We start from the raw sequence: 57671 nt of genomic DNA on the forward strand, positions 1-57671 counted from the left end.
ACTGGAGCAACCGGTGCACAGGGACCAACTGGTGCTACTGGAGCACAAGGACCAACAGGAAATACAGGTGCACAAGGACCAACAGGTGCCACTGGAGCAACCGGAGCACAAGGACCAACAGGTAATACAGGTGCGCAAGGACCGACAGGTGCTACTGGAGCAACCGGAGCACAAGGGCCAACTGGAGCAACCGGAGCACAAGGGCCAACTGGAGCAACCGGAGCGCAAGGACCAACTGGTGCTACTGGAGCAACCGGTGCACAAGGGCCAACTGGAGCAACAGGAGCGCAAGGACCAACAGGTGCGACTGGAGCAACCGGAGCACAAGGACCAACAGGTAATACAGGTGCGCAAGGACCGACAGGGAATACAGGTGCTACTGGAGCAACCGGTGCACAAGGACCAACTGGTGCTACTGGAGCAACCGGAGCGCAAGGACCAACAGGTGCTACTGGAGCAACCGGTGCACAAGGACCAACTGGTGCTACTGGAGCAACCGGAGCGCAAGGACCAACAGGTGCCACTGGAGCAACTGGAGCGCAAGGACCAACAGGAAATACAGGTGCGCAAGGACCAACAGGTGCCACTGGAGCAACTGGTGCACAAGGACCGACAGGTAATACAGGTGCTACTGGAGCAACCGGAGCACAAGGACCTACAGGTGCCACTGGAGCAACCGGTGCACAGGGACCAACTGGTGCTACTGGAGCACAAGGACCAACAGGTGCGACTGGAGCAACCGGTGCACAGGGACCAACTGGTGCTACTGGAGCAACTGGTGCACAAGGGCCAACTGGTGCCACTGGAGCAACTGGTGCACAAGGACCGACAGGTGCTACTGGAGCAACCGGTGCACAAGGACCAACAGGTGCCACTGGAGCAACAGGAGCGCAAGGACCAACAGGAAATACAGGTGCTACTGGAGCACAAGGACCGACAGGTGCCACTGGAGCAACTGGTGCACAAGGACCGACAGGTGCTACTGGAGCAACCGGAGCACAAGGACCAACTGGTAATACAGGTGCTACTGGAGCAACTGGAGCGCAAGGACCAACAGGTGCCACTGGAGCAACCGGTGCGCAAGGACCAACAGGAAATACAGGTGCTACTGGAGCAACTGGTGCACAAGGACCAACAGGTGCTACTGGAGCAACTGGTGCGCAAGGACCAACAGGAAATACAGGTGCTACTGGAGCACAAGGACCAACTGGTGCTACTGGAGCAACTGGTGCGCAAGGACCAACAGGTGCCACTGGAGCAACCGGTGCGCAAGGACCAACAGGAAATACAGGTGCGCAAGGACCGACAGGTGCTACTGGAGCAACCGGTGCACAAGGACCTACAGGTGCTACTGGGGCAACCGGAGCGCAAGGACCGACTGGTAATACAGGACCAACTGGACTAACTGGAGCGCAAGGACCAACGGGTGCTACAGGTCCAATCGGACTAACTGGACCACAAGGACCAACTGGCTCCACTGGAGCAACAGGAGCGCAAGGGCCAACGGGTGCTACTGGACCTCAAGGTGATCCTTCAACCGATGATCAAACAGCCTCTGAAGTAGACTCTGACAACCCTGTAGATGTTGATGGTGATGGAGATGTTGAAACTACCGTAGAGGATGTAATACAAGATATTGCTCCTATAGTTTCTAAAGCAGCAAGAATCTTTTATCCTCCATCAATCGCTGTAGATGCTTCTTCTACTGGTGTAAAAACACCTATTGATTTATACCAACAATACTTAGATCAATTTGGTTCTCCAGTAGCTGCTAGTGATCCAACTGCGCCAACCATACCAACGTATGACAGAGATGAATTATATTATTATGTAACATTTGCCGATAGTTTTGTTTTTGGAAGTCCAACAACAATTTCTATCAGTGCTACTGGAATGATGAGTTATGAAATTGTCAATACCCCTGCAGATTTTAATGCATTAATTAATGTAGTATTCGTTGTTAAAACACCAAGACCGTAATCTGCTGATAATATAATATGAAGTTTATATTTAATAAATCATATCTGATTAAACTGGTTCTATTAGTTATTTTACCAATTAGCGCTTCTTTTGGTCAGGATACATATGTAGATAATTTTGGAACAGTTTCTTATGCCAATAATAATGGAACTCAAAATTGGGCTACAAATTGGGTTGAAACAGATAACGGTAGCGTTAATTCCGGACGAATTCGTATAACTGGAGGCAGGCTTCGGTTTGAAGATATAACTAGAAACTCTCAGCAAATTATTCGAAGTGCAGATCTATCTAGTGCTTCAAGTGCTATTTTATCTTTTGATTGGCAAACGGTTGGTCTGGATGGATCAGGAGGATCAACATCTAGTGAACTACTAACTGTTCAAATATCTTCTGATGGAGTAAATTTTACCACCATTGGAAATTTAGCTGGAAATCAAACCAATAGCTTCAGTGCAGATATTTCTGCGTTTTTATCTGCAACTACCACAATCAGGTTTATAAACTTAAGCACTTGGAATTTTGGAGATTGGGAAGCAGGAGAGTTTGTTTTTATAGATAATTTATCTATAGAAACTAATCTTTTTATGATTTCTAACGGAACTACTGTAAATACTTGTAGTGGTACTTTTGTTGATTCTGGAGGAACAAATGGGAATTACAGTAATTTTGAAGATATTACATATACTATTTGTCCAGATGTGGTTGGAGCAAATGTTAGTATTACATTTACTCAATTTAACGTAGAGGATAATTTTGATTTTCTTAGAATCTTTGATGGAGCTTCAACAGCGAGTCCGCTCATCGGAATTTTTGACAATGGAAATTCTCCCAATGGAACTACAATATCTTCTACTACTGGATGCCTAACGTTTAGATTTACTTCGGATTTTATATTCAACTTCTCTGGATGGGAAGCTACAATTTCATGTAGTGCCACTACTCCACAATTAGCTATATCAGATATCACTGTAAACGAAAATGCAGGTACCGCTGATCTCACCGTTAGTCACTCTGGTGGAAATGCTGCTGGAGCTTTTACGGTAGCATATTCAACGGCCAATAATTCAGCCAATACACCTGCTGATTATACAGCTACAAGTTCAACTATAGCCTTTTCTGGTACCAGTGCTGAAAATCAAACTTTAACGGTTCCTATCCCTATTGTCGATGATAATTTTGCAGAAGCCACTGAAAGTTTTTTTGTAAACCTTGGTGCTATTATGGGCGATCCTTCTATAACTATATCTGATGGACAAGGAGAAATTACAATTAATGATGATGACAATGCCTCTATAGCAATAAATGATGTTACTGTTAATGAAGGAGATGGAACAGCAACTTTTACCATTACGTTATCAGGAGCAAATCTAGCAGGAGGATTTTCTGTGCCCTATACGCTTGTTAATGGTTCTGCAACTAACCCAGCCGATTACACTACTGTTGGAGCCACCCCTTCTCCTATTAATTTTGCCGGTAATATTAATGAAACACAACAAATAACAATACCAATAGTAGACGATACTGATATCGAAGGAAATCACAACTTCTTTGTTAATTTAGGTACAGTAAGCAATCCACTAGTAACAACAAGCGATAATCAAGGAGAAGGTACAATTGAAGATAACGATGCAGCAATTAGCATTGACAACATCTCTGTTAATGAAAATGCTGGTACTGCAACATTTACAGTTACTCATGTTGGCCCCGATACAACAGGGCCTTTTGCTGTAAGTTTTACAACAGCCAATAATACCGCTACAGCGGGAAGTGATTATACAACAAATACCGGAACATTGAATTTTTCTGGAACTAGTGGAGATACAGAATCCATTACAGTTACTATTTTGGATGATATCAGTGTAGAAGGAAATGAAACCTATTTCATTAATTTTACTAGCGTAAGTAATCCTTTAGTTGATATTACAGATCAGGGAATAGGTACTATTGTTGATGTTGAAATAGAAAACCCGAGACCTTATGAAGAACGAATTACAATCAATGTAAGAGGTAATTTTGATATGATCGGAAATACAAATCTTATTTGTACAGCCAACTGTCCTGGAACCCCTACATCTAACAACCCTTCTGTAGTTATGGGGTATGCCAGTATAGACGGAACAACTATAAACTCAAGTAGCGCAAATCTTACATTACCCCCAGGAGCAACTGTAGCCTGGGCAGGATTGTATTGGGGTGGTTCATATAATTCTACTTTTGGTGGAATAACAAACCCAGATCCTTCTTTAAGTTTACAACAAGTACAATTTAGAGAACCAGGTGCAGGAACTTACACTGCGGTTAATGCCAATCTAACAAATATAGAAACCGGCTCATTCGCAGGCTGGAATACATTTATGTCATTTGCAGATGTGACTTCCATAGTACAGGCATCAGGATCAGGATCTTATACAGTTGCAGATATCCCATTAATAACCGGTAGTGCCTTCACAGGACCTTTTGGAGGATGGACAATGGTAATTATATACGAAGACCCTTCAGACATCACACGAAGTGTAAGCATATGGGATGGTTTTGACTTTTTTGGATTTGGAGCCAATGATTCCTTTACTGTTACTGGCTTATTAACACCTTCTACCGGTGCTTTCGATACGGATGCAGGTTATTTTGGGATGGACGGAGATTCTGGAGGATTTACTGGAGATTTTGTTGCCATCAACGGAAATACTCTTTCTAATGCTTTAAACCCTGCAAACAATACCCTAAATAGTACTATATCCAAATTTGGTGTTGATGTTGGTGGTAGAAATCCTAACCAAAGTTTTAACTGGGGAATAGATGCAGATATTTTTGACGCTACTGGTTTTGTTCCTAACAATGCAACAACTTTAAATGTAGACTTGGGTAGTGCTAGTGAAGGTATATGGGGTGGGGTTTTTGCCGTATCTACAGAAGTAGCTTTCCCGGCGGTTGCCAGTAAAAACTTTTCTCCTGCTACAATTGGTTATGGTGAGGAGTCAACAGTTACTATAACATTAGAAAACCCTGCTACAGGAGTAGATCTTACAAATTTATCACTTACAGATAATTTACCTTCGGGAATGACAATATCTACTTCTCCAGACGGAACCTCATCCTGTGGTGGAACTATAACCGCTGTTTCAGGTTCTGACAACTTTTCTATTTCTGGTGTTAATCTACCTGCAGGAAACACCTGTACTTTTACATTTGATGTAATTGGTACCCTGGCTGGTAGTCTTAGCAATACTGTATCATCTGGAGATATTACAAATGATCAAAACATTCCTTTAGCTGGAACAACTACAGGAATACTAAATGTAGTTATTAGAAGTGTTATTACCAATAGAAGAATAACATATAGAGTAAATAGAGGCTCAACAACGACAAGCTCTGTACCAACAGGAACGCTTACAACTGACCTATCCATCAACAATTTTGATGATGGACAAAATAGCGCGTTTAGCCCATATCAATTACAGGTCCAAAATACAACAGCTACACCATTTAACTATGAAATATATATACAAAATGTTCCTTATGCTAGTATTCCAGGATTAAACCTTGGTAACCATACTTTAATTACAACAGATAATGGAGACGGAACATTTAACTATCTATTTACAAGTACAATGGCTTTGGGTGCATTTCAAAACACCATAATATCCGGCTCTGGAGCTGCACCTTCACCCCAAGGTACGGGTCCAGCATGTGGATGTGTAAGTTTTTATAAACTATGAGACCAATAAAATCACATTAATATCGTTAAATAATTATACCCCATAAAAATAACACATATGTCAAAAACAACTCCTAATTACCCAAGCACACCTGCACTTAATCGAACTAAAAACGCATTTTATCGATAGATAATTGATTTTTATCGAAAAAAACCATTGTCAAATGTAAGTATTTGAGTATATTTACCACCTATTAATTACTGTTTAACCGTAATTATCGTAATACCCCTATATACTTTGAAAAAAATAATCTACATAATAGCATTCTTCCTGACCTACACAACAATAGGACAACAGGCATTTCACAACTATGGAAATCTACAAACACATACTGATGCAGAAGTTGGTTTTCATACTGATCTAATAAATGATGGTACTTTTGATGAAAACGATGGTGGCATGGTTGGTTTTTACAATACATCTGGCGACTTAACTGTTTCTGGAAATAACAGGCCTACTTTTTACGATATGGAAGTTGACGTAAGAAATGACCTACAACTTGAAGTTGCTGTAGCAGTAACTAATTTTCAAGAGTTTACTGCAGGGAGAGTTCAAACACCAAGAGATAGGCGTAATGTTTCTTTAGATTACATTAATGACGCACCGTATTTAGGTGAAAATGATGATCGTTATGTAGATGGATATGCTTCTATTACTGGAGTATTAGATTTTACATTTCCTATTGGAGATGATTTCAGACTACGACCTATGCGTATAGAAAGTCAAGCAGCTACAAATACAGCAAGAGGAGCATATTATTTTGAAGATCCAAATTCCCCTAATTTCTTCCCAACAAGCTTCAACACCAATAGTTTTGATAACTTATTATTTGGAGTAAGTAGTTTTGAGTTTTGGGATCTTGATGGAGATATAGAAACACGAGTTACACTAACCTGGGACGACAATAGTAACATTCCAACACTTGTAGATGATATCAATAATTTAAGAGTAGTTGGATGGGACTCAAATTTAAGACAGTGGGTAAATCTTGGAAATTCTACAGTATCTGGAGATCTAAACACAGGTGAAATTACTTCTGAACTTATGATTCCTGACAATTATACTGTTCTTACTTTTGGGACATCTGATATGCTGTTGGACGGAGACTTAGAGATATACACTGCAGTTTCCCCAAATGGTGATGGAGACAACGATTTCTTTAGAATTGATGGTCTTGGAGAAACTAATAATGAACTATTCGTATATAATCGATGGGGAGTTTTAGTATACCAAAGAGAACAATATCATGAAGCACAAACCAATTCAGATGGTTTTGCCGGTATTTCTGAAGGAAGAGCGACTATTGCCAAAGGAGAAAAACTTCCGGTAGGTACATATTATTATGTCCTTAAAATTGATGGAGAAAAAGATCGTGCTGGTTATTTATATATTAATGAATAAATCTTTGACTTAAAAATCAAGATTAAATACCTATTACTTTACATTAACCTCAATATTCTTCATCAAATAAAAACTACAATTTTTTCACAAAGTGATGCGCCCAAATCTCATAACCTTCATTCAGATAAAATTTATGAGAAGGATAATTTGCAACATAGCTATTTAATTCTGAGGTTTCGCAACCTTTATTTTTCGCATAAGCATAAATCCAATCAAACACCTTCTTCCCTATTCCTTGATTTCTATAGTGATCATCTATATACACATGATCTGGTTCACAAGAACGACCTGCATAGTGTCTTGTCATAAACCACAATCCAAAAACTCCTATTAACTTTTCATCAGAGTATACACCAAAACATTCATAATTCTGATCAAACATTTCATTAAATCTTCCTAATAACACTTCATCTGTGAATTGATTATTCATTAGTTTTTGAATAAGAGGAAGAGCTTGACTAAAGTCCTCTTTTAAAATTTTGTGAAATGCTAAATTCATATGATGCTTTTCTGCAAAAATAATTATACATTTATCTCGAAGATGTAAAGAATTCTTAAAAAATATAGAATACGGTAATTTTATTAATACCATCAAATTATTTTATTTTTTTGTCTTTCTTTAAAAATTAAAACCATAAAAATGAAAGAAAAATCAGGAAAAACTCAAGATCTTATTGATAAAAAACTCTTAGAAGAACGTAGTGTTTTTCTTTGGGGTCAAGTGGATGATAAATCTGCAAAGCATGTTATCGATAGATTGATGTATCTGGATATGATCAGTGATAAAGAAATTAAACTTTATATTAATAGTCCAGGAGGATATGTTACTTCAGGATTTGCCATGTATGACACTATAAAAAGTCTTAAAAGCCCTGTGTCAACTATTTGCACAGGCCTAGCAGCATCTATGGGCTCTATTCTATTAAGTGTAGGAGCAAAAGGAAGAAGATTTATACAACCTCATGCAAAAGTAATGATTCATCAACCTAGTGGTGGCGCAAGAGGTCAAGCTTCTAACATAGAAATACAAGCTGCAGAAATTCTTAAAACAAAAGAATTAAGCGCACAGATTCTAGCAGACAATTGTGACCAGGACATAGAAAAAGTATTAAAAGATTTTAATCGAGATTACTGGATGGATGCTCAAGAATCCTTAGAGTATGGAATTGTAGATGGAATTCTTGAATAAATTATAATTAAAGAGAATACCATTATAAATTATAATGTCAATGGAAAGACGAGATTTTGTTAGTCTAAGCACTTTAGGAATGATAGGGTTTTCATTGTCATCATTTTCTATGCTTCAGTCAGAGTTTTCTAAAGATGATTTAATGGGTAAAAGTGATCCTTCTCTATACGGAGATGGATATAAACTGCAAAAGAAAGCCTATGATGCATTTTTAAAAATGAAAGCTGAAGCATTGAAAAGTGGATTTAAAATTAAAGTCGTTTCCAGTTATAGAAATTATGCTCATCAAAATCGCATATGGGAACGCAAATATAAAAAGTTTACACAAGAGGGATTATCTCCTATTAACGCTATCAAAAAAATTGTGGAGTACTCCACAATACCAGGAACATCAAGACACCATTGGGGTACTGATTTAGATATCGTAGATGGTAACCCACCTCAACCCAAAGGCTTGCTTTTAGCAAAGAATTTTGATAGTGAAGGTCCTTTTTGTAAATTTAAAGAATGGATGGATACACATGCTAATTCTTTTGGTTTTTATCTGGTATATACTGATAAAGAAGACAGAAAAGGATTTAAATATGAACCATGGCATTATTCTTATGCTCCAATATCCATTCCTATGCTAAAAGCATATCAAAAAGTAGATATCGCATCAGAGTTAAAAAAAGTAAAGTTATTAGGAAGTGATTTTTTTACAGAAAACTTTATTAATCAGTACATTAAAGAAAACATACTGGATATAAATCCAGAATTATTATAAGGGGTTATATACTAAATTTATACTATTTTAGTTATTCTAAATAAAAAAGCCCCACTTATGAAAATTTCTTCAATTAAATATTTATTTGTATTTATTATTTTATCTATAGCCATTTCCTGTTCTGATGATGATGGCACTCCTCCTGATGAAAATACGGGAGTTGAAAACCCTACAGGAGTGGATGGAACTCCAAGTAACACTTCAATTACCGAGGAAATATTAAGATTAGTTAATGAATATCGTGCAACAAAAGGCTTATCGGCATTGACCTCAAATCAAACTGCCGATGAATTAGCAGCTGATCACACTAGATATATGATTTCTCAGGGTCAAATTAATCATGATAATTTTGATGCAAGAGGAGATGTGTTAAATGAAAAAGAGAATGCAAGAGGAATGGCAGAAAATGTTGCTAATTTTTATCCAGATGCAAAAAGTGTAGTTGATGCCTGGATAAGTAGTGACGGACACCGAAAAAACATAGAAGGAAATTATACTCACACAGGTATTGCCGCTATTAAAGATGAAAGCGGAAAATATTATTATACTCAGTTATTTTATCGCTAAACTATGCTAACTCAACTATGCTAGGATAGCACTAATTTCGTTTATATTGGTTGTAAATGATATCTAACCTCTAGTAGTTGCTTACTAAAAAGTGTTTTTTACATTTTATTTAGTAAGCAACTTTTATATTTATTAACTTTAAGCTTGACATTTTAAAAAAATTAATTTCTAATGAGACGTGGTGGCTTAAAACTTAGAATATTAATAGGTTTAGCAATTGTTGCTTTTGCATTTTTTAAAAAATGTAATAATAAAACGCTAAATCCTTATACTGATAGAGTACAAAATATAAATATGACCAGTGATCAAGAAATTTCTATAGGATTACAAAGTGCTCCACAAATGACTCAGCAACATGGTGGACTATACCCAGATCAAAAATTACAAAGTTATATCGATATGATCGGGAACAAATTAGTGAATTCGAGTATGGCTAAGCAAACCCCTTACCAATATGAATTTCACTTACTGGCCGACCCCAATACTATTAATGCATTTGCTCTACCAGGAGGTCAGATATTTATTACCTATGCCCTATTATCCAAATTAGAGAATGAAGATCAGGTTGCTGGCGTACTTGGTCATGAGATTGGTCATGTCTTGGGAAGGCACTCAGCAGAAAGAATAGCAGAGCACGAATTTTGGAAAACAATTTCGACAGGAGCTTCTGTAGGTGCAGATGCGGGAGGAATTGTAAATAGTATAGGACAAAATGTATTGCTAGGTAATGGACGTGATGATGAACTAGAAAGTGATAAACTGGGAGTATTATTTATGATTAATTCGGGGTATAATCCAGAAGAAATGATTGGGGTTATGAAAATTCTAAAAGCAGCTGCCGGACCTAATCGCACACCAGAATTTCAAAGCACACATCCCGATCCAGATAATCGTGTAGAAAAAATCAGAGAAGCTATATTAGAATATAGCAGGTAATAAAAAACTCTGTCTAAATATCCATTAGACAGAGTGTTTACGTAAAGTATAGATACTCTATGTACCTATTTTAATGTTTCTAATAATGCTATCGCTTCTTTTGCGTTAGATAATTTTGCAAATTTCATTGCCGTATAACCTTTGGGGTCTTTGGTTTTGACATTTGCACCTTTTTTCACTAAGATTTTAATAATCTCTACGCGATTATAGCGAGCAGCATACATAAGTGGTGTCATACCATCCCACTTTTCATTAACATCGCTCCCAAGTTCTATCATTTTTTTTACAACTTCTACATCTCCTTTTACTATAGCCATACAAAATGGATTTGATTTATAGTTGTTTAGTTCATAATCGTGACTAACTGAAGTCTCGATTGATTCTGTTGCAAAACCAACAAAAGTAATACTCATAACCAATACGGTTACAAAAACTGTTTTTTTCATAATGAATTCGATTTAATGATTGACTTATACATGTATGACCTTATTTACTATACCTTGTTACACCCTTTTGTACTAAATAACATAATTTTAACCTTCATCTAACAAAAAATTATGCTGTTACATTTCATATTATTTACTTTTTAATAAATAAAAAACTCTGCTTGTTGATGTTAACAAGCAGAGTTTCTGGGAGATTATCAAATCAAACAAATCACTCCTAATTTATATTGAAAATGAGCTACTATTTTTATTAAATAGATATTGCAAATTTCAAGAATTAAAAGTATTACTATCACATTATAAAAGTAATACAAACAAAAATAACACTATTATATTTAACATTGGGATATAAATTATTAAATAACAAAACATTATGATAGTGGTAGTAATTCTATTAAAAACAAAATCTGTTTACCTAAGCATATACAAATACCAGGTAAACAGATTAAGTACTACTATATAGATAACTCTATAAAAGCTACTTCTTTTTGAGTTCTAACAAAAGTTTTTTAGCATCAACTGCTCCAGATAGTTCAGCATATTTAAGTGCATTAAATCCTTTATCATTTTTTGTATTAATTTTTGCTCCATTGGACACCAAAAGTTTAATAATTTCAAGTCTGTTATAACGAGCTGCATACATAAGAGGCGTCATTCCCTCAGAATATTTATTAACTTCTGTGCCTAATTCAATCATTTTTTTTACCATTTCATAATCACCCTTGGCTATTGAAATACAAAACGGAGAAACACTAATAATTTCAGTTTTTTTAACCTTATATCCATTATCATTTTTCACAGGATCGGTTGCAAATGCAAAACTAACTACCATACATAACATTAAAACAATTAACTTTTTCATTTTTTTACTTTTTTAGGTTCATTATTGATTTGTGATATGTCAAATTTTGACACTGCAAATAAATTATATTATTCCTAAAAAAAAGGCTCTAATTTTAAGAATAACTCACTTTTAACCTTGCCTACACAAATCCGTTAATAGTTTCACAAAAACTCCTCTATAGTTAATCTTAAATACAGGTTTAAATCACTCAGGAATAACATATGCATTTTGCATGCTTATCAACGAAGTTGTAAATTTGTCTCTTTGCTTTATTTTTGGGCTTTTTTTAGCTCAATCATCATTACCCAACCAAAACTTTAATTAAGAGTATAAATACCATGAACAAAAAAGTAATCCTGATGATATTGGATGGATGGGGAACTTCTCCTGACCCAAAAGTATCGGCAATAGATCATGCCAACACACCATATATTGATAGTTTATATACAACATACCCTAACGCATCTTTGCGTACTGACGGTCTTCACGTTGGGCTACCTGATGGACAAATGGGTAATAGCGAAGTTGGACATATGAACCTTGGGGCTGGTAGAATTGTATATCAGGATTTGGCCAAAATTAATATGGCTGTCGAAAATAATAAACTTAAAGATGAATCAGTTTTAGCTGATGCTTTTCAATATGCAAAAGAAAATGATAAAAATATTCATTTACTTGGTTTAGTAAGCGATGGTGGAGTTCACTCTCACATCAATCATATCAAAGGTTTACTTGACGCTGCAGATTCGCATGAACTAAAAAATGTTTTCCTCCATGCATTTACAGACGGTAGAGATGTTGATCCAAAATCAGGAATAAACCATATACAGGATATCCAGGATCACATGTCTAAAACAACAGGTGAATTAGCATCTATTATAGGAAGATACTATGCTATGGATAGAGACAAAAGATGGGAACGTGTTAAACTAGCCTATGACCTTGTCGTTAATGGGGTTGGAGAATCAAGTACAAATGCAATAGAAAGTATTCAGACAAGCTATGATAATGATGTTACTGATGAGTTTATAAAGCCTATTAGCATGTATAAAAATGGCAATCCAGTAACCACTATAAAAGAGGATGATGTTGTGATTTTCTTTAATTTTAGAACAGATCGTGGTCGTGAATTAACAGAAATGCTTTCTCAAAAAGACATGCATGAATTTAATACTCATAAGCTTTCATTATACTATGTTACTATGACGAACTATGATGAAAATTTTGAAGGTATCAAGGTTATTTACAATAAAGATAATATTACAGAAACTCTGGGAGAAATTGTTTCTAAGGCAGGTAAATCTCAAATACGAATTGCTGAGACCGAAAAATATCCACACGTTACTTTTTTCTTTTCTGGTGGACAAGAAGAACCTTTTGAAGGAGAATCCAGGATATTAAGAAACTCTCCAAAGGTAGCCACATACGACCTTAAACCAGAAATGAGCGCATATGAACTTAGAGATGCTCTTGTTCCCGAATTGCAAAAAGGAGATGTGGATTTTGTATGTCTTAACTTCGCTAATGGTGATATGGTAGGACATACAGGAGTAATGGAAGCCGCTATTAAAGCTTGTGAAGTTGTAGATGAATGTGCAAAAGATGTAATCACCGCAGGTTTAGAAAATGGATATTCTACCATTCTGATTGCTGATCATGGTAATTGTGAAACGATGATTAATCCTGATGGAACACCTCATACCGCTCACACTACAAATCCGGTTCCTTTTATTCTGATTGATCACAATCAAATCGATGTAAAAGATGGAGTTTTGGGAGATATTGCTCCAACCATTTTACATCTCATGGGAGTTGACAAACCAGATGCTATGACACAAAACACTCTCATAAAATAAGGAGAGTTCACATTTTTGAAGTCAACTTTGTTAAACTACCTATAAAATAGTGTAGTAGGTTTTCTAGTGGTGGTATATTCGTGCTTCTAAAGATAAAACCTCTTAGTAATATGAATCCTAAAGCAAAGCTAAAAGAAATGGGGCTTGTACTTCCAGAAGTTTCTATTCCTGGCGGGTCATACGTCTCTGTCAACAGAAGAGGAAATATCGCCTACGTTGCTATTCAGTTTCCTATACTAAATCAAGAATATCTATATCAAGGAAGATTAGGAGATACTATATCTACGCAACAAGGATATGAAGCTATGAAATTATGCGCTCTAAATGTTTTAGCACAAATAAATCATAAAATCGGTTTTGAAGCAATCGAAGGACTTAATCATATAGACGCTTATTTTCAATCCGGGACAGATTGGGATAAATCTCCTGCTGTAGTTGATGGTGCTTCTGATTTATTCGTCAAAATATTAGAAGAAAAAGGTACACATTCTAGAGCCATTTTTGGAGTAGAAAAACTTCCCTTGAATTTTTGCGTGGGATTAACTACATCTTTTACTCTAAAAACAGTATAAAGTCCCCCCTCTCATCTTATTGAATTACTCAAATCTTAAAATAGAGGTTATGGTTATCCCTAACAACCAATATTCTTTGTAAATTTGCCTTCCTTATAATGTGAATTTTTTACAAGCTTATATGATTATTACGAAAACACGTGAAGAGATAGAATTAATGAGAGAGAGTGCATTGGTTGTTTCTAAAACCTTAGGAATGTTAGCGACAGAGCTAAAACCAGGAGTTACTACTGCACAATTGGATAAAATTGCAGAAGAGTTTATCAGAGATCAGGGAGCAACTCCAGGGTTTTTAGGTTTATATGGCTGTCCTTCTACTCTTCTTACCAGTGTGAATGAAGCTGTTGTACATGGATTACCAACTGACAAACCTCTTGAAAATGGTGACATCGTAGCAATCGATTGTGGAGCTATAAAAAATGATTTTTATGGAGATCATGCATACACTTTTACTATAGGTGAAGTTCCACCAGAAGTAGAACAACTATTAAAAGTTACCAAAGAGTCTTTATATAAAGGAATTGCAGAATTTAAATTCGGAAATCGTGTTGGAGATGTAGGATATGCTATTCAAAAATATACTGAAGACTTTGGCTATGGAGTTGTTAGAGAACTTGTTGGTCATGGACTAGGGAAGAAATTACATGAAGATCCTGAGATGCCAAATTATGGTCGTCGTGGCAAGGGTAAAAAGTTTATTGAAGGTATGGTTGTCGCCATAGAACCGATGATCAATATGGGAACACATAGAATAAAACAGCTAGAAGATGGATGGACGATTGTAACTGCAGATGGCAAACCAAGTGCTCATTTTGAACATGACGTTGCTCTTATTGATGGTAAACCCGAAATTCTTTCTACATTTAAATATATATATCAAGCTCTTGGTATTGAATCTGATGAGGAAGATGCTTTTAGACAAGAGGTATTAACCGTGTAATACACTTTTTTCTTTATAAAATTACACAGAGTTTCTTATAGGGTTTTGTGCGATCAATTATGAAAAAGCTATTTAAATTTATACTCAACACCATCCCCAGACCACTTTTAATTCGGTTGAGTTATATTGCCAGGCCTATTATTGCTATATTTTTAAGAGGAAAAACATATACCGATCCAATAGATGGAAAGAGTTTTTCTAAATTTTTACCCTATGGATATGGTAAACAACGAGAAAATGTCCTTTCTCCTTCAACACTATCCTTAGAACGTCATCGGTTATTATGGTTATACCTTAAAAACGAGACTGATTTTTTTACTACTACATCAAGAGTATTGCACTTTGCTCCAGAGCAAGCATTTTATAAAAGGTTCAGGAAATTACAACATCTTGAGTATACCACTACTGATCTTAATTCTCCATTAGCCGATGTAAAAGCTGATATTTGCAACCTTCCTTTTAAAGATAACGAATATGATATTATCTTTTGTAATCATGTGTTAGAACATATTCCAGATGACACCAAGGCCATGAAAGAGTTATTTAGAGTTTTAAAACCAGGCGGAATGGCTATTTTACAGATACCGCAAGATCTGAATAGAGCCACTACTTTTGAAGACGATAGTATCACAGACCCACAAGAACGTGCTAAAATATTTGGCCAATATGACCATGTGAGAGTTTATGGCAGGGATTATTTTGAAAAACTAAGAGCTATCGGTTTTAAAGTAGATGAAGTAGATTATACCCAAAAATTATCCAAGGACGACGTTACTCAATTCTGTCTCGCTCCAGGAGAAATTCTTCCGGTTTGTTATAAACCATAATTCTTTTTTATTTTTTTCGACGGAAAAGATAAGGTATCAAATACTTTAAAAGATTCCTCTTCTTCTTTACTGACAGCACATTCTTCTCAGACACAAGTTATAAAAGTCAAAACAAGTCTTATTGAATAAAAAGAGGTTCCAACTTATAATCTGATCCATCTTTTCTGACTTTATGATATACTTTTGAAAAGTCAATCTACACTAAATACACATAAGTGTTCCCCCAAGGTTTTCATTATTTAATCTCCAAAATTTATTAGTAAAGAATTCATAAAAATCAATATAAACTAATTAAAACCTAAACAATGAAAAAATCAATTTATTTACCATTACTATTTTTAACATTGACAATACTAATTGGATGTAATACTGATGACAATACTTTAACCGAACCTGACACTACTAATATTGAACCTGAAACTGATGATGAAGACGAGTTTAAAAATGATGTGTTTGTAAATGGTATTAATCAAACCTATTTACAAGAAACCGGCATGACAGAGGAAGAACTTTTAACATCTATTGAAGAAGATGACATGAAAAATGCTGTCGAATTTGAAAAGCAGTTAAATGATCAGTTTCAGAACATGACAGCTATTGATCCTAATAATAAAGCTACACAATATAACCAAAGAGAACTTGCTGGTGCCATAGCAAATATGTTAAATGACATTAAACAAGAACCCGGAAAATATTTTCAAGCAAAAATAGGAGTCAATTCGGAACGTAGTCCTTTTTTCGACCTTGGATTAAGTGATAAATTGATTCGTCAGACTATTGCTTCATTTCCTGAGTTTAAAATTTATAGTAAAAGACAAAAAATTAATCTTTATAGATTTTCGCTGAGAAGAATTAAAGTCTCTGGTTCTTCAAGAATTAAAATAGAAATTAGATGTAAAATAAGATATAGAAGGTATGTAAAGTTTTTTGGGAAAAGACGTAGAATAATTAACAAAAGACTTTCTGCCGATCTACATATACCGCTTAATTTTGATGCTAAAACTAATACATTAAAAGTAAATACTCTAAAAGTGGATCGCATTCATATTACTAGCTTTATTTTCAATCCTATCATTGCTGTTCTAAACCAGATTGTCAAAAGGTTTGTTATTATCCGAGAAGATGTAAACCTTAATATTTCTTATGATTTTATCTCCAAGGCCTATGTAGACTACAAAGGGCTTTATAAAGAACGTTTAAATGGTCAAAACTTTATATTCTTTAAGTTTGATGTTAAAACGGATGATTTGATTGACACCATAAAAGGCAAATTAAAAACACGCGATATTAAATTTTAAAATATTTACTAACTAATCATCAAAGCCTTGCCAACTAAGCAAGGCTTTTTTTACACAGCATAATACTGTTATAAAATAGTCACAAAGTCTAATCAAAAAGCTTACTCTTCTGGAAAACCGTTTAGAGAAAGCGTTTGCAGTTCCTTGTTATCATCTTCATAAATAAAATATGTTTTAAGTTCTGGATGATTTTTCAAAAATTGTTTTGAACGTTCTAGTCCCATCGACATTAACACCGTGGCATATGCATCTGCCTCCATACAAGTAGTTGCTAGTATAGATACACTTAATAGATTAGATTTATGTGGATACCCTGTCTTGGCATTAATGATATTGTACTTATTTCTTGTATACTTCATACTAATGGAAAAAATATAAAATACTGTTTACCATAGACGAAATACATTTTACTCGTTGTAAACCATAAAAAAATCATTTTGGTGGTAACATTTTGCATGCTTATTACATTAAGAATAATTATTAATCTAAAATTACTTAATTATGAAATCCACAAAAATTAAAAGAACAGTTAACCTACTAACTTTAGTGCTAGCTATGATTCTTTCACAAGCTTGTAACACTGATGACAAAGAAATTCCTGTAGAGGATAGTAGTCTTTTACTTCTAAATGAAAAAATGCTTAATTTCGAAAACATTCATTCTTACACGGATTTTTTTTGACAATTACAACGAACAAAAGTTTAGTTCCCTAATTAAATCTTCATCATTCACTTCTTTTCGGCAAGCAAAAGCAAGCAAAACTTCAATTTCAAAAATGATAAACTTCATTGATGAAGAAGAAATGGATTTAAAAATATATGATCTTATTAATGACCAAGGTTTTATCAAATTAGGTAAATATATAGTAAGATTAGATCTTATTACCAAAACAGTTTTTGTTTCAGAAAACTCTGACCAGAACACTCTTAAATTGATGTATAATGGTAAAAAAGATGATCAAGATGTGTTTTCTTTTTCTTTCGATTATAATGTAGCTGAGTTATTAGAACTATGCGAGGAAAACGATACTACACTGGCAGAGGGTATTTACTTATACGAAACCAATGGAGATGGTAATTCTTCAAAAGCCGCTTGCAGTAGCGCAAGTGGAAAAAATGATGCAAGAGAAAAATGTGGAGATAATAGGTATGAGTATAATGAAAAAGCTTATTCAGCTAAGGTAAAATTAGAATACGAGAAATTTGGCATCTATTTTTCGGTAAAAGCAAAGGTTAAAAATTATATTGTGAATTCTGTTTGTAACCCTTACAATAGTGGATTTCAATCTATTCGTTATACAAGATGTGATATAAATAAAAAGAAGAAAAAATGCAAAGTATTTAAATGCAAGTGCAAAGATGATTGGCAGTTTGACTGGTCGAGATCTAATATCACAATTACTGAAGGCTCAGGATATGATCAAAATTCTGACAGATACGTAACAACTCATCAGGCTTATGAAAGCTCCCGAGGATTGCAGGCTTATGCAGTTAGTGTAATAATAACTTATAGTCCAACTCTTGGGTTGACTGGAGCTCAATCTAAAACATTATCCATTAGTTCAAATTTATAGATTAGTCAAAGTGATCGTTACTTAATATTTATAAAAAAGGAGGTAACGGTCACTTTCTTACTCTTCTGGAAAACCGTTTAGAGAAAGCGTTTGGAGTTCCTTGTTCTCATCTTCATAAATAAAATATGTTTTGAGCTCTGGATGATTTTTCAAAAATTCTTTTGAACGTTCTAGTCCCATCGACATTAACGCTGTGGCATATGCATCTGCCTCCATACAAGTAGTTGCCAATATAGATACACTTAACAGATTAGATTTATGTGGATGCCCGGTTGTAGTATTAATGATATGCGCGTACCGATTTCCTTTTTCATCTATCTTATATTTTCGGTAACTCCCAGAAGTAGCCATAGCTTCATTTTTTAATGCGACCACCTTACTATATGATTGTTTTTCGTCAAAATTAGGGTCTTCCACTCCTATTCTCCATGGTTTTTGTTTGATCACATTACTTCCTTTACCTCTAATTTCGCCCCCTATCTCTACCAAGTAATTATCAAACCCCTTATCTTCAAGAAAATTCGCAAACACATCAACAGCATATCCTTTGGCTAAAGCATTAAAATCAATATATGTATTGGGATTATCCTTTATGATCTTATCATTTTTCAAAGTTACCTTATCTAAACCAACAGATACTAGCAAACTATCTATTTTAAGGCTATCTAATGACTTTATTTTCCCTTTTGGCCCAAAATCCCACGCGTTTACTAAAACACCAATAGTAGGATCAAAAGCCCCTTCTGTTTCGCCATATAACCTCTTAGACGCTTTAAAAACATTTATAAAATGCTTATCAATAGTAACCATCGTATCTCCACTATTAATTCTGGAGATATCAGAATCATCAATATAGGTAGACATCGAAGTATTAATCACTGATATAAGACTATCATAAGAATGAGAGAAATCTAATTCTTGTCGATCTATAAATTGAACAGAGAACGTAGTTCCAAAAGCTTTTCCACTAGTGTAATTAAGTTCTAATTTCTTTTCATTTTTACATGAAACAATAGCTAATAAGAGTACTAATAAAACATTTAGTTTTCTAATCATAATCTTTCTCAGTTCAGATGAGTTTCTATTACTTGCAGACCGGCATATTCTAAAACATATTCTTCATTTAGTAATACAGGTTTATTAGGGTTATCAGGATTTTGCAACCCCACTCCGGCATAAAACACCTTTGCTTCTTGTTCTATTGCATGTTTTTTAAATGATTCCATCCAGATCATGTCATAGTTATGAGGATTATCAGGATAAGAAACTGCTTTAACAAGAACAAAATATCGTTGATTAGATGGGTCGACACAAACAAATTGCGGATGCTTCCCTAATTTGCTATTTATAGCAATAAATTCAAATCCTCTTTTTTCTAATTCTTCTCCTACAATATTCATTGCAAGATTATGTAATTCTTGTTTGGTGAGTGTCCTTGTCATAGGGATACAAAGATATTATTTTGAAATAAATTATACTTTAGTTTCAAACCTTTTCTCTATACTATTCTTATCAAAAAATCAATTCTAAATAGGATATTGTAAAAATTACTTAAACCGAACGAATATTGCTTTATCAAAATAATAACTAGGGGTATATACAGGTTCATTTTTATCAAACCTATACCAGGGAGAAAATTTAGTGTTTTCAAAATTTTTAAGCAAACAAACATTCTGCGCTGGTGTGTTTCCTTGAGCCAGAAGATACATTCTATCCCCATCTGCATTTTGGATTTCGTCTACTACGATTTCAATATGTCCTGGGGAACCTGGTTTAACCAACATATCTCCGATTCGAACATCCTTAACTTGTATTTTTTTCAGTTCATTATGCATCGACATTGTTCCTGCATAGGTATAAATCAGATTTAAGTATGTATAGAAGTTTGCTTTGGAATGGTTGGGACTTGCTGTTTTGTAAAATGTTACTTTATTTCCTTTTATTTTAGGTCGAAAACCTTCTGCATATTTGATCCACGAACAATAATGTCCAGAAGTAAAATTAAACCCTATTTTATCTTTTTTGTTTTTCTCCCACAAATACTCTGATCTTATCCTCATTAATGCATCTGCACATTGTTGCAATCCGTTAGACGGAACAGGAACTTCTAAAATTGCGTCATGCCAATCTTGTGCAAAATACTCACTATCGTCATAATTAATAATTTTACTACCATAAGGTTTTAACCTATAATGACGAAGATACTCTTGAAACGAGCCTACAGCATACTTAACTCTACTATATCCTTTGGGAACAATAACTCTTGTTGATATAGAATCTCCTTTAGTATTAATATAATCAGCATCTGTAACCACATTACTTACAACTGATTTTATGTGGTTAGTTACCATTTTACCTTTTGATGTATTTCTAAATATCAAAAACAAAATGACTATTATAGTCAGAGATATTATATATTTCTTCATCATAACATCAAGATTATTAATTCTTTATTTTTTGATATTCTTCGGGAGAATATCTTTTGATTAGTTCATTAATTTCATAAAAACTTATTTCTGAAATACATGTGTCATTATATATCGCTCCAACATTATCAACTTCCATAATTTCGAATTCTATGGCCACAAAATCGTTATACCCCATATGCTGAATATAATTTTGGCTAATATCAATATATACGGGAGAAATCGAAACTTTAGATAAAGAATCTCTTCTAAAACTCACATCTTTCCATTCATCAATTATATATTCTGAACCTCCCTCTTTTCCTACGGTTCTGATAGTAATATTAGCAACTCTATTATTCTTATACCAAATTTCTTCAGATTTTAAATATCCTGGAACTAACTTAATTGCATAAGGCAAAGCATTTTTATTCTTAAAAGTAATCCGAATTTTTTCTCCAATACCAGCATTCAAAGCACCTTCAACCCACGCGGTATGATCATTGTTATCAATAAGGTTGTTTTCTGAATAATTTTGATTTTTACTTCGTAAAACACTAGAGGCTTTGCAAGTATCTACTATCAATCGCTTTAACGTATATTTATTATAAAAAGCCCCATCAAATTCAATGATATTAACCAAAGAGTCTCTGGATATTTTTATGTTTTGGGAATATAATGTTGAACAAGTTAATAAACCAGTGCACAGAATTACAAATATTAAAACCCTAAGAATATCATATTTCATCATAGAAAACAGATTTATCCAAAAATAAAAAAACCGATATAATTACTTATACCGGTTTCCCGTGAATCATTTATATATTTTCTCTACTTAGAAGAAAATATTGATCAATACTATATTTTACCCTCCAAAGTCATCAAATCTGATATTCTCATCTGGGATACCAAAATCTTCACCCATTTTTTGAACAGCTTTGTTCATTAATGGTGGACCACAGAAATACAGCTCAATATCTTCTGGAGCTTCGTGATGATTTAGATAATTATCTATAACACAATTATGAATAAATCCTACAAATCCATCTCCCTCTGCATCAATATCTGCTTTCACTTTCCAGTTATCTTCTTCCAAAGGCTCAGAAAGTGCAAGGTAGAACTTAAAGTTAGGGAAACTTTTTTCTAAGTCATAGAAATGATCCAGATAAAACAACTCCCGCTTAGATCGTCCACCATACCAATAGGTCACTTTACGTCCAGTCGATAAGGTTTTGAATAGGTGATATAAGTGAGATCGCATTGGTGCCATACCTGCACCACCTCCTACATAAAGCATTTCTGCCTCAGATTCATTAATAAAGAACTCTCCATAAGGGCCAGAAATAACTACTTTATCTCCTGGTTTTTGAGCAAAAATATAAGATGATGCTACCCCAGGGTTTACATCCATCCATCCATTCTTTGCTCTATCCCATGGCGGAGTAGCAATACGTACATTAAGCATTATTTCTCTTCCTTCTGCCGGGTATGAAGCCATAGAATATGCACGCTCTACCGTTTCGTCATTTTTCATGACTAATGGCCAAAGACCAAATTTATCCCATTCTGCCTGGAATTTATCTGGAGTCTCATGCTCTTCTGGATGGGCAGTAATATCAATATCTTCATACTTAATCTCACATTGTGGGATTTCGATCTGAATATATCCACCCGCTTTATATCCCATATCTTCTGGAATACGTACTACAAATTCTTTAATAAAAGAAGCCACATTGTAATTACGAACTACTTCAGCTTCCCATTTCTTAATCCCGAATACCTCTTCCGGAACTTCGATATTCATATTTTGTTTTACCTTAACCTGGCAAGCCAAACGCGCTCCATGTTGCAATTCTTTTCGTGAAAAATGAGGCGTCTCTGTAGGTAACGCTTCTCCACCACCTTCTAATACGTGGCATTCACATTGAATACAGGTTCCACCACCACCACAAGCAGAGGGTAAAAATATTTTCTGAGCTCCCAAAGTAGATAATAATGTCCCTCCTGAAGCTACTTCTATTTCTTTTTCACCATTAATGGTAATCTTTACTGGTCCAGATGGCAGTAACTTATCTTTTGCAAATAATAAGATTCCTACTAAAACAAGAATCAGCACCAAAAACGAAATAATCGTTATTGCTATTGTACCACCGGTAGATGCTAAAAATATCATATTATTTAAGTGTTGTAACGTTAGTATTTTCGGCTACTTCTTTTGTAGTCTCTTCTTTTTCGACTTGAACTGATTTTGTCTCTTTTTTCTCCTCTTCATCTCCACCAGTTAACATTCCACCAAAACTCATAAAACCAATAGCCATTAATCCCGTAAGAATAAAAGTTATTCCTAACCCTCTAAGAGGAGCTGGCACATTAGAGTATCTGATCTTTTCGCGAATTGCCGCAATCGCAAGAATTGCCAAGAACCATCCGATTCCAGATCCGATTCCATAAACTCCAGCGTGAGTAATTGTTGCAAACTCTTTTTGCTGCATAAACAAAGACCCTCCCAAGATTGCACAGTTAACAGCAATCAATGGTAAAAATATACCTAATGAATTATAAAGTGATGGAGAAAATTTCTCTACTATAATTTCTACTAATTGTACCATTGTTGCAATGGTTGCAATAAAAAGTATAAAAGTCAAAAAACTTAAATCATAATCTGCATATTCTGGCCCTAACCACACCAAAGCTCCTTCTCTAAGAATGTATTTGTCTAATAAGAAGTTTAATGGTACTGTTATTGCCAATACGAATATTACCGCAGCTCCAAGACCTACTGCTGTAGATACTTTTTTGGAAACAGCAAGGTATGAACACATTCCTAAAAAGAATGCAAATACCATATTATCTATAAAGATCGATTTTAAAAATAATTCTAAATATTCCATGTTTCTTTATTTTAATGATCTTCGATTAATGCCTTATTTCTACTTCTCTGGATCCAGATAATAATCCCAACGGTAATTAACGCCATTGGTGCTAATACCATAAAACCATTATTTTCGTATCCCAAAGCATACAATCCTGTTTTTTCTATAGGATCTCCTAACACTTTAGCTCCGAATAACGTCCCTGATCCAAGTAATTCTCTAAAGAATGCCACAATCACTAATAAGACTCCATATCCGGCTGCATTTCCTATTCCGTCTAAGAAAGATTTCCAAGGTCCATTACCTAAAGCAAAGGCTTCAAAACGCCCCATAATAATACAGTTCGTGATAATCAAACCAATAAATACAGAAAGTTCTTTACTTAGTGTATATGCAAAAGCTTTTAGCACCTGATCTACTACGATTACAAGTGCAGCTACCACAACCAATTGAACAATAATTCTAATTTTGGATGGAATGATATTCCTCATTAAAGAGATGACTACATTTCCTATTCCTAAAACAAAAATTACTGAGATTGCCATAACGATGGATGGCTTTAATTGCGCTGTAATCGCTAATGCAGAACAAATACCTAATACTTGTATTGTAATTGGGTTATTATCAGCAAGAGGATCTGTAAGTAATTTCTTGTTTTTCTTTGAAAACAAAGGCTCTTTAGGCTCTTTTACTTTAACTTTTTCTTCTGTTACTTCAGCCATTTGTTATTTTTTTAAAGTTTCGAAATAAGGTTGATACATCTTTATTCCTTTCTTTACCATTGCCGTAACGCCATCGCCTGTAATTGTTGCTCCAGCCATGGCATCTACTTCATTATCACTTTTATCCACATTTTTAGGATCTGCATTTCCTTTTTTCACAGTAATTCCTTTATAGTTTCCTGAAGCATCTAAAATGCTTTCTCCTATAAAATCATCTCTAAAATATGCTTCCTTTATATTTGCTCCTAAACCTGGTGTTTCTCCTTTATGATCAAAGAACGCTCCTTTAACTGTCTTGAATTCTTTATCTAAAGAAACATAACCCCAAATCGCATCCCAAAGACCATTACCTCTCATAGGAACCACATAGTATTCCTGACCATCTTTCTTCCCTATAAACAAAGGCATTTTTCTCTGGTAATTAGGATCTTGCTTAACTTTATCGTTTTCTTTTTTTACCTCAATACTAAAAGCATCACTTGTTTTCTCTGCAGAACTTCCAGTAATAATATACTGTTCATCACCTACATATTTATCAAACAACTCCTGAGCTTTTTCTGCTGGTACAAATTCATTAGAATCCTCTGTATCTGCAACACCCATTGCAAATAAAATATTCTGTTGTTTTTCTGTACGCTTATTGGCATCTATTCTGTCTTTTAATGAAGATGCAGTAAATGCTAATAATGAACCGACCACAACTACCATTGCAATGGCAAATATGATCGTATATGAATTTTTATCTGTATTCATCGCCATGATTAAGCCGTTTTTAGTTTTAAACGTTTCATTCTTTTCTTGATATTACCCTGAACCACATAGTGATCGATCGTTGGAGCAAATACGTTCATTAATAGAATTGCTAGCATTACTCCTTCTGGATATGCTGGATTGAATACCCTAATCAATATAGAGATAAATCCAATCAAGAATCCATATATCCATTTCCCTTTGTTTGTTTGCGAAGCAGTTACTGGATCGGTAGCCATAAATACAACCCCAAAAGCAAAACCACCTATAATTAAATGATGCCAGAATTCTGTACTCATCAAACTATAGAATTTACTTCCTTCACTAATCCATTCTGCGCTTACAACTCCGTTAAAAATTAATCCCATAGCTAATGCTCCAAGAACTGCACTTGCCATAATTCTCCAGCTTCCAATCTTGGTAAAGATCAAAAACAATCCTCCTAGTAAAATCAATAACGCAGAAGTTTCACCTACAGAACCAGGAATAAACCCTAAAAACATATCAGCAACTGAGTATGAAATTTCTTTTCCTTGTGCCAAGCTTCCCAGGACAGTTTCACCTGATATTGCATCTAACTGTGCTCCACCGGCTATCTCGTTAGCTCTTTCTACAGCACCGTGTACCCATACTTTATCTCCAGACATCCATGTTGGATAAGCAAAGAACAAAAATGCTCTTATAGTAAGGGCTGGATTTAGTATATTCATACCTGTTCCTCCAAATACCTCTTTACCAATTACTACTCCAAAGATTACTGCAACTGCCAACATCCATAATGGTGTATCTATCGGAACGATTAATGGTACTAACATTCCTGTAACCAAATACCCTTCTTCTACTTCGTGTCCTTTTATTACTGCGAATAGAAATTCTACTCCAAGTCCAACTCCGTAAGAAATAACAACTAACGGCAATACCTTCCAAAGTCCTACAACAAGATTATCTATTGACCAGAATCCTGCACTAAAAAACCCGTTAGCTACAGCTTCTATTTCTCCTTCTGCAAGATGATGTTGATATCCTGCATTAAACATTCCAAAAATTAAACATGGTAGTAACGCCATGATTACAGTATTCATGGTTCGTTTTAAATCATCTGCTCCACGAACATGAGCTCCAGAATGAGTAGTCTCATTAGGCAAATACAAGAAAGTATGGATTGCATTGAATGCAGGGGCCATTTTTTTGCCTTTATATTTAAGTTTTAGTTTATGTAATTTATCTTTTAATCCCATAGCACTATCCTATTTCTTTTAACATTAAGTCTAACCCTTCTCTTATGATTTGCTGATGTGGTTGTTTAGAAACACATATAAATTCAGTCAGGGCAAAATCTTCAGGAGCAACTTCATACATACCTAACTGCTCCATTGCATCCAGATCATTTACCGCACAAGCCTTAAGTAATTGTAATGGGTAAATATCTAAAGGAAATACACTCTCATAGTTTCCAGTAACTACAAATGCTCTATGTTCACCATTTGTATTGGTATTTAGATCGTATTTTTTATTTGGAAACAACCAAGAAAAAGTAAGCGCTCTAGACGGTGATATTTTATTAAAAACAGGTTTATTCCATCCAAAGAATTCATAATCATCTCCTTCAGGAATTACCGTTATACTACTATTATAATACCCAAGATGACCATCGGGCTTTACGTTTTCACCGGTAAGAACATTACCGCTAATCACTCTAATATTTCCTTCATCTATAACTCCAGAATTGTACACTACAGAAGCTACTTCAGCTCCTATTTTGGTTCTATAGTACTTAGGTGTTTTAACCGAAGAACCTGCCAAAGCAATTGTTCTTTCTGCATTAAATTTCCCTGTAAGCAACAACTCTCCTATAATCAAAAGATCCTGTGGGCTTATTGTCCAAACTACTTCTCCTTTATTAATAGGATCTATCTTAGCTATTTGCACACTTACATTTCCTGCTGGATGAGGACCTGAAACCCTATGAACTGAAATATTATTTAAACCTGCTAATGGAGAATTTCCATTTTTCCCAACAGATACATGAACATTTCCTTTGGTTAGTTTACTTAATGCCGTAACTGCTACCTGGAGTTCATTCTCTTTCCCTGTCAACACATAGTCATTATCTGCTTCAAGAGGAGCTGTAGTGTAACCAGAGATAAAAATAGCTTTTGGAGTAGCGTCAGGATTTGCAATGACATCATAAGGACGTTGCTTAATAAAAGGCCAGCATCCCGAAGCCAATAAGTGTGCCTTTATAGCATCACCATCCATAGCATTTACATCTTTTGCACCAAAGTCTGCATATTGCTGTTCTTTATCTGCTAGAATTTTGAAAGCTAAAATCTTTCTTTTGGCACCACGCACTATTTCCAAAATCTCTCCACTTACTGGAGAAGGAAAAAGCATATTTTCATTAGATTTTGAGTGAAAAAGTGGTTCGCCGGCTTTAACTTCTGTCCCTTGTTTGGCAATAACTTTGGGGATTATACCGTGAAAATCGTCAGGCTTAATTGCGTAAACATTACTTGTAGTGGCATTTACAGTAACTTTCTCTGCTTCGCCAACAAGCTTAATGTCTAAGCCCTTTCTGATACGAATGTCTTTTGACATATTTGTAGTCTATGTTAATTAACTAAAAAAATCGTGCAAATTTACTAATTAAAACACGTAAGTGAAAGCAGGTTCTGTTATAAGATTTTATTTATAACGTTTCTAAATAAGTGTTTTTTTGATTCAAAAAAACAACATCTACTTTATGAGGCAAATATACAATCTCTTACCGTATCCTTTATCACATACATTTCATATTTCTTCAAATTTAAATACCACTATCCAAATAATTAACAAAACAATATCTGTGCATCCATATTTAAATTACCAGTCAAAAAAATAAAACAAAATTGAAAGTTCATCTCACAAAGAGTTTTTAGAACAAAAAGAAGTAAACACATTTCCTTTAACCATCTTGCAGGCAATAAAACTCTATTCTATTTGTTTATATTTACACCTGAAATCATTATTTATAATGCCAGAAAAACTTAGACAAATTTTATTCTTTTTTATATTTTCTATTGCGGCTTGCTATACCTCTTATACTCAGCCCATAATCAAAGAAACTCCAGCTGCAAGTCATATCAACACCATTCAATTTCTTACTGATGCAGAATTCGCGGGGGTACCTATTTTAAAAATAGGAGAACCCATAAGTATTGCTTTTGATGACACTACAGGAGATGAATCGGATTACTACTATAGAATAAGTCATTATAATTTTGATTGGACTCCTTCTGCTCTATACAAAAATGAATACCTGGATGGATTTGACGAAATTAGAATTGTAACCTATGAAAACTCATTCAACACGCTACAAATGTATAGCCACTATACATTAAACATCCCTAATGAAGATACCAGAAGACTTAAAGTAAGCGGAAACTACCTAATAGAAATCTACGACGACGATGATGAAGTCGTATTTTCAAGGAAATTTATAGTTTACGAACCTCTTACTACTGTAAAAGTATACACTAAGAGATCAAGGGACTTAAAATACATCAACACAAAACAATCTGTTCAATTTGAAATAAATTCTGCTAGAGAAATTCTAAGAAACCCCAAACAAACGGTAAAGACCTTAGTCATGAAGAACAATGACATTAACAGAGGAATTACCAATCTAAAACCTCAATTCACCATTGCAGATAAACTCGTATATAAATACGATCAGGAATCCAGTTTTTGGGGAGGAAATGAATTTTTATTTTTTGACAGTAAGGACATCAGAGCTTCCACAGTGAGTACCCGAAGAATTGAACTAGACGGAATTTACCACAACTATTTATATCCAAATATTGTAAGAGCAAATAGAAAATACACCTATAATCCAGATATTAATGGAAATTTTGTGATTCGAAATCTTGATGCAGAGGATAATAATGTTGAAGCTGATTATGTTTGGATGCATTTCTTTTTGGAATGCTATGAACCTCTCGACGGTGGAAAAATTCATCTTTATGGTAATTTTAATAATTACACCTTAGACGAATCTACTCTTCTCGAATATAATGAGAAAGACGCCATATATTACAACAAAAGACTATTCAAGCAAGGATTTTATAACTATAAGTATGTATTACTTAGACCAGATGGAACTATAGATCCTGGATTTATAAGTGGCAATTTTGATGAAACCGAAAACGAATACACCGTGATACCTTATTATCGTGCCCCGGGCGCACGTTATGACAGAGCTATCGGAAAAGGCGTAGCTAACTCAGCAAATATTACAAACTAAAATAATTCCTAATTTATTTTTTGGGATTGTAATAAACTCCTCCTATTTTAGACCCCTACCGGCTAAACAACTAAAAAAATGAAAGAAACGGGGAGATTTCTTAAAAAGTACAGAGGAGACGAATGTCTTAACTGTGGAGTTCCTTTGGACATTATAGATAGATACTGCAATCATTGCGGACAAATAAACACCAATAAGAGATTATCTCTTAAAGATTTTTTTAGTGAGTTTTTTGCCAGTATTTTTTCTTATGATTCCCGATTAAGACACACTATAATTGCATTACTTTTTAAACCTGGAAAAATCTCAAAAGAATACATTCAAGGTAAACGAGTAAAATACGCTAATCCATTTCGATTCTACCTTAGTGTTTCTATCATATTTTTTATCATTAATGGTTTATTTATTGATTTTGATGGCTATAGAACAGAAATGGAAGATAAAGCTAAATTCGGAAAAGAAGCCATCGATGAGATCAAAGAAAGTATCAAAATGGATGATTCTACAAAGCAAAAAATTAGTGATCAAATATTAACAACTAATGGCATCCCTGAATCTGAAAAAGATAAAATTAGCCAAGAAATCCTAAATGCGGATGGACTTTCTTTCTTAGATATTGAGGAAGATACTCCCAAAGAAGTTGTCTATTATTCACAAGAGCAAATCGATAGTATCGGATTCTTTAAAAGAGGCTTTAAACTTTGGGCAATGTATAGAGATTATTATAAAAAAACAGAAGAGAAATCTACGTATAGAGCTTTATCAGAATTAAAACATAAAAAAAACCAACTTAACAAATACGTTTATCACAGAGTTTTAAAAACCAAATCAATAGAAGAAAACTATGGGCAAGAGTTTTTTGAATTCATATTTAACAAATTACCTTTTATAATTTTCTTCTTCCTGCCATTTTTTGCTTTAGGCATTTGGCTTTTATACATTAGAAGACCTTTCAATTATATGGAACATCTAGTTTTTATATTCCATACGCAAACCATGTTTTTCATAGTAATTGGTCTCGCTATTCTAATTTCTAAAATCTCAAACGTCAATACATTTTTTAATATCGCAATGCTTGTTTTCTTATTTTACCTGTATAAAGCCATGCGAAAGTTTTATAATCAAGGGAGAGGTAAAACTATTGTTAAATTTCTGTTAGTGAATGTATTATTTTTTATATTAGCAGGTGTAGGTTCTGTACTAACTTTAGTAGGATCCGTGTTTATATTTTGATATGGTTCAACAAATTACCAGAGGTATAAAAATTTCGGTGGACACCACCTTTGAAGGCACGTTCTATAAGAACTACAAGATTCACTTTGCCTTTGGTTATCGCATTACTATTGAAAACCAAAGCAAAGATTCTGTACAGCTCACTTCACGTTTTTGGGAGATCAAGGACGCCCTTAATAACACCGAAATTGTCGAAGGCGAAGGAGTAATCGGAAAAAAACCTGTCCTAAAACCTGGAGAATCTCACTCTTACAATAGTGGATGTTTACTTAGCTCACCTTTTGGAGCAATGAAAGGACATTATAATATGGTTAATTTTACATCTACTCGAAAATTTCAAGTAATGATTCCCGGTTTTAAGTTAAGCGCCCCTTTTGCACTTAATTAGTAATAATTTCTACCTGTTCAAACCTAAATCTTTTCTCATCTTGTTCTATGTGACAATATTTACAGTTAGAATCATATACAAAATGATGCTCTTTGGTGATATCAAAACCATCTCTTGTTGCTCTAAACAATCCTTTAAAATCTTCTTCTCCATATTCAGTATATCTTCTGATTTCAAAAAGTTGTTTTTGCAAAGATTCCTTGATTATGAAATATGCACTACTTCCAATCCCAGAAAGAAAATGAGCATCTTTTAAAAAATCTGGCACCACGACCTTTTTCTTTTCTTCAAATGGCGGTATTTTTTTATCAAAATAATTAGTGAGATTTTCCCTGAAGACCGAATTTGGATACTCCACAAGAACTCCCTTTTCTACTTGGTATATCTTATTCTCCATAGATCCTTTTTCAACATTCCCCAAAGGACTTGGAGTAAATAATTTATTTCTCAACAAAGGAGTTCTTATTCTAGAATTATCGGTACTCTTCAAAATTGTATCTGTAACTATTCTTGAGCAATTGCTCCCTTCTTTTCTAAAAGTAGAATACGGGATACTTCCTCTATCCTGTGTTTCTAGAACATATTTTTTTGCTTTATCGTAGAAAATATAATCACATACAGACGCCACCAAACGTCCACTGCCATGAGTTTTTTCAGGATGCTTTTCTAACCATAACAAAAATTCGTTGATATTAGCCAATTTACCATCTGTAGTAAACGTAGCTTTAAATGGTATCTCCAGCTCTACATCTGTAATAGCACTCCTAACCCTTCCTTTTCCGTGAGGTGTTATATATCGTCCAAAATCATAATATTCTGCAATACCAGTTTTATTTTCGATAAGCACAAAAGCTGCGTGCCCCGCCTTAATAACTCCATTCTTACCCAAGCCAAACAATTGCAATAAACTTGAAGCATTTTTTTCATCAGAAAAACGAACAAAAGTATCGGGAAACGCAAGCGAAATTATTTTGCCTGTATAGTTCAATCTTCTTAATTTAAAATCATCTTTCTAAGCCGTTATCGCTTCAAAAACCACAGTACTTACTTCTTTATTTTGTAGATTTTCATATCGCATAGAAAGCTCTTCTTCTTTTTTTACGATTTGAGTAATACTTCTGGTTTTTAAAAAACCTCGATCGATTTGCAGATCTACATCTTTATTTCCTATTCCAGCATTTTTATGAAAATCCAAGAGGGAATTTGATGTCAATACATTCTGGCTCTCATAAGCAGAAAACCATTCTTTACGCATAGCTTTCATCTCCTTGGTATACAAAGTAGAAGATGACCATATATGCATTTCTTTCTTTAACCTTTTAAAATGTTTTTGTTGTCCATCCCAGACAAATTCAAAAAACAAAAGGTCAGATTGCCAATTTGCAGCCACAATAGTAAAAGGCTCTATTCCTTTACAATTATAGGTCAAAATTGCTTCTTCTAGATGATCTGCTTCTAGCAAATCTTTAACAACAACACCTCTACTTTGCCTATACGACAAAGATCTTTCATGGATTTCAAAACCTCCATTAAGCAAACATATCATTGTATTCTTATCACTCACCCCTATCCAAGTGCCTCCGGCAACGGCGTCCTTTGGGAATAACATTCTTGTTTTATTCACCTGATAAAATTCAGGAAGTAATGTTTTTCGATTTATGGCCTCATCACGATTAGAGGTAAGGATAAAATTATTTTCTTGAGTTGGAATTAACGTAACTGTACACATAAATTTTGGGTCGCCTAAATATCTCACAACTTACAAAAAAAATTACATACTCTACACCTTTATAGCTCCAAAAGGTTAAGTTCGTTTTTCTTTAACTTTGTTTACCAACCTTTAACATCTTTTTCTTATAGATGTAAATGTTATACCTTTTAAAACAAAGGAATCGACAGAAGAATTTTACTTATTTTGTGTGTTTTTTTTGCATAAAAGGTTAAAATAGATTTTAGCCATCATAATTTTTTATCTTTGCAATCCTAAATGACTAACTCATTTTGAGAAACACATCTTACTAATTTAAATTATAACACATTACATTATGGGAAAAGGATTTTTTCAAGTTCCTACAGCTATAAACGAGCCTGTAAAGTCATATGCTCCTGGAACTCCTGAAAGGGAAGAAGTTTTGGCAACATATACAGAAATGTACAATACTACTATCGACGTACCTTTATATATTAATGGCGAAGAAATTAGAACCGGAGACACTGCTACAATGACTCCTCCACATGAGCACCAACACATACTGGGAACATACCATAGAGCAGAAAAACAACACATCCAGAAAGCAATTGATACTGCATTGGATGCCAGACAGCAATGGGCCGATCTTGCATGGGAACAACGTGCTGCAATTTTCTTAAAAGCTGCCGAATTAATTGCAGGACCTTACCGCGCAAAAATCAATGCAGCTACTATGCTGGCCCAGTCCAAAAATATATTTCAAGCAGAAATTGATGCTGCTTGTGAGTTTATTGATTTCTTACGTTTTAATGTAGAATTCATGACTCAAATTTATGAAGATCAACCAGATTCTACTTCGGGTGCATGGAATCGATTAGAATATCGCCCATTGGAAGGTTTTGTATATGCTATTACTCCATTTAACTTCACCGCTATTTCAGGAAATCTTCCCGCAAGTGCTGCTTTAATGGGAAACACTGTCGTATGGAAACCTAGTGATAGTCAAATTTATTCAGCAAAAGTCATTGTTGATATTTTTAAAGAAGCTGGTGTTCCTGATGGTGTGATTAATGTTGTATATGGTGATCCTGTAATGATTACAGATACGGTTTTGGCTAGTCCTGATTTTGCAGGAATTCACTTCACAGGAAGCACACATGTTTTTAAAGATATTTGGGCAAAAATCGGAACTAATATTCATAATTATAAAACATATCCAAGAATTGTAGGAGAAACCGGTGGTAAAGATTTTATTGTTGCTCACCCTAGTGCAAATGCAAAACAAGTTGCCACAGGAATTTCTCGCGGTGCATTCGAATTTCAAGGACAAAAATGTAGTGCCGCTTCCAGAGCATATATCCCAAAAAGCCTATGGACTGATGTAGAGAAGTTTTTAAAAGAAGATATAAAGTCTTTCAAAATGGGATCTCCAGAAGACATGAGTAACTTTATCACTGCCGTGATTCATGAAGGGTCTTTTGATAAACTAGCCAAATATATTGATCAGGCTAAAAATGATAGTGATGCAGAAATCATTGTTGGAGGTAATTATGATAAAACTAAAGGATATTTTATAGAACCTACGGTAATCCTTGCAAAAGATCCAAAATACACAACAATGTGTACTGAACTTTTTGGCCCTGTGATCACAATTTATGTATATGATGACAACCAATGGTCAGAAACCTTAAAGTTAGTTGATGAAACCAGTGAATATGCCTTAACCGGAGCTATATTTTCTACTGATCGTTATGCTGCGGCAGAAGCTACCAAAGCGTTACAAAATAGCGCAGGTAATTTCTATATCAATGATAAACCGACTGGTGCAGTCGTAGGGCAACAACCATTTGGTGGTGCCAGAGCATCAGGAACTAATGACAAAGCAGGATCATACCTCAACTTACTGCGTTGGGTATCTCCTCGTACTATAAAAGAGACTTTTGTCACACCGGTAGATTACAGGTATCCTTTCTTAGGAGAATAAACCTACTATACCCAAACAAAAAAGCGTCCAATGGGCGCTTTTTTTGTTTGGGTATACCGGCTTAAACATTTAATTTTACTTGAAACCATATATACACAAAATGAAGAAGGTACTAATTGCGGGAGGAGGAATAGCAGGGCTTGCTATTGCTAGGATGCTCCAGCACAAAGGGCATCATATAACACTAATAGAAAAACAACCCAAATGGCAAATTTCGGGTACTGGGCTATATATCCCTTCTAACGGAATTGTAGCTTTAGATAAAATAGGGTTAGGTGATATGGTTAGAAAAGAAGGTTTTATAGTAAGTTCTCGACATATTATGGATTCAAATGCCAAAATGTTACTAGAGCTAGATCTCGAAAAAATATGGGGAAGAAAAAAAGCTTGTGTTGGAATTAAAAGAAAAAAACTTCATGATATTCTTATAGATGGTATTGATAAGGTTAACATCCTATTTGACACTACTATAAAAAATTTAAAAACCGATCCTCAATATATCGATATTGAATTATCTAATGGTCACAAAGAAAAATACGACTTGGTTATCGGAGCTGATGGTTTATATTCTAAAACCAGAACATTGATATTTGGAGATATCCCTTTGAGAAAAGTTACCGCTCAAGTATGTCGTTTCATCATCAAAAAACCTAAAAAAGTCAATTCATGGACACTATTTATAAGTGCTATAGGCCAATTTCTAATTATTCCAATAGATAACGATTCTGCATATTGCTATGTAAATCGAAAAACAAAAGGCCTAAAAACATTTGACAAAGAACTCTATATGGAACCTTTCAAAAAATTTGCTTCTCCTGTTCCCGAAATTCTTGAAAAGTGGTCTCCTGATCATTCTTATTGGAATGACCTTGAAGAACTCCCAAAACTACCTATTATGGGTGATGGAAGACTAGTGCTAATTGGAGATGCCGCACACGGAATGCCTCCTTTTATGGCTCAAGGAGGAGCATTAGCTCTTGAAGATGCTGCAGTGCTTGCAACCCTATTAGAAGATGAGGATTGGAGCAACGTAGCCTCTACTTTCTCCAAAAACAGAACGCATCGTATTGAATGGACAAGGATTCGTAACCAAAAACGAGAAAAACTTTCTAAACTACCGTATTGGATTGCTAAACTAGGATTAAAAAAAGTAGGAGAAAAAAACTGGACTGAAGATTACAAACCACTTGCCGAAACTCCGAACTGGTAGGTTAACAATAAAACTCTATTTAGCGCACATAAAAAACAATAAATTTTGAAAAACATGATTACAATACGAACCGCCAAAACAGAAGACCTCCCAATACTTCTTAATTTTGAACAATTACTCATTGAAGCAGAGCGTCCAATGGATGTTACTTTAAAGTTAGAAAAGATTAGCTATTATGATATAGGTGCCTACATCACGGCTGATCATACCCAGGTAGTCGTTGCCGAAATTGATGGAGAAATTGTAGGAAGTGGCTATGGACAAATTAGAGATCGAAAGGACTTTTTTAAACAAAAACAACTTGGATATATCGGTTTTATGTATGTAAAAGAAGAACACCGCGGTAAAGGAATAAGTCAAATGGTAATCCAAAATCTATATGAATGGTTCAGAAGTAAAAACCTTGAAGAAGTTCGCTTAACCGTCTATGAAAAAAACCCCAGAGCTATAAAAGCTTACGAAAAAACAGGTTTTGAGAAACATTTAATCGAAATGCGGGTCAATCTAAAAGATCAAGATTAAAAAAATCAATATTCTAAATAAATATCGTTGTTACTTTTAATGCCTTGTCTTAGAAAGAGACATTAGCTTTTAAAAACTTTAACCAATTTTTCTCCGCTTTTGTCAAAGGTTCTAATTCTGCAACATAAGTAGGATTTTTTGTATACCAGGATTGTTTCTGATAATATGCTTGTATAAAATCTGTTTTAAAAACATATCCTCTCCTTGCATAGGGTAAATTTCTTAAAATCTTATACGATTTTTCATCTTTTACATCTTGTAATTTTTCCTGAAAGGAAATATCAAAAGGAATAATTGTACATTCTTGTGCATCAAACTCTTCTTTTTGACAATACTGGAAATTCCTGGATGACGATATATATAACTCATCTTTGGACACGAAATTTTTCTTATGAAATGTCAGGGAACCTTCTTCAATATAAAAATCTGTAAATTCCCTCTCTTTATTAAAACTCTTCAATCCTTTTCCTGTTATTTCCCAATCCTCATTACCGGAATAAAATGACTTATTGATACTAAAACTCGCTTCATTTCCCATATCAACAATAAGTGTAAAATCGTCTATCTGCTTATTGGACCAACGATTAGCAGCAGTTAATATATAATCAAATGAATACTTATCCATTACCGAACCCGAAAGCTTAAAGATATACTTATGCCTAATTACATTCTTTCCTTTTTTAAAATTTGCATTAAAATGATAGACATAATAAAATTCGGGGTCATTGGTATTAAAATCACTCCCTATAACTTCATTTTCTGTCTTTGCCAGAATCTCACCATTTTTATAATATAAGCTATCTGAAACGATAGCAGTTTTGTAAGAAAGGTTAACAGTATTCATCTCTACTGAAAATCTATTAATATATGGATGCTTTCCATTAATGGGATATCCATCTACATCTCCAGAAGGAGACGGTGCTTCAAAACCCACAAGAACCTTTTTGTCATTACCATGATTATAAAACTCATAGTATACATCTACACTCAAAAACTCTTCCTTATACCGGGTTACTTTCAATATTTCTTTTGTAACAGCAATATCTGCATCGGTTATAGGAACCAAATGATTTCCACTTGCATAATAGGCTCCATCATTGGCAAAAAAAACCTGTGTAGTTGCTATAAGCAACCATAAAAGACATCGTATACTATACTTCATATTCACAATTTATAAAAATCAAGTTTATCCAGCCATATCACTTCTATCATATATCAATCTATCTCCTTCTAAGGTAAAATATAAAAATATATTATACTCTCCGCAAGCCTCTTCCTCTTCTGCATCTCTACCCGTATTTATCCCATAACTAATAGATAACTTATTTTCATTCAAATATATTGAATATATATAATCACAATTATCTCCGGGAATTTCAACCGTTTTATCTACTGTATAACTATTTTTTAATGCGTTTAAATCCAAATGCTGAAATAGTTGATAAAGACTTGGGTGACTTTTTTCTGATAGTATGGTTGATTTTTCAATAAAGACTTGTCGCGTTAAGTACCCATTTTGAGCTTCTATGAGCTTATTTAACTCTTCATCTCTTTTTACAAATAGATAATCTTTGGTGGGAAAATCAATAAATTTAGACAATTCTACCTTATTTTGATCTGCAAGTGCTTTTTTCATCTTTTGAAGCTGATTTACAACCAAATAATTTAAATAAAACTTGTTATTATCTGGAGTATATCCATCTATAGCTTCTATTTCATTGCTATATTTTGTTTGACTTCCTCCCCCCATATGGGTAGCTCCCAATGCCATTTCCTTTTTCCAACCTCCAGGAAAATAAGCATGTCCTTTCTCTGTCATCATCTGCATCTTTTGTTTTACTACATGCTGTATTTTGACAGGCAACATATAAAACTCTTTATCCACAGTAGTATATCGTTCATCATCCATTTCACTATTCTGATGTCGTATTCCTATCTTTTTCCCTTTATAATAAATTAAAACCTTAACCCTTCCATCATTATACATGTCTTGACCTGATGAACCATAAATAACTAAAGGATCTATCAACCCATCTTTATCCAAATCTGAAAACTCAGAATATTTTGTCCAAAACCAAATTGATTCTTCACCTTCCTTTTTAAAATCATTTGTAGTATAATTAATTTTAAATTGTTTATCTCTATATATTAAATTAAATGCTCTAATACTATCATACAGCGATTCTTCCTTTTCATTGGTTTTTAAAAAGTGTTCTGTAAAAACTGCATAATGTTCACCTTCGTGGTCGTTATAAACATATGCTTTCCAAATCCCATAATTTATCCCTAACTGATCTTTTATCTTCTTTGTAAAAAGGGATTGAATTTCTTCCTTAGAAAGCTCTTTTGATGGCTCTATAAGAACGACCTGGTCAAGAGTTTCTGTTTTCATTACCGTTATCGAGTCTATTTTGGAATCTTTATGACTCGTCTCAGTTTGTGACTTACTACTTTGCTCTTGACAGGATATAAAAATCAGTATAAATAAGCATGTTAGTAATTTCTTTATCATACAGAATCATCTTAAATTATTTGTCTCTTTATATCGGTTCTAATGGTTTAAAACACACATTCTACAAAAAAAGGTTTGAACGGTAATTTTAAAACACTAAAATACTTTTAATTTTAATGATATCTATCAGCGATAAAAACTTGCTTGATTTTAATGAATATTTGATAATCATTTATCATTATTCGCAGTAAATAGCAAACATTAAACTTTATATTTTAATGGCAAGTACACTACTTTTTTAGTTTCGAAAAACTCAGAATCAAAATAATCAGAAAGTTTATATTCTATTGCTTTTGGGAATAACGATAATTCTTCGGTTAAATCACCCCCTTTAAGATACAAAATACCATTTTGAAATTCGTGTTTATCCTTTTTCAAAGTGTTCTTGCGAATCCATTTTACAAAATCGGGCATATTGGTAACTGCGCGACTCACTATAAAGTCGAAACGATCATCAAAAGTTCCCGCCCTACGTTGCTCTGCTTTTACATTTGATAAACTCAGTGCTTTAGCTACTTCATTAACAACACGTATCTTTTTGGCGATTACATCAATTAAATAAAACTGAGTTTCTGGAAATAAAATTGCCAATGGTATCCCTGGAAAACCTCCTCCTGTACCAACATCTAATACCTTCGCTCCGGGAACAAACTTCATAACCCTGGCTATCCCAAGAGAATGCAATACATGCCGTTCATAAAGTGATTCAATATCTTTACGCGAAATCACATTAATTTTGGCATTCCACTCTGCATATAATTCTCCCAGTTTTGAGAATTGAACTTTTTGTTCTTCTGTAAGGTTCGGGAAGTATTTTAGTATAATATCCATCAATAATTAAATTAAAGCACAAAAATACATGTTAAGATCATATATTTTACTTCTTTTTAGGAACTTAAAAAAATTTAAATACCTAACTTTACCCAATATAATTATAATCAATAACGTTTGGTTATAAACCTCAATAATGATGACTACACCTAACATACGTTTTAGCAGAGTAGATTCTGCAAAATTCTTTAGAACACTTAACAAACGTGTTAACTTGTATTTCAAGGAAAACAACATCAAACGGACAGGGAACTGGAAGTTACACCTGAAAGCAATTGTTATGTTCTCTATGTTTTTAACTCCATATTTTCTAATGCTTACGCTTGACATTTCACAATGGTGGATGCTATTGCTAACTATAATAATGGGAGTAGGAATGGCTGGTGTAGGTATGAATGTAATGCACGATGGTAATCATGATTCATATTCTTCAAAAAAATGGATCAATAAGTTAATGGGAAGTAGTTTATACATTCTAGCTGGCAATGTTTATAATTGGCAAGTACAGCATAATGTTCTTCACCATACCTATACAAATATTCATGGACATGATGAGGATATGGATGCAGGAAGAGTTATTCGTTTTACTAAGCATGCAAAATGGAGACGTTTTCATAAGTTTCAGCACTATTATTCCATATTTTTATATGGATTGCTAACTTTTAATTGGGCACTTACAACAGATTTTAAACAAACCAAAAATTATTTGGCCCGTAAGCTTTCATATGGCAAATTACCAAGTCCATTAAAACAATGGAGTACAATTGTTGTTACCAAAATTATTTATATATCTATCTGGATTGTAATCCCTATGATTTTTATGTCCATAGCCTGGTGGAAAATCTTAATAGGATTTTTTGTAATGCATTATGTTGCAGGATTAATACTAAGTGTTGTATTTCAACTTGCTCATATGGTAGAAGAGGCGCAAATGCCAATACCAGATAAAACAGGTACTATGAAAAACACATGGGCTATCCATCAGTTATTTACAACAGTTAATTTTTCAACAAAAAATAGATTAGTCAATTGGTTTACTGGCGGTTTGAACCATCAGGTGGAACACCACATTTTTCCACATATAAGCCACGTTCATTATACCAAAATTTCTAAAATCGTAAAACAAACGGCATTAGAATTTAATTTACCATATAATGAATACAAGAGTACTCGCAAGGCTATCATTGCACATTTCAAACACCTTAAGGAAATGGGGATGAAGCCTGCGACAATACAATCATAACTTTTATTTACCAATTAAAATGAGCACACAAGTATCGGAAATGAGTATTCAGTTATCAGACAAAATTAACGCGCTTAAAGCATCCGCAACACTTGCCATGGCTGCGAAAGCAAGAGAATTAAGAGCAGAAGGAAAAGACATTATTGGCCTTAGCCTGGGTGAGCCGGATTTTAACACTCCAGACTTCATCAAAGATGCAGCTATTCAAGCTGTAAATGATAATTACAATTCATACACTCCTGTTGATGGATATGTAGAATTAAAAGACGCGATTATAACAAAATTTAAGCGTGATAACAGCCTCACTTATGATCGCTCACAAATTGTTGTATCTACAGGAGCTAAACAAGCACTTTATAACGTTGCTCAAGTATGCCTAAACCCAGGAGATGAGGTAATTCTTCCTTGCCCATATTGGGTAAGCTATAGCGATATCGTAAAACTATCAGGAGGAGTACCTGTTGAAGTAAAGACTGCAATTGATACTGATTTTAAAATAACTGCAGAGCAGCTAGAAAAAGCGATCACACCAAAAACTAAAATGTTATGGTATAGTTCTCCTTGTAACCCTAGCGGATCTATTTATAGTAAAGAAGAGTTAAGAGCAATAGCAGATGTATTACAGAAACATCCTAATATCATTGTGGTAAGTGATGAAATCTATGAACATATTAATTACGTTGGAGGCCATGCATCAATGGCTCAATTTGAAGATATGTTTAACCGTACAGTAACTGTTAATGGTGTTGCAAAAGCATTTGCAATGACTGGATGGAGAATTGGATATATTGGAGCTCCCGCTACAATTGCCAGAGCATGTAATAAAATGCAAGGCCAAGTAACTAGTGGAGCCAATTGTATCGCCCAACGTGCGGTAATTACAGCACTAGAAGCTCCAGTTAGCAAAATCCAGTACATGGTTGATGAATTCAAAGAACGCAGAAAATTAATCCTTAATCTGCTATCCGAAATTCCTGGATTTGAATGCAATGAACCTGAGGGAGCATTTTATGTTTTTCCTGATATTTCATATTACTTTGGAAAAACAATTAAAGGGCATACCATAGAAAACGCAACAGATTTTTCTATGTTTTTATTAGAAGAGTCAAATGTAGCAACAGTTACAGGTGTAGCTTTTGGCAATGGCAACTGCATTAGAATATCATATGCTGCAAGTAAAGAACAAATTATAGAAGCAATCAAAAGAATTAAAGAAGCTGTTAGCTAATTACTTTATTGCTTTATTTTTAAAAAATATCCGGTTATCTCCACCATAAGATAATCGGTTTTTTTAATCTGCTTGTTTTTTTGGAAAACACTAACAAATTTTAACCTTATTTTATCATTATTAATTCATCCTCTTATATACTAAACAAACAAAATTAAAGTTATACTCTTTTATTACTTAAATAAGCTGTATTAACCTAAAACAGTGATTATAAAACCAACTTAAACCAAATCGTCATGGACACCATGGAAAAAGAACGTATCGTCAAAAAAAATATACTTGAACTTTACCGAGAAAACTTCAATGTATACCAAACAGATGATGAGATCTTAAATATTAACCCTAAAAAGGAATCTGGATCTAATTACCTTAGATATTATGAATCCATATTAGATATTTTCTTCATAGAAGAAGAACATCTTGATAGTATTACAGGAAAGGTAAAAGACACTATTAAGAAAGTGGCGGAGCTATGGACTACATTACCAAACTCATCTGCAACCTGGAATTGGCAAATGCAATAATTGCGAAATCTTTTTCGACCTTTATCTGTTTCTCCAGAAGAACGGAGTAAGAAGTATCAGCACTGTAAAGAGCTCTAGCCTTCCTATTAGCATAAGGAAACAACACCACCATTTCCCAATATCAGGAAGCACGTCAAAGTTATTTACTGGACTAAGTTTACCAAAAGCAGGACCAACATTCCCCAAAGAGGATGCGGCTCCTCCTATTGCTGTTTCAAAATCTAACCCTAAAGCTCCAAGCACCACTGAGCCAATAATAAATGCCAGCATATATAGAATAAAAAATGCTATTATATTAAATACAATTTCTTTAGAAACTGCTTTTGTATTATATCGAACTGGTAAAATCGCTCTTGGATGCAGAGTACGTTTAAATTCTAAAATTCCATTTTTAATGGTTATTAAATGTCTCATTACTTTTATACCTCCTGAAGTAGAACCTGCAGACCCTCCTAAAAACATAATCCCAAAGAAAAGAATAGTCAAAAACGGAGTCCACATTGTAAAATCTGCACTAACAAATCCTGTTGTGGTAATTACAGCTACTACTTGAAACAAAGCATGACGAAAAGCACTTTCTGTTTCTCCCCATACCATTGGATGATCAATCGATGAAATAGATGGATCAGATTTAAAGTAAATCACAACCGTAGCAATTAGGGTAAATACAACGGTAAATAAAGTATAAAACTTGAATTCTTCATCTTTTATAATTTTTTGAATCTTACCTTTAAACCCAAAATAACTAAGGACAAAATTCATTCCAGCCAGGAACATAAATAATATAATAATATACTGTATAATCGGTTTATCATTCCAATATGCTACACTAGCATTTTTAGTAGAAAACCCCCCAGTAGACAATGTACTTAACGCATGATTTATAGCATCAAAAAAGTTCATTCCTGCAAGTTTCAAAAGAATGGTTTCAGCAACTGTATATCCAAAATAAATCAACCATAATCGTTTTGCAGTATCTGTAATTCTTGGATGTAATTTGTCTGCACTAGGACCTGGAGCTTCGGCAGCAAAAAGTTGCATCCCCCCTATTCCTAACAACGGTAAAATTGCGATTGCTAACACAATAATTCCCATTCCACCAATCCAATGTGTTAAACTACGCCAAAACAACACTCCTTTCGGAACAATTTCTATTTCATTGAGAATAGAAGCTCCTGTAGTAGTATATCCAGACATGGTCTCAAAAAAGGCATTCGTAAATCCAGGAATAGCACCAGAAAACAAATATGGGAGGGTTCCGCTGAGCGACATAAAAATCCACCCAAATGTTACTACGATATATCCTTCTCGTTTATTAATTTCTTTTTGATGTTCTCTTGTTAAAAACATCAACACTATACCAATAAACATCGTAGCAAAAGACGCCATCATGATCTCTATGGTAACACCATCTTTATAAATAAAACTAATGATCGCAGCAATTAACATGAAACAACCATTACAGAGTAGTAATAACCCCATAATGTGCGAGATGATTTTATAGTTTAATCTAGACATCTTACAAGAACAACTTTTCTATCTTCTTAATGGATTTAGGAAGACAGCATACCACGACTCTATCTCCTGCCTGAATATAAAAATCACCCAATGGGATCATTCCAATTCCGTCTCGTATCACTCCTGCAATTATTGCTGACCTTGGAAAATCTAAATCTTTTATCAGGTTCTCACTTACTTCTGAAGTTGGCTTAACAATAAACTCAAGTAATTCGGCATTCATATTATTAAGTTTGGTCATAGCAACAACCTCTCCTTTTCTAATAAACCTAAAAATATTGTTAGCAGCTAATAGCTTTTTATTTATTAGAGTATCAATACCTATAGAATGTGACAATTGGAAATAATCCATATTTTCGACCAATGCAATAGTCTTTCTTACTCCTTTAGATTTTGCCACAAGACATGACATAATATTAGTCTCAGAATTCCCTGTAACGGCTATAAAGGCATCCATACGATCAATACCTTCTTCTTGCAATAACTCAACATTTCTCCCATCACCATTAATTATCAAAGCATTCGGCAAATCATCAGCAAGATCAAAAGACTTATCCTTATCTTTCTCAATAAGTTTTACTCTAAACTTATGATCGCAGAGGTCACAAGAAGTTTTAAATCCTATCTTACTTCCTCCAAGAATCATAACATTCTTGATTTGTTCTTTTACTTTTCCTGTCAATTTATAGAGTTCTTCTACCCCACCTTGAGAAGTTACAAAATACACCTGATCTCCTTCTTTAAAAGTTGTATCTCCTCTTGGTATTAAGGTGTATTGAGTACCTGACCGCTGAATAGCAATTGGCATAAAATGTAATTCTGGAAAGACATCTGCGGCTTCTCTAACCGATTTCCCAACAAATAAAGCTTCTTTAGACAGTGTCGTTCCCACCATAGTTAACGCTCCATCTTCAAACTCATAACTACCATGAAATGCAGATTGATTAAGAAGGAGTTCAATTTCACTGGCCGCAAGAGCTTCTGGAGAAATCAATTCATCTATTCCAAATTTTGTAAACCCGACCTCTTCTTTATTTTCTATAAATTCTGCATTCGAAATTCTAGCAATAGTACGTTTAGCTCCTAATTGCTTTGCTAATACACATATTGTGATATTTGTTGTTTCACTAGAGGTGACACTGATCACCATATCCACATTCTCTACTCTTGCTTCTTTTAATATAGCAATTGATGTAGAATCCCCTTTAATAACTCTAATATCTAGGTGAGTATCTGCATAGTTAAGACATTCCTTATCTGTATCTATAAGCGTAATGTCCTGAGACTCAAAAGAGAGTAATTTAGCCAAATGAAACCCCACCTCACCAGCTCCGGCAATAATGATTTTCATTGGTTTTGTTTATTGTTTTCCATCTAAAGATAAAATCAATCTAAGATTTATTTTTTACTAAAAATATAACAAGTAAAGAATCTTAGAATATAAAAGCGTACAAAGATAATGTAAATTGAGTAACTGATAAAATTTGATTATCACCAACTTAATTAAAATCTATTCTGACGATCAATATCAAAAATGTATATTTGCCTAAATTTTTTTGAATGTCTGAAAAAATAACACCATATAAAGATAAATCGAGATCTAAGAAAGAGCAGGTCGCCGAGATGTTTGATACGATTTCCAAAAACTATGATGGGCTAAATCGTGTTATTTCTTTCGGTATAGATGTAAAATGGCGTAAAAGGGTTGTTCGTCTCGTAAGTAAAACCAATCCTGAAAGAATTTTGGATGTAGCTACAGGAACAGGTGATTTAGCTATTAATTTATCTAAAACAGGGGCGTCAGAAATAATAGGCCTTGATATTTCTGCAGGAATGCTAGATGTAGGAAAACATAAAATTACGGCTAAAAAATTAGATAATGTAATTCATATGGTACAAGGAGACAGCGAAAGTTTACCTTATGAAGAAAATTATTTTGATGCAATTACTGTAGCTTTTGGGGTAAGAAATTTTGAAAATTTAGAGAAAGGACTTTCTGAAATTTTCAGAGTCCTTAAACCCGGTGGAATATTTGTAATTCTAGAAACTTCTATTCCAACCAAAACGCCCTATAAACAGGGATATAAGTTTTATTCGAGTACCATTTTACCTCTTGTAGGAAAGTTGTTTTCCAAAGACAAATCGGCATACTCCTATCTACGTGAAAGTGCAGCTGCTTTTCCTTATGGAGAAGCACTCAACAATATTTTGAGAAAAATTGGGTTTATAGAAGTCAAAGATAACCCACAAACTTTTGGTGTTGCTACAATTTATACAGCCACAAAATAATATGAAAAAACTATTTATCTTAATTGCTGTTTTAGTATGTACTCAAAACTTGAGTGCTCAATTATTTTCTAAAGAAAAAGTTCAAAATCTTCAGAACTTTGATAAACCTAGGTTTAGTTACGGTTATATTCTTGGATTCAATAGTTATGATTTTAATTTTGATTATACTGCTGATGCTCCAAATACAGATATTATCGTGGATAAAACAACAGGTTTTAGTGTTGGGCTTTTAGGGAATATGAGAATTAATGATTATTTTGATCTTAGACTAGAACCAATGGTTACTTTCACCACACGTAATCTCACCTTTTCTAGCCCAGAATTCACTACCGATTTTGACGCTAATAGAGAAGTAAAATCGACATATGTTCACATACCTCTATTATTAAAGATATCTACTAAACGAATTAACAATATTAAACCTTTCATTGTAGGTGGTATTTCTACCTCTCTCAACCTATCCAGTAATGAAGATAATCCTGATGATAATAATGCAGGACAATTTAGAATGAAAACGAATACCAATTATTATGAGATTGGTTTTGGGGTAGATCTTTATTTATTTTATTTTAAATTCACTCCTTCGATACGTGGAGTGTTTGCCATGTCTGATGAATTGGTAAAAGACAATGACCCTAATAGTCCATATACATCGACTATCGACAAGATGTCAACAAGAGGAATTTTTATAAATTTCACATTCCAATAGTCTAGTTTAAGATCTTCTAAATTCGTTAAGAACAATAGCTGTAGCAGTAGCTACATTAAGACTTTCTGTTTCTTTACTAGCCCCAAACTGAGGTATTGTAATTTGGTGTTCGATAATATCTTGAACATCTTTTGAAATTCCGTTTGCTTCATTCCCCATTATTACAATGGCCTGTTCTGGTAATTCTTCTGCATAAATAGAATTTCCATCCATAAAAGTCCCAAAAACTTTTAAAACACCCACTTTATCTGTTAAAAACTCTTTCAAATCTACATAGCTAATATTTACTCTCGTTATAGACCCCATTGTTGCCTGAATGACTTTTGGATTATAGCAATCGACAGTTTGATCAGAACAAATTAAATCTTTTATCCCGAACCAATCACACAATCGAATTATAGTACCTAAATTACCAGGATCTCTAACATCATCTAATGCAAGAATTAAATGATCTAAGGTTACTTTTTTGGTTTCTGGAATATAAAATATTGCCAAAGCGACTTGTGGTGTGGTTAAAAAACTTATCTGTTTTAGTTCTTCTTTGTTGATTTCATACTCACATGATGTAGGAATATCAAAAATATTTGGATCCAAAGTAAAAAGAGAATGCAGTTTCATACCGGCTTCAAGTAACTCTTTTATCACCTTTTTACCTTCTGCAACAAATAAACCATGTTGTTTTCGGTATTTTTTTTGATATAAACTCTTTATTAGTTTCTTTTGGTTTTTGCTAACCATACAAATAGTGTATTTTTGAATCAATAATGAATACGGATTGAAAGACTTTCTGACAAAAATATTATTAATTACTATAACCACCATCTTTTTATTTTCGTGTGATGCGGTAAAAAGAGTTCCGGAAAGCAAATATTTATTAGAAAAAAATCAAATTTTTGTTGATAGCGTTAAAACCAAAGACGTTAAGCTCTACAATCAATTATACCAAAAACCTAACACCAAACTATTAGGAATTCCTGTCAGGCTTCATATATATAACTTAGCCAAAGTTAATCAAGATTCTTTATATAAAGATTGGTTGGTACGAAAACCAAAAAGGAAAAAGAGAATTACTCGTTTTCTTTCTAAAAAACAAGTAGATCGTTTAGGTGTTGGTTTAAATGGAATAAACGAATGGGTAAAAAGCACAGGAGAATCACCATCTATTCTTGATGAATCCAAAATAAAACGGTCTGTAAAAAGATTACAATCATATTATTGGAATAATGGCTGGTTTAATATTGAAGCTGACTATAAAATTAACACAAAAGACAATAAAACAGCCACAGTAGATTATTATGTAAAACCTCATCAACCCTATTTAATCGATTCCCTAACCTCCAAAATAGAGTCTACAGTCGCTGATTCTATTTATCAACTCCATACAGAAAAATCGACAATTATTTCTGGAAAACAATACAAAACATCAGATATAGAAGAGGAAAGAGAACGACTAACATATTTATTTAGAAATTCTGGATTATATCATTTTGAAAAAGAATTCATAAAATTTGATGCAGATACAATAAACACGGGTCACAAAGTAAACTTAAATCTTCTTATAAAGAATCGCCCTGTAACTTTTGCAGATTCTACAGCAAGAATCCCTTTTAGAGTACATAAAATAAGTAAAGTAAATATTTTCACTGATTACTCTTATCAAAATAGAAATCAAACACCAAAAGACAGTACTTCCTACAAAGGATATAAAATTTATGGTTTTGAGAAAATAAAATATACTCGTAAAGCACTTACAAATTCTGTTTTAATAACACCTGGCGAAATTTTCAGAGACAAGGATCGTACTTTTACATATAACCAAATTAATAACTTAAGAACGTTTAAATATCCAAATATCAGATACGACATAGATCCTAATGATGGAGAAAGTCTTATTGCCAATATTTTATTAACCCCCAAGAAAAAATATAGTACAAGTGTTCAATTTGATGTATCTACTTCTAGTATACAAGCATTTGGAATAGGTTTTGGAGGCTCCTTATTAATCAGAAATGTTTTTGGAGGTGCAGAAATTTTAGAAATTTCTGCCAGAGGTAGTATTGGTTCTTCTAGTGATGCTGTAGATGGAGGACAAAAGTTCTTCAACATATCAGAAGTTGGAACCGATGTAAAACTATCATTTCCAAAAATAGTTTTCCCCTTCAAAACCAATAAAATTATCCCAAAACACATGTCCCCGACAACTAACCTTATCTTTGGGATAAATATTCAGCAGAATATTGGCCTTGATAAACAAAATGCTACTGGAGTATTTAACTACCAATGGAAACCAAATAATACCCTAACCAATCAACTAGATATTGTTAATGTTCAATATGTTAGAAATTTAAATACCAATAATTATTTCAATATTTACAGAACTTCATTTGGTCGATTAAACAATATTGCCACACAAGTACTTCAGCCAGATTCTCCATTCTTTGTACAACCAGATACCGGAACCCCAAACATAAACGATGCTGTCTTAAACATCCCTAGCGGAGCTAACAGTTTTATAGACGAATCTTTAGGCACAACTCCAAATTCTAATTTAACTACGGATCAGTTACAAGAAATTAGCAATATTAATGAGCGTAAAGTACGATTAACAGAAGACAATCTAATTCTTGCTTCTAGTTACACCTATACAAAAAACAATAGAGAAAATCTCTATGACGAAGAATATTCTAGATTTAGAGCTAAAATAGAATTTGCGGGTAATGTCTTAAGTACGATCTCTGATATAGCTGGTCTTAAGAAAAATTCTAATGATCGTTTTGAAGTTTTTGGTGTTGAATTTTCACAATATGCAAAAACAGAATTGGATTATATCAAACATTGGGATTTGGGAAGAAAAAATATAATTGCTTTTAGAACATTTGGAGGTATAGCAATACCCTATGGCAATGCCGATAACATTCCTTTTGCCCGAAGTTTTTTTGGAGGTGGACCAAATGATAATAGAGCATGGCTTGCATATGACCTTGGCCCTGGTAGTAGTGGAGGAAGAAATGAATTTAATGAAGCTAATATGAAAATAGCATCAAATCTTGAGTATCGATATAATATTTTAGGATCTCTTCATGGTGCTTTATTTATCGATGCAGGAAATATCTGGAATGTTTTAGATAGCGTAGAGGAAGAAGATGCTGTATTCTCTAAACTAGATGACATACAAGAAATAGCCGTTGGAAGTGGCTTTGGTTTTAGGTATGATTTTAATTTCTTTGTTTTAAGGCTTGATGTTGGTTTTAAAACCTTTAACCCAGCCAGTGATAATGATAAAAGGTGGTTTAAAGGATACAACTTTTCAGAAGCCATTTATAACTTTGGTATTAATTACCCTTTTTAATCAACACTTATTATCAACATCACAGTATTTTAATTCTTAGTTTGCAAAAGGGATCACTATAATATTATTTCCTATGATCACACCTGATTGTTTACTCTTTGCAACAGGTTTAATTTGATGTACTTTAATCATTATACTAATCGTATAGGTTTATATATAATTTTACTATTTTTGTACCCTTATAAACCAAAACTAAATTATGAGTCACAACATCAAACCGGGAGTTGCTACAGGAGACGAAGTACAAGCAATTTTTGAATATGCGAAACAAAAAGGTTTTGCATTACCTGCAGTTAATGTAATCGGTTCTAATACAATTAACGCTGTTTTAGAAACCGCTGCAGAATTAAACTCTCCTGTAATTATTCAATTCTCTAATGGAGGGGCGCAATTCAACGCAGGAAAAGGATTATCTAATGCCGATCAAAAAGCTGCAATAGCTGGAGCTACCGCAGGTGCAAGGCATGTACATTTAATGGCCGAAGCTTATGGAGTACCTGTAATTTTGCATACTGACCACTGTGCAAAAAAATTACTTCCTTGGATCGACGGATTACTTGACGCAGGAGAAGCTTTTTTCAAAGAAACAGGAAAACCACTTTATAGTTCTCACATGATTGATTTATCAGAAGAACCAATCGAAGAGAATATCGAAATTTGTAAGGAATATTTGGCTCGTATGAGTAAAATGGGCATGACTTTAGAAATTGAATTGGGAATTACCGGAGGTGAGGAAGACGGAGTTGACAACAGTGATGTTGATGATTCTAAGCTTTACACACAACCAGAAGAAGTTGCATATGCTTATGAAGAATTAAGCAAAGTAAGTGATAAATTCACTGTAGCTGCTGCTTTTGGTAATGTTCACGGAGTATATAAACCTGGAAATGTAAAACTAACACCAAAAATTCTTAAAAACTCTCAAGAATTTATTTCAGAAAAATATAATGTCGAGCCTAACCACATCGATTTTGTATTTCATGGAGGAAGTGGATCTACTCTTGAAGAAATCAGAGAAGCTATTGGATATGGTGTAATCAAAATGAATATAGATACAGATCTTCAGTTTGCCTTTAATGAAGGAATTCGTGATTATATGACAAGTAAAGTTGAATATCTAAAGACACAAATAGGTAACCCTGACGGAGCAGAAGAACCTAATAAAAAATACTATGATCCTAGAAAATGGTTACGAGAAGGAGAAATTACCTTTAAGAACCGTCTTAAAAAGGCTTTCGAGGATTTAAACAATGTAAATACATTGTAGTACTACTAAAAAACCAAAGCTGAAACTTATTTAAATAAGTTTCAGCTTTTTTTAATACAATAATTTATGGCTTGGTTTAAGAGAACACAAAAAGGTATACAAACAGCTACCGAAGACAAAAAAGACGTACCAAAAGGACTTTGGTATAAGTCTCCTACAGGAAAAATTGTTGACGCAGAGCAACTTGAGAAAAATTTCTATGTAAGTCCAGAAGATGGGTATCATGTAAGAATAGGGAGTAAAGAATACTTTGAAATTCTATTTGATGATAACAAATACAAAGAATTAGACAAAAGCGTTACCTCAAAAGACCCTCTTAAATTCGAAGACAAGAAGAAATACGTTGATCGTCTTAAAGACGCACAAGAAAAAACAAAATTAAAAGATGCAGTTAGAACAGCGGTAGGTAAATCCAACGGAAATGACATTGTTATTGCTTGTATGGATTTTGCATTTATAGGAGGTTCTATGGGAAGCGTTGTAGGTGAAAAAATTTCTAGAGCTGCTGATTATGCTTTAAAAAACAAAATTCCATTTATGATTATCTCTAAATCGGGAGGTGCTCGTATGATGGAAGCAGCATTATCTTTAATGCAATTAGCCAAAACATCGGCAAAACTAGCTCAATTAGCAGATGCAGGGATACCTTATATATCTTTATGTACTGATCCAACTACAGGAGGTACTACTGCTTCTTTTGCGATGTTAGGAGATATCAATATTGCAGAACCAGGAGCATTAATTGGATTTGCTGGACCTCGTGTAGTAAGAGATACTACAGGAAAAGAACTTCCTGATGGTTTCCAGACTTCAGAATTCTTAAAAGAACACGGATTCCTTGACTTTATTACCCCTAGACAAGAATTAAAACAACGAATAAATCTATATTTAAATTTAATTTTGAATAGACCGTTAGCGAATTAGTCTATATCGACATAAAAATGAACTCACCCGGCTTTATGTCGGGTTTTTTATTCTCAAAAAACAAACTTAAATCTCATATCTTTTTCAAAAACAGTAATTTACCCTAGAAAAAAGGGATATTCCCCTCTTACAAATATTATTCTTATCTAATATTTTTGTTTTATAAAGCATATAGATCAATAGACTACTAAAAATTGATTTATTCATATCCAGATTTCCCCTACTCGATAAACACCACACCCCTTTTAAAAGATTATACACAGCTTAAAAGCATAAAATCATGAAAAGAAACACTCTTATCACAAAACCTAATTCACTTTCCCCAAAATCACCATTCCAAAACTATAGAAAACCAGAACTATCCAAAACATTGATTCCAAAACCTGAAATTTTTATATCTAAAAATCAGAACGAAAATACTTTTAAAAATTTATTAGCAGATCTTCAAAGTATAGGAATCTCTAACATTTCATTTTTTAACTTATTATCTAATTACGAACTAAATAGTATTTCAGAAATAATCAGTTATCTACATTTAATAGTTAATCGCGAAGATTATCACCCAGAAAACCTATTGTTCCATCAAAGATTACTGAGTATTATCCCTCCCAAACACTATAAAGCATTATCAAAACTGTTGCAGGAGAATTATCATAGTATTGCTTTTTCAGAAGAAACTATAAATTTTATCGAAGATGAAAAAATAGTAAAAATAATTGATGAAATTTTGTTTCAATACATGGGTTTACTATACAGCAAAACCGAACTTCATCCAACCAATACAAACCTTAACCTCAGGAGTAAGATTAGGCTATTAGAATCTATAAATACACTTTTGTCCGAAGATCTCAATATTATGCTTTACTTTCAGATGATAAGCACTTATGGCGGTCTTCAAGCCTACTATCAGAATAACAAAATCACCAGTGAAATTTTAAGAAAGATATCTCATAAAGGTTTTGATACAGATTATATAATTTTTAACTCTTCACAGATTCATAGTATCGGCCCCAGTAAACTAGAAAAGCAAACGGAGTGGGATGAAAGATTGCTTCAGATCATTAAAAAAATATTAGGTAGTAAAGATGAAAAACCAGAAGTTGACATCAAACAGAATAGAAATAAATTATTCAATATAATTAAAGAACATTATACCTTACTAAAAAACAAAAAGGATAAAGTTGCTGCTTTGGAGATTATTAATCTAATTTCTCCTGCCCTGGATAAAGGTCATTCCATTCTAAAAAAACAAAATAAATTAGATGAAGAAGTAAAAATAGATAATCTTAAATTAGAATTGGACTACATTAAAGATATCCTACAAAATTACGAAGGTAAATTACCTAAACCCAGAAAACTATACGCAGTCAGAAGTTCTAAAAATATTCCTGAATTACTGTTTGATAACAAGAGATTATCATGCTGTATATTTAAACCGACAGGACTCTTTCATGGAGAAATAACAAGATTAACTCTTAATCCAACGACACCGATTATCGAATTTTGGTTGGAACCTTATCAGGAATTTCTCGGAATAGCAACATTATACTTAGGTGTAAATCGATTAGGGCAAAAAACTATTTTGGTAGATACAGTAGAATATGACAATCGTCTTCTTGAGTTAAGAGGAAATAACGGAACGATGAAATTCATTTTAAATTCAATCCTAATGGATGCGCATCAGGCAGGATCCAAAAAAGTGGTCATCTTTGCTGCTCCTTATGGAAAACCAATAAACTTTGTAAATTATGTAAAAAAGTTTAGCGAGAAACAAGCTAGTATTTCTTTTCATGAAGCATATTATTTTGAATCTGTAGATCCTGACAACACTGCACTTCATTCTTCATCAAATTCAAAACATCATTATACTGTTGCTCTTGGGTACAACAAACCTTTAAAAGGTGTAATTGACTATGGGTTCACTCAAGTGGGCGCAAATAAAGTTGAAAAATTAGTTGATGGTAATAAAGGAGTATTCGAAATTGATGTAGAAGAATATATAAAAGAGAATAAATTGATATCGCAAATTCATAAAAAGGAAAAAACAAGCTTTTCTACTCCAAAAATGTTAATCGATCGCCAACCTGATTATCATGAAACAACTATAAATGAAAGAAAAGAGAAAGTGATTGACAAATTTACAAAGAAACTAAGTGAAAAGCTTTCTAATCCCAAAATTGAAATTACTAACAAAGCATTTAGCGATGAATTGATAGAAGAATTGTTATCTATTGAAAAGGATTCTTTTTCTAACGAATTAAGATATTCTACTGATGATATCAAAAAAAGACTACAGCAAAAAGCTTCTCAGATAATAATGATATATGAAAACAAAACACCTGTTGGATTTATTTTATCTTATGTAAGCCCTAACTTATCAAATGAGATTATTTATCTCGATACTATTGGTATCATTTCTGAAAAACAAAATCTGGGATTAGGACAAATAATGTTACAATTATATTCTAAAATTTCACTTTTTGATGGTTTTTCTCAAATATATGTTCTTACTGAAAAAGGTGAAAAATCAGAAAGCCTAATCAAATTTTATAAAAGGAATGGATTTGAATTAATTTCTAATCAATTTAAATCAATCAGCAATCTTTTGATAAAGCAACTAACATTAAAAATAAAAGAAAATATTGAAGATTTTGAGGTATTAAAAGCTGAATTAGTAACAACTTTAAAAAAAATCATTCCTTCTCCAGAAGTAGAAATTTTATTTGATCTAGATCACAATGCTCTTCAGGTCATTATTGACCTTGAAAAAGAATTTGATATCGATTTAAGGTATAACAGAGAAGAATTAAAAGAAAGATCCAATTATAAAGACACCTTCCTGGCGATTATAAAAGATGATGGAATCCCAATAGCCTCTAGCTTATGCTATTATGATCCTTCTTTATTAGATCATACGATATTTTTTGATACCATGTGTATAAGACAAAAGTATCAATCAAAAGGAATAGGAAAACTGATCGTTAAAAGCATGCTAGATATATCAAAATTATCAAAATATTCTCAAGCATTATTTTATTGTAAAAATGTTAGCAAAGAAGGTATCAATCTTATTGAATTTTATAAAAAACTTGGTGCAAGAATAGTAGAAGTTTTGGAAGACAAAACCAAAATGATTTTTCAAGTCAAATAACGTTTCTTCCTATATCTATAGTAAATGGATAAACTAAAATCTATTAACTAAATAAAAGCAAATAAAAAACACCTATTTGACTATAGGTGTTTTTCTAAGTATGCTTGTAACTGATTTAGCTCATAACTCAATTTCATATTCTTCTCCATCAGAACTTGTAAACATTGCCAGATTATCACACAATCCATCTCCATAATTTAATGAACCACTATAATTTGTTCTTACCAAGTCTACAACTCCACTTACCAGGAATCTACAACCAGCTTCACGACGTAATGGAGTCTTAATGGTTGTACTATGCATATTTCCATTTTTAAAATTAGTTGCCCACTCTCCTGTAATTAAGAAAACATTATCTCCCCAATTTCCATTAAAAGAACCTTCAATCCATTCTCGGGTTTTGGTTCCTGTTCTAGACGCCTCTGTACCATCTGCAAAAGTAACTACCAGATCCATATTCATAATATATTGAGGATTACCATTATCATTTGCCTTTTGTCTTGTAACCGTTCTAGATCCAGAAAACTGAATGTCATTTACAAAGAAGTCTTCAAGAGTATAATTAATGACTAATGTCATCGCATCGACATTCCTAGTATAAGACATATTTACTTTTCCTTTTAAAATATATCCACTACGCACTTCACACCCTTCGGTTCCAAAATCTACGATCACTTCTTTTGAAGTGTCTGTTATCTCAATGGTTACCATAGCACATTCTGGCAAAAAAGGATGAATAGGACTTTTAACAATACTCTCTTCATGTTCATATGTTTGTAAAAATATATCACTTATTACCTCTGTAGTATTATCTACTTTGGCATTAAGTTCTGTCTCTTCTACATTGAAAGATTGTAAAGTTTGATTTTCTGATTCATCTTTGTCACAATTAACTAAAAGCATAGAAAAAAAGACAATTACACTGAATCTAATTAAGTTACTTTTCATAATATTTAATTTTAACGTTACTAGAATTAAGACCTGAAATCTGTCAAAACGTTTAATTTCAATATGTTTTTTACTATAAAATGTATTTCTAATACAAAAAATATTATATTTGCACGCTGATAGCAAAGCGCTATCGATACATAAAAATCATTTAAATAATATTGGAATGTATTTAACGAAAGAAGTTAAAGAAGAGATTTTTGCAAAA

Annotated in this window: 53 protein-coding genes (1 of these 53 running past the window's edge); 30 read left to right on the forward strand and 23 right to left on the reverse strand. The window is 33.7% G+C overall.

The window, feature by feature from the left end; genetic code table 11:
- From FOF46_RS15445 to FOF46_RS15455, 3 genes are all read left to right on the forward strand, one after another.
- Positions 1 to 1980: collagen-like domain-containing protein (locus FOF46_RS15445; RefSeq protein ID WP_208746784.1), on the forward strand; the 1980-nt coding region annotated here is incomplete at its 5' end.
- A gap of 17 nt (positions 1981 to 1997) precedes the next feature.
- Complete coding sequence (locus tag FOF46_RS15450; RefSeq protein WP_143917078.1) at positions 1998 to 5696, forward strand: beta strand repeat-containing protein; 3699 nt, start codon at positions 1998 to 2000, stop codon at positions 5694 to 5696.
- Between the two features lie 237 nt (positions 5697 to 5933).
- Positions 5934 to 7097, forward strand: coding sequence for a T9SS type B sorting domain-containing protein (locus FOF46_RS15455; protein ID WP_143917079.1), 1164 nt, complete (start codon positions 5934 to 5936; stop codon positions 7095 to 7097).
- 73 nt (positions 7098 to 7170) lie between these two features.
- On the opposite strand, the gene FOF46_RS15460 is transcribed toward FOF46_RS15455, so the two are convergent.
- Positions 7171 to 7596 (reverse strand): GNAT family N-acetyltransferase, encoded by a 426-nt coding sequence (locus FOF46_RS15460; protein WP_143917080.1) that lies wholly within the window; start codon positions 7594 to 7596, stop codon positions 7171 to 7173.
- Between the two features lie 126 nt (positions 7597 to 7722).
- On the opposite strand from FOF46_RS15460, the gene FOF46_RS15465 reads away from it, so the two are divergent.
- The 4 genes from FOF46_RS15465 (at position 7723) to FOF46_RS15480 (ending at position 10555) form a co-directional block, all read left to right on the forward strand.
- The gene (locus tag FOF46_RS15465; protein WP_370444685.1) at positions 7723 to 8286 is read left to right on the forward strand and encodes a ClpP family protease; all 564 of its coding nucleotides are present in this window, start codon (positions 7723 to 7725) and stop codon (positions 8284 to 8286) included.
- Positions 8287 to 8326: 40 nt separating this feature from the next.
- Entirely contained in the window at positions 8327 to 9052 is a 726-nt protein-coding gene (locus FOF46_RS15470; protein ID WP_109438681.1) for a M15 family metallopeptidase, read from the forward strand.
- 57 nt (positions 9053 to 9109) lie between these two features.
- Positions 9110 to 9619, forward strand: coding sequence for a CAP domain-containing protein (locus FOF46_RS15475; RefSeq protein ID WP_109438682.1), 510 nt, complete (start codon positions 9110 to 9112; stop codon positions 9617 to 9619).
- Between the two features lie 171 nt (positions 9620 to 9790).
- Positions 9791 to 10555: a M48 family metalloprotease gene (locus tag FOF46_RS15480; protein ID WP_109438683.1), complete on the forward strand. Its 765-nt coding sequence runs from the start codon at positions 9791 to 9793 to the stop codon at positions 10553 to 10555.
- A 65-nt stretch (positions 10556 to 10620) separates the two neighbouring features.
- On the opposite strand, the gene FOF46_RS15485 is transcribed toward FOF46_RS15480, so the two are convergent.
- Together FOF46_RS15485 and FOF46_RS15490 are read right to left on the reverse strand one after the other, a co-directional pair.
- Positions 10621 to 11001, reverse strand: a complete 381-nt coding sequence (locus FOF46_RS15485) for an ankyrin repeat domain-containing protein (RefSeq protein ID WP_109438684.1) — start codon at positions 10999 to 11001, stop codon at positions 10621 to 10623.
- 478 nt (positions 11002 to 11479) lie between these two features.
- Positions 11480 to 11863: an ankyrin repeat domain-containing protein gene (locus FOF46_RS15490; protein ID WP_109438685.1), complete on the reverse strand. Its 384-nt coding sequence runs from the start codon at positions 11861 to 11863 to the stop codon at positions 11480 to 11482.
- A gap of 320 nt (positions 11864 to 12183) precedes the next feature.
- Here FOF46_RS15490 and gpmI point away from each other — a divergent pair, with 320 nt between their 5' ends.
- From gpmI to FOF46_RS15515, 5 genes are all read left to right on the forward strand, one after another.
- Positions 12184 to 13701 (forward strand): 2,3-bisphosphoglycerate-independent phosphoglycerate mutase, encoded by a 1518-nt coding sequence (gpmI, locus tag FOF46_RS15495; protein WP_143917081.1) that lies wholly within the window; start codon positions 12184 to 12186, stop codon positions 13699 to 13701.
- Between the two features lie 110 nt (positions 13702 to 13811).
- The gene (locus tag FOF46_RS15500) at positions 13812 to 14273 is read left to right on the forward strand and encodes a RidA family protein (protein WP_109438687.1); all 462 of its coding nucleotides are present in this window, start codon (positions 13812 to 13814) and stop codon (positions 14271 to 14273) included.
- Between the two features lie 121 nt (positions 14274 to 14394).
- On the forward strand, positions 14395 to 15213 hold the full coding sequence (gene map / locus FOF46_RS15505; RefSeq protein ID WP_109438688.1) for a type I methionyl aminopeptidase: 819 nt from the start codon (positions 14395 to 14397) through the stop codon (positions 15211 to 15213).
- Between the two features lie 59 nt (positions 15214 to 15272).
- Positions 15273 to 16040: a class I SAM-dependent methyltransferase gene (locus FOF46_RS15510; protein ID WP_143917082.1), complete on the forward strand. Its 768-nt coding sequence runs from the start codon at positions 15273 to 15275 to the stop codon at positions 16038 to 16040.
- Positions 16041 to 16345: 305 nt separating this feature from the next.
- Positions 16346 to 17338, forward strand: coding sequence for a hypothetical protein (locus tag FOF46_RS15515; RefSeq protein WP_143917083.1), 993 nt, complete (start codon positions 16346 to 16348; stop codon positions 17336 to 17338).
- Positions 17339 to 17439: 101 nt separating this feature from the next.
- On the opposite strand, the gene FOF46_RS15520 is transcribed toward FOF46_RS15515, so the two are convergent.
- On the reverse strand, positions 17440 to 17697 hold the full coding sequence (locus FOF46_RS15520) for an FAD:protein FMN transferase (protein ID WP_143917084.1): 258 nt from the start codon (positions 17695 to 17697) through the stop codon (positions 17440 to 17442).
- 142 nt (positions 17698 to 17839) lie between these two features.
- Here FOF46_RS15520 and FOF46_RS15525 point away from each other — a divergent pair, with 142 nt between their 5' ends.
- Entirely contained in the window at positions 17840 to 18019 is a 180-nt protein-coding gene (locus FOF46_RS15525; RefSeq protein WP_143917085.1) for a hypothetical protein, read from the forward strand.
- Between the two features lie 94 nt (positions 18020 to 18113).
- Entirely contained in the window at positions 18114 to 18911 is a 798-nt protein-coding gene (locus tag FOF46_RS15530) for a hypothetical protein (protein ID WP_143917086.1), read from the forward strand.
- A gap of 57 nt (positions 18912 to 18968) precedes the next feature.
- On the opposite strand, the gene FOF46_RS15535 is transcribed toward FOF46_RS15530, so the two are convergent.
- From FOF46_RS15535 to FOF46_RS15580, 10 genes are all read right to left on the reverse strand, one after another.
- A complete protein-coding gene (locus tag FOF46_RS15535) occupies positions 18969 to 19967 on the reverse strand; it encodes an FAD:protein FMN transferase (protein WP_143917087.1) in 999 nt (332 codons plus the stop codon).
- Positions 19968 to 19975: 8 nt separating this feature from the next.
- A complete protein-coding gene (locus FOF46_RS15540) occupies positions 19976 to 20353 on the reverse strand; it encodes a Na(+)-translocating NADH-quinone reductase subunit F (protein WP_109438692.1) in 378 nt (125 codons plus the stop codon).
- A gap of 105 nt (positions 20354 to 20458) precedes the next feature.
- The gene (locus FOF46_RS15545; RefSeq protein WP_143917088.1) at positions 20459 to 21340 is read right to left on the reverse strand and encodes a DUF4846 domain-containing protein; all 882 of its coding nucleotides are present in this window, start codon (positions 21338 to 21340) and stop codon (positions 20459 to 20461) included.
- 13 nt (positions 21341 to 21353) lie between these two features.
- Positions 21354 to 22067 carry an NADase-type glycan-binding domain-containing protein gene (locus FOF46_RS15550; protein ID WP_143917089.1) on the reverse strand — a complete coding sequence of 238 codons (714 nt, stop codon included), beginning with the start codon at positions 22065 to 22067 and terminating at the stop codon, positions 21354 to 21356.
- A 114-nt stretch (positions 22068 to 22181) separates the two neighbouring features.
- The gene (gene nqrF, locus FOF46_RS15555; protein WP_143917090.1) at positions 22182 to 23489 is read right to left on the reverse strand and encodes an NADH:ubiquinone reductase (Na(+)-transporting) subunit F; all 1308 of its coding nucleotides are present in this window, start codon (positions 23487 to 23489) and stop codon (positions 22182 to 22184) included.
- Between the two features lies 1 nt (position 23490).
- Positions 23491 to 24207, reverse strand: a complete 717-nt coding sequence (nqrE, locus tag FOF46_RS15560) for an NADH:ubiquinone reductase (Na(+)-transporting) subunit E (RefSeq protein ID WP_109438696.1) — start codon at positions 24205 to 24207, stop codon at positions 23491 to 23493.
- Positions 24208 to 24218: 11 nt separating this feature from the next.
- The gene (locus FOF46_RS15565) at positions 24219 to 24911 is read right to left on the reverse strand and encodes an NADH:ubiquinone reductase (Na(+)-transporting) subunit D (RefSeq protein WP_109438697.1); all 693 of its coding nucleotides are present in this window, start codon (positions 24909 to 24911) and stop codon (positions 24219 to 24221) included.
- A 3-nt stretch (positions 24912 to 24914) separates the two neighbouring features.
- Positions 24915 to 25670, reverse strand: coding sequence for a Na(+)-translocating NADH-quinone reductase subunit C (locus FOF46_RS15570; protein WP_143917091.1), 756 nt, complete (start codon positions 25668 to 25670; stop codon positions 24915 to 24917).
- A 2-nt stretch (positions 25671 to 25672) separates the two neighbouring features.
- Positions 25673 to 26899: an NADH:ubiquinone reductase (Na(+)-transporting) subunit B gene (locus FOF46_RS15575; RefSeq protein ID WP_109438699.1), complete on the reverse strand. Its 1227-nt coding sequence runs from the start codon at positions 26897 to 26899 to the stop codon at positions 25673 to 25675.
- A 4-nt stretch (positions 26900 to 26903) separates the two neighbouring features.
- Positions 26904 to 28259 (reverse strand): Na(+)-translocating NADH-quinone reductase subunit A, encoded by a 1356-nt coding sequence (locus FOF46_RS15580; RefSeq protein WP_109438700.1) that lies wholly within the window; start codon positions 28257 to 28259, stop codon positions 26904 to 26906.
- A 415-nt stretch (positions 28260 to 28674) separates the two neighbouring features.
- Between FOF46_RS15580 and FOF46_RS15585 the strand changes: the two genes are divergently transcribed.
- From FOF46_RS15585 to apaG, 3 genes are all read left to right on the forward strand, one after another.
- Positions 28675 to 29943 carry a type IX secretion system plug protein gene (locus FOF46_RS15585; RefSeq protein ID WP_143917092.1) on the forward strand — a complete coding sequence of 423 codons (1269 nt, stop codon included), beginning with the start codon at positions 28675 to 28677 and terminating at the stop codon, positions 29941 to 29943.
- Between the two features lie 78 nt (positions 29944 to 30021).
- Entirely contained in the window at positions 30022 to 31176 is a 1155-nt protein-coding gene (locus FOF46_RS15590) for a DUF3667 domain-containing protein (protein WP_143917093.1), read from the forward strand.
- A 1-nt stretch (position 31177) separates the two neighbouring features.
- Positions 31178 to 31564: a Co2+/Mg2+ efflux protein ApaG gene (gene apaG / locus FOF46_RS15595; protein WP_109438703.1), complete on the forward strand. Its 387-nt coding sequence runs from the start codon at positions 31178 to 31180 to the stop codon at positions 31562 to 31564.
- Here apaG and FOF46_RS15600 read toward each other — a convergent pair.
- Together FOF46_RS15600 and FOF46_RS15605 are read right to left on the reverse strand one after the other, a co-directional pair.
- Complete coding sequence (locus FOF46_RS15600) at positions 31557 to 32552, reverse strand: DUF6695 family protein (RefSeq protein ID WP_109438704.1); 996 nt, start codon at positions 32550 to 32552, stop codon at positions 31557 to 31559. The genes apaG and FOF46_RS15600 overlap by 8 nt on opposite strands.
- Before the next feature lie 24 nt (positions 32553 to 32576).
- The gene (locus FOF46_RS15605) at positions 32577 to 33293 is read right to left on the reverse strand and encodes an NRDE family protein (protein ID WP_109438705.1); all 717 of its coding nucleotides are present in this window, start codon (positions 33291 to 33293) and stop codon (positions 32577 to 32579) included.
- Between the two features lie 316 nt (positions 33294 to 33609).
- On the opposite strand from FOF46_RS15605, the gene pruA reads away from it, so the two are divergent.
- From pruA to FOF46_RS15620, 3 genes are all read left to right on the forward strand, one after another.
- The gene (gene pruA / locus FOF46_RS15610) at positions 33610 to 35238 is read left to right on the forward strand and encodes an L-glutamate gamma-semialdehyde dehydrogenase (RefSeq protein WP_109438706.1); all 1629 of its coding nucleotides are present in this window, start codon (positions 33610 to 33612) and stop codon (positions 35236 to 35238) included.
- Between the two features lie 100 nt (positions 35239 to 35338).
- Positions 35339 to 36448 (forward strand): FAD-dependent oxidoreductase, encoded by a 1110-nt coding sequence (locus FOF46_RS15615; RefSeq protein WP_143917094.1) that lies wholly within the window; start codon positions 35339 to 35341, stop codon positions 36446 to 36448.
- Between the two features lie 54 nt (positions 36449 to 36502).
- A complete protein-coding gene (locus tag FOF46_RS15620) occupies positions 36503 to 36970 on the forward strand; it encodes a GNAT family N-acetyltransferase (protein WP_143917095.1) in 468 nt (155 codons plus the stop codon).
- Positions 36971 to 37019: 49 nt separating this feature from the next.
- On the opposite strand, the gene FOF46_RS15625 is transcribed toward FOF46_RS15620, so the two are convergent.
- The 3 genes from FOF46_RS15625 to rsmG all read right to left on the reverse strand — a co-directional run bounded on the left by FOF46_RS15625 (position 37020) and on the right by rsmG (position 40313).
- Positions 37020 to 38132 carry a YARHG domain-containing protein gene (locus FOF46_RS15625; protein WP_109438709.1) on the reverse strand — a complete coding sequence of 371 codons (1113 nt, stop codon included), beginning with the start codon at positions 38130 to 38132 and terminating at the stop codon, positions 37020 to 37022.
- A 24-nt stretch (positions 38133 to 38156) separates the two neighbouring features.
- Positions 38157 to 39482, reverse strand: coding sequence for a M949_RS01915 family surface polysaccharide biosynthesis protein (locus tag FOF46_RS15630; protein WP_143917096.1), 1326 nt, complete (start codon positions 39480 to 39482; stop codon positions 38157 to 38159).
- A gap of 201 nt (positions 39483 to 39683) precedes the next feature.
- Positions 39684 to 40313 (reverse strand): 16S rRNA (guanine(527)-N(7))-methyltransferase RsmG, encoded by a 630-nt coding sequence (rsmG, locus tag FOF46_RS15635; protein WP_109438711.1) that lies wholly within the window; start codon positions 40311 to 40313, stop codon positions 39684 to 39686.
- A gap of 139 nt (positions 40314 to 40452) precedes the next feature.
- Here rsmG and FOF46_RS15640 point away from each other — a divergent pair, with 139 nt between their 5' ends.
- The 3 genes from FOF46_RS15640 (at position 40453) to FOF46_RS15650 (ending at position 43308) form a co-directional block, all read left to right on the forward strand.
- Positions 40453 to 41556, forward strand: a complete 1104-nt coding sequence (locus tag FOF46_RS15640) for a fatty acid desaturase family protein (protein ID WP_143917097.1) — start codon at positions 40453 to 40455, stop codon at positions 41554 to 41556.
- A gap of 40 nt (positions 41557 to 41596) precedes the next feature.
- Complete coding sequence (locus FOF46_RS15645; protein WP_109438861.1) at positions 41597 to 42784, forward strand: pyridoxal phosphate-dependent aminotransferase; 1188 nt, start codon at positions 41597 to 41599, stop codon at positions 42782 to 42784.
- Positions 42785 to 43020: 236 nt separating this feature from the next.
- Positions 43021 to 43308, forward strand: a complete 288-nt coding sequence (locus FOF46_RS15650) for a hypothetical protein (protein ID WP_143917098.1) — start codon at positions 43021 to 43023, stop codon at positions 43306 to 43308.
- Between the two features lie 21 nt (positions 43309 to 43329).
- On the opposite strand, the gene FOF46_RS15655 is transcribed toward FOF46_RS15650, so the two are convergent.
- Both FOF46_RS15655 and trkA read right to left on the reverse strand, forming a co-directional pair.
- Positions 43330 to 44826, reverse strand: a complete 1497-nt coding sequence (locus FOF46_RS15655) for a TrkH family potassium uptake protein (RefSeq protein WP_143917099.1) — start codon at positions 44824 to 44826, stop codon at positions 43330 to 43332.
- Position 44827: 1 nt separating this feature from the next.
- The gene (gene trkA / locus FOF46_RS15660; protein ID WP_143917100.1) at positions 44828 to 46177 is read right to left on the reverse strand and encodes a Trk system potassium transporter TrkA; all 1350 of its coding nucleotides are present in this window, start codon (positions 46175 to 46177) and stop codon (positions 44828 to 44830) included.
- A 209-nt stretch (positions 46178 to 46386) separates the two neighbouring features.
- On the opposite strand from trkA, the gene ubiE reads away from it, so the two are divergent.
- Both ubiE and porT read left to right on the forward strand, forming a co-directional pair.
- Positions 46387 to 47115: a bifunctional demethylmenaquinone methyltransferase/2-methoxy-6-polyprenyl-1,4-benzoquinol methylase UbiE gene (ubiE, locus tag FOF46_RS15665; protein WP_143917101.1), complete on the forward strand. Its 729-nt coding sequence runs from the start codon at positions 46387 to 46389 to the stop codon at positions 47113 to 47115.
- 1 nt (position 47116) lies between these two features.
- A complete protein-coding gene (gene porT / locus FOF46_RS15670) occupies positions 47117 to 47824 on the forward strand; it encodes a type IX secretion/gliding motility protein PorT/SprT (protein ID WP_109438716.1) in 708 nt (235 codons plus the stop codon).
- 6 nt (positions 47825 to 47830) lie between these two features.
- Here porT and FOF46_RS15675 read toward each other — a convergent pair whose 3' ends face one another.
- Positions 47831 to 48562 carry a TrmH family RNA methyltransferase gene (locus tag FOF46_RS15675; RefSeq protein ID WP_109438862.1) on the reverse strand — a complete coding sequence of 244 codons (732 nt, stop codon included), beginning with the start codon at positions 48560 to 48562 and terminating at the stop codon, positions 47831 to 47833.
- Between the two features lie 37 nt (positions 48563 to 48599).
- Here FOF46_RS15675 and tamL point away from each other — a divergent pair, with 37 nt between their 5' ends.
- From tamL to FOF46_RS15695, 4 genes are all read left to right on the forward strand, one after another.
- Positions 48600 to 51173: a translocation and assembly module lipoprotein TamL gene (gene tamL, locus FOF46_RS15680; protein WP_109438717.1), complete on the forward strand. Its 2574-nt coding sequence runs from the start codon at positions 48600 to 48602 to the stop codon at positions 51171 to 51173.
- 199 nt (positions 51174 to 51372) lie between these two features.
- On the forward strand, positions 51373 to 52440 hold the full coding sequence (fbaA, locus tag FOF46_RS15685; protein ID WP_109438718.1) for a class II fructose-bisphosphate aldolase: 1068 nt from the start codon (positions 51373 to 51375) through the stop codon (positions 52438 to 52440).
- Between the two features lie 66 nt (positions 52441 to 52506).
- Entirely contained in the window at positions 52507 to 53364 is an 858-nt protein-coding gene (accD, locus tag FOF46_RS15690) for an acetyl-CoA carboxylase, carboxyltransferase subunit beta (RefSeq protein ID WP_109438719.1), read from the forward strand.
- A 280-nt stretch (positions 53365 to 53644) separates the two neighbouring features.
- Positions 53645 to 56515, forward strand: coding sequence for a GNAT family N-acetyltransferase (locus FOF46_RS15695; protein WP_143917102.1), 2871 nt, complete (start codon positions 53645 to 53647; stop codon positions 56513 to 56515).
- A gap of 120 nt (positions 56516 to 56635) precedes the next feature.
- Here the strand turns inward: FOF46_RS15695 and FOF46_RS15700 are convergent, their stop codons facing one another.
- On the reverse strand, positions 56636 to 57463 hold the full coding sequence (locus FOF46_RS15700; RefSeq protein ID WP_143917103.1) for a hypothetical protein: 828 nt from the start codon (positions 57461 to 57463) through the stop codon (positions 56636 to 56638).
- Between the two features lie 166 nt (positions 57464 to 57629).
- Between FOF46_RS15700 and rpsO the strand changes: the two genes are divergently transcribed.
- Positions 57630 to 57671 carry the 5' portion of a 30S ribosomal protein S15 gene (rpsO, locus tag FOF46_RS15705; protein WP_109438722.1) on the forward strand. The gene runs 228 nt beyond the window's last position, so 42 of the gene's 270 nt are visible here — the first part of the coding sequence; its start codon is at positions 57630 to 57632; its stop codon lies off the right edge, out of view.

This window comes from Aquimarina algiphila, from assembly GCF_007489275.1.
GTDB classification, from domain to species: Bacteria; Bacteroidota; Bacteroidia; order Flavobacteriales; family Flavobacteriaceae; genus Aquimarina; species Aquimarina algiphila.

Bases quoted from the DNA above. Each gene is read 5' to 3' on its own strand.
- pruA (WP_109438706.1), top strand. From the start codon at position 33,610: ATGGGAAAAGGATTTTTTCAAGTTCCTACAGCTATAAACGAGCCTGTA.
- FOF46_RS15515 (WP_143917083.1), top strand. From the start codon at position 16,346: ATGAAAAAATCAATTTATTTACCATTACTATTTTTAACATTGACAATA.
- FOF46_RS15695 (WP_143917102.1), top strand. From the start codon at position 53,645: ATGAAAAGAAACACTCTTATCACAAAACCTAATTCACTTTCCCCAAAA.
- FOF46_RS15525 (WP_143917085.1), top strand. From the start codon at position 17,840: ATGAAATCCACAAAAATTAAAAGAACAGTTAACCTACTAACTTTAGTG.
- FOF46_RS15565 (WP_109438697.1), bottom strand. From the start codon at position 24,911: ATGGCTGAAGTAACAGAAGAAAAAGTTAAAGTAAAAGAGCCTAAAGAG.
- FOF46_RS15460 (WP_143917080.1), bottom strand. From the start codon at position 7,596: ATGAATTTAGCATTTCACAAAATTTTAAAAGAGGACTTTAGTCAAGCT.
- FOF46_RS15700 (WP_143917103.1), bottom strand. From the start codon at position 57,463: ATGAAAAGTAACTTAATTAGATTCAGTGTAATTGTCTTTTTTTCTATG.
- FOF46_RS15490 (WP_109438685.1), bottom strand. From the start codon at position 11,863: ATGAAAAAGTTAATTGTTTTAATGTTATGTATGGTAGTTAGTTTTGCA.
- FOF46_RS15640 (WP_143917097.1), top strand. From the start codon at position 40,453: ATGACTACACCTAACATACGTTTTAGCAGAGTAGATTCTGCAAAATTC.
- nqrE (WP_109438696.1), bottom strand. From the start codon at position 24,207: ATGGAATATTTAGAATTATTTTTAAAATCGATCTTTATAGATAATATG.
- FOF46_RS15535 (WP_143917087.1), bottom strand. From the start codon at position 19,967: ATGATTAGAAAACTAAATGTTTTATTAGTACTCTTATTAGCTATTGTT.
- FOF46_RS15605 (WP_109438705.1), bottom strand. From the start codon at position 33,293: ATGTGTACAGTTACGTTAATTCCAACTCAAGAAAATAATTTTATCCTT.
- FOF46_RS15575 (WP_109438699.1), bottom strand. From the start codon at position 26,899: ATGGGATTAAAAGATAAATTACATAAACTAAAACTTAAATATAAAGGC.
- FOF46_RS15550 (WP_143917089.1), bottom strand. From the start codon at position 22,067: ATGATGAAATATGATATTCTTAGGGTTTTAATATTTGTAATTCTGTGC.
- accD (WP_109438719.1), top strand. From the start codon at position 52,507: ATGGCTTGGTTTAAGAGAACACAAAAAGGTATACAAACAGCTACCGAA.
- FOF46_RS15485 (WP_109438684.1), bottom strand. From the start codon at position 11,001: ATGAAAAAAACAGTTTTTGTAACCGTATTGGTTATGAGTATTACTTTT.
- FOF46_RS15645 (WP_109438861.1), top strand. From the start codon at position 41,597: ATGAGTATTCAGTTATCAGACAAAATTAACGCGCTTAAAGCATCCGCA.
- FOF46_RS15520 (WP_143917084.1), bottom strand. From the start codon at position 17,697: ATGAAGTATACAAGAAATAAGTACAATATCATTAATGCCAAGACAGGG.
- FOF46_RS15615 (WP_143917094.1), top strand. From the start codon at position 35,339: ATGAAGAAGGTACTAATTGCGGGAGGAGGAATAGCAGGGCTTGCTATT.
- FOF46_RS15580 (WP_109438700.1), bottom strand. From the start codon at position 28,259: ATGTCAAAAGACATTCGTATCAGAAAGGGCTTAGACATTAAGCTTGTT.
- apaG (WP_109438703.1), top strand. From the start codon at position 31,178: ATGGTTCAACAAATTACCAGAGGTATAAAAATTTCGGTGGACACCACC.
- FOF46_RS15585 (WP_143917092.1), top strand. From the start codon at position 28,675: ATGCCAGAAAAACTTAGACAAATTTTATTCTTTTTTATATTTTCTATT.
- FOF46_RS15570 (WP_143917091.1), bottom strand. From the start codon at position 25,670: ATGGCGATGAATACAGATAAAAATTCATATACGATCATATTTGCCATT.
- FOF46_RS15675 (WP_109438862.1), bottom strand. From the start codon at position 48,562: ATGGTTAGCAAAAACCAAAAGAAACTAATAAAGAGTTTATATCAAAAA.
- FOF46_RS15630 (WP_143917096.1), bottom strand. From the start codon at position 39,482: ATGATAAAGAAATTACTAACATGCTTATTTATACTGATTTTTATATCC.
- trkA (WP_143917100.1), bottom strand. From the start codon at position 46,177: ATGAAAATCATTATTGCCGGAGCTGGTGAGGTGGGGTTTCATTTGGCT.
- map (WP_109438688.1), top strand. From the start codon at position 14,395: ATGATTATTACGAAAACACGTGAAGAGATAGAATTAATGAGAGAGAGT.
- ubiE (WP_143917101.1), top strand. From the start codon at position 46,387: ATGTCTGAAAAAATAACACCATATAAAGATAAATCGAGATCTAAGAAA.
- fbaA (WP_109438718.1), top strand. From the start codon at position 51,373: ATGAGTCACAACATCAAACCGGGAGTTGCTACAGGAGACGAAGTACAA.
- FOF46_RS15500 (WP_109438687.1), top strand. From the start codon at position 13,812: ATGAATCCTAAAGCAAAGCTAAAAGAAATGGGGCTTGTACTTCCAGAA.
- FOF46_RS15545 (WP_143917088.1), bottom strand. From the start codon at position 21,340: ATGATGAAGAAATATATAATATCTCTGACTATAATAGTCATTTTGTTT.
- FOF46_RS15480 (WP_109438683.1), top strand. From the start codon at position 9,791: ATGAGACGTGGTGGCTTAAAACTTAGAATATTAATAGGTTTAGCAATT.
- FOF46_RS15655 (WP_143917099.1), bottom strand. From the start codon at position 44,826: ATGTCTAGATTAAACTATAAAATCATCTCGCACATTATGGGGTTATTA.
- FOF46_RS15475 (WP_109438682.1), top strand. From the start codon at position 9,110: ATGAAAATTTCTTCAATTAAATATTTATTTGTATTTATTATTTTATCT.
- FOF46_RS15590 (WP_143917093.1), top strand. From the start codon at position 30,022: ATGAAAGAAACGGGGAGATTTCTTAAAAAGTACAGAGGAGACGAATGT.
- FOF46_RS15470 (WP_109438681.1), top strand. From the start codon at position 8,327: ATGGAAAGACGAGATTTTGTTAGTCTAAGCACTTTAGGAATGATAGGG.
- FOF46_RS15540 (WP_109438692.1), bottom strand. From the start codon at position 20,353: ATGACAAGGACACTCACCAAACAAGAATTACATAATCTTGCAATGAAT.
- FOF46_RS15625 (WP_109438709.1), bottom strand. From the start codon at position 38,132: ATGAAGTATAGTATACGATGTCTTTTATGGTTGCTTATAGCAACTACA.
- FOF46_RS15650 (WP_143917098.1), top strand. From the start codon at position 43,021: ATGGACACCATGGAAAAAGAACGTATCGTCAAAAAAAATATACTTGAA.
- porT (WP_109438716.1), top strand. From the start codon at position 47,117: ATGAAAAAACTATTTATCTTAATTGCTGTTTTAGTATGTACTCAAAAC.
- FOF46_RS15450 (WP_143917078.1), top strand. From the start codon at position 1,998: ATGAAGTTTATATTTAATAAATCATATCTGATTAAACTGGTTCTATTA.
- FOF46_RS15530 (WP_143917086.1), top strand. From the start codon at position 18,114: ATGATAAACTTCATTGATGAAGAAGAAATGGATTTAAAAATATATGAT.
- FOF46_RS15620 (WP_143917095.1), top strand. From the start codon at position 36,503: ATGATTACAATACGAACCGCCAAAACAGAAGACCTCCCAATACTTCTT.
- FOF46_RS15510 (WP_143917082.1), top strand. From the start codon at position 15,273: ATGAAAAAGCTATTTAAATTTATACTCAACACCATCCCCAGACCACTT.
- nqrF (WP_143917090.1), bottom strand. From the start codon at position 23,489: ATGATATTTTTAGCATCTACCGGTGGTACAATAGCAATAACGATTATT.
- gpmI (WP_143917081.1), top strand. From the start codon at position 12,184: ATGAACAAAAAAGTAATCCTGATGATATTGGATGGATGGGGAACTTCT.
- rsmG (WP_109438711.1), bottom strand. From the start codon at position 40,313: ATGGATATTATACTAAAATACTTCCCGAACCTTACAGAAGAACAAAAA.